Source organism: uncultured Litoreibacter sp., assembly GCF_947487515.1.
Taxonomy (GTDB): domain Bacteria; phylum Pseudomonadota; class Alphaproteobacteria; order Rhodobacterales; family Rhodobacteraceae; genus Litoreibacter.
Genome location: NZ_CANKWO010000002.1, coordinates 622,142 through 679,374, shown reverse-complemented (window position 1 = coordinate 679,374; position 57,233 = coordinate 622,142). Strand labels below are relative to the sequence as shown.

Sequence of the window (57,233 nt, the reverse complement as noted above, 5' to 3'; positions counted from 1 at the left end):
AGTGGAAGTTTGCCTTTCTGGGTGATGTCGAGATAGTCAACCAACGCGCCAAGGGCGGCAACTTCTGCCCGCGTAAAGCTTCCAAAAGCATCCAAAGAACCGACAGAATAGAGACTAATAAGGCGCTTTTCGGCAGATGTGCTGTCAAAGCTACCCTTGCTTAGAGGCGTGATCGCAGACCCTGTTTCATCCACGATGGCTGAAAGATCCTCAAAATCTGTGTCTGATACCAAAACCTCGCTGGGAGCAAGACGCGCCAGTTCCGGAGATAACCGCATTCGAGAGCAAGGACCCACGCGCATGTCGCCCGTCGAAATATCAACCCACGCCATGGCCCCATCACCGCGAATTTCAGAATATGCCGCAAGAAAATTGTGACGACGTGGCTCCAGCAGGCTGTCTTCTGTAAGGGTGCCTGGGGTGACCAGCCGCACAACATCGCGTTTCACCACAGATTTTGATCCGCGCTTCTTGGCCTCAGCAGGGGTTTCCAGCTGTTCTCCGACAGCCACGCGAAAACCTTTGCGAATTAGGGTCAGCAAATAGTTCTCAGCGGCATGAAAAGGCACGCCGCACATCGGGATGTCATTGCCCAAATGCTTGCCGCGTTTGGTGAGGGATATATCAAGCGCTTCCGACGCCGCGACAGCGTCATCGAAGAACAACTCGTAGAAATCGCCCATCCGGTAAAACAACAAAGCATCCGGATACTGAGCTTTAATTTCAAGATATTGCGCCATCATTGGCGTTACGGATGCATTTGCAACGTTCAAGGCTTCACCCCCCGGTGTGTTGCCCGAATTCTACTGCCCCTAGCAGAGCGGCGAAAGCCCGAATTCCAATGGATGTTGTCGTGCTGGGATAACGTGTCTATCAAGGTCATCGGTCTAGGGAGAGAATACAGATGTCTAAGAAAAGCCGTGTTACCGATGAAGAGGCGCTGTCCTACCATTTGGAGCCGACCCCGGGAAAGCTGGAAATCAACGCGTCCACACCAATGGCGACGCAGCGTGATCTAAGCTTGGCCTATTCACCAGGCGTTGCGGTTCCTGTTGAGGCGATCGCGGAGAACCCAGAAACCGCCTATGATTACACAACCAAAGGCAACATGGTTGCGGTGATTTCGAACGGGACGGCCATTCTAGGGCTGGGAAACCTTGGCGCATTGGCCTCAAAGCCGGTGATGGAAGGCAAGTCGGTTCTGTTCAAGCGGTTCGCTGATGTGAACTCGATCGATTTGGAACTGGATACCGAAGATCCGGAAGAATTCATCAATGCGGTTCGCCTGATGGGACCAAGTTTCGGCGGGATCAACCTTGAAGACATCAAGGCCCCAGAGTGCTTCATCATCGAACAGCGGCTTCGGGAAGAAATGGACATCCCCGTTTTTCACGACGACCAGCACGGAACAGCCGTCATCTGCGCCGCAGGTCTTTTGAATGCGCTTCACCTGACTGGCAAGAAGATCGAGAACTGTAAGATTGTTCTGAACGGAGCCGGAGCCGCCGGTATCGCCTGCATTGAGCTGATCAAAGCGATGGGCGCGCAGCATGACAACTGCATCGTCTGCGACACCAAAGGCGTGATCTATCAGGGCCGCACCGAAGGAATGAACCAGTGGAAATCTGCGCATGCGGCCAAAACCTCAGAGCGCACTTTGGAAGAAGCGATGACCGGAGCGGACGTTTTTCTTGGTGTGTCGGCTAAGGGCGCAGTGACGCAGGACATGGTGAAATCGATGGCCGACAATCCGGTCATCTTTGCCATGGCGAACCCAGATCCGGAGATCACCCCCGAAGACGCCCATGAGGTTAGACCGGATGCGATCGTGGCGACAGGGCGGTCGGACTATCCGAACCAAGTGAACAACGTCCTTTGCTTCCCGTATCTGTTCCGCGGTGCGCTGGATGTTCGTGCGCGTACCATCAATGACGCAATGAAAATTGCATGCGCCGAAGCATTGGCAAAGCTGGCGCGTGAAGATGTGCCAGATGAGGTCGCGGTTGCCTATGGCCAAAAATTGACCTTTGGTCGCGATTATATCATCCCGACGCCGTTTGATCCGCGTTTGATCCACACCATTCCGCCGGCGGTTGCCTTGGCGGGAATGGAAACAGGTGTATCCCGTAAGCCGATTGTCGATATGGATAGCTATATTGTGGACCTGCGGTCCCGTATGGACCCGACGGCGTCGATGCTGGAAGGCTTGCACAATCGGGCGAAGTCGAAGAACGCGCGCATGATTTTCGCGGAGGGTGATGATATTCGTGTGCTTCGGGCTGCCGTTGCTTACCAGCGGTCCGGCTTGGGTCAGTCGCTTGTCGTTGGCCGAGAGGAAGACGTTAAAGAAAAGCTGACTGCGGCTGGGTTAGAGGACGCCTACCGCGAGCTTACAATCGTGAACGCGCGAAACTCTGAACACTTGGAAAGCTACAAATCATTCCTGTATGGGCGGCTTCAGCGCAAAGGGTATGATCTACAAGATGTGCACCGGTTGGCAGCTCGGGATCGTCACGTTTTCTCTTCGTTGATGTTGGCGCATGGCCACGGGGATGGGTTGATCACTGGGGCAACCCGAAAGTCCGCGCATGTTTTGGAGCTTTTGAATCACGCGTTGGATGTGTCTGTTGAAGACGGCGCCGTCGGCGTCACGGCGTTGCTTCGGAACGGCCGCATTGTTTTGATTGCAGATACGCTGGTTCATGAATGGCCTGATGAGCATAACCTTGCGGATATCGCGGAACGTGGGGCTGCCGCCGCGAGATCATTGGGGCTGGAGCCGCGTGTCGCCTTTGTCAGCTTCTCGACCTTTGGATACCCAGTGAGTGAACGGGCAGAGAAAATGCACATTGCGCCAAAGGTACTGGATCAGCGCGGCGTGGATTTCGAATATGATGGCGAAATGACCGTAGACGTCGCGATGAATATGGATGTCATGGAAAACTACCCGTTCTGCCGTTTGACCGGACCTGCGAATGTGTTGGTTGTACCTGCGCGTCACTCTGCGTCGATTTCGGTTAAACTGATGCAAGAGATGGGCGGAGCCACGGTCATTGGCCCAATTCTGAGCGGCGTGGATCATCCAGTGCAAATTTGCTCAACCACGTCCTCCACCAACGACATCCTGAACATGGCCGTTATGGCCGCGTGCAAGGTAGAGTAATAACAAAGAAGCGCCCGAGTAGGGCGCCTCTGTTTAGTTTTTCATGTCGGCCCAGAAGGATTTAACCTTTGAGAAAAAGCTGTTGAGCAAGGGGTTGTTTTCCTCGCTTAGCTTTTCAAACTCTCGCAGCAGTTCTTTCTGCTTGCTGGTTAGATTCACTGGGGTCTCGACCGCGAGCTCGATGAACATGTCACCGGTTCCCGCACCACGTAGTGCTGGCATGCCCTTGGCGCGCAGGCGCATTTGACGGCCAGACTGACTTCCGGCAGGCACTTTGACGCGCGACCGCCCACCGTCGATGGTCGGGACTTCCACATCTCCGCCAATGGCGGCGGTCGTCATGGCTACTGGAACCTGACAGTACAGATCGACGCCGTCTCGTTGGAACAGATCGTGCTCTGCGACTTCAATGAAGATGTACAAATCCCCTGACGGGCCACCGCGTAGTCCGGCTTCCCCTTCGCCTGCGAGGCGAATGCGCGTGCCAGTTTCAACGCCTGCGGGGATGTTAACGCTTAGGGAGCGCTCTTTTTCCTCGCGTCCGGAGCCGTTGCAGGTGCGGCAAGGGTTCTTGATAATCTGACCGATGCCGGAACATGTCGGGCAGGTCCGCTCTACGGTGAAGAAGCCTTGTTGCGCACGAACTTTACCCATGCCGGAGCACGTCGGGCAGGTTTGTGGTTCCGCGCCACCTTCCGCACCAGTGCCATCACATCCTTCGCAGGATGTGGAGGTCGGCACTGTGATTGCCTTTTGCATGCCGGCAAAAGCGTTCTCCAGCGAGATGCGCAGATTGTAGCGCAGATCGGAGCCACGTGTCGCGCGTTGCCGCCCGCCGCGCTGTCCGCCACCGCCCATGAAGTCACCAAACAAATCTTCGAATACATCCGAGAAAGCAGACGAGAAATCGCCATTGCCGCCGCCTGGATGTTGGCCGCGACCCCCCATTCCACCTTCAAAGGCGGCGTGACCATAGCGGTCATAGGCTGCCTTCTTGTCGGCATCCTTTAGGACTTCGTAAGCTTCATTGGCTTCTTTGAACTGGGATTCCGCATTGGGATTGTCGGAGTTGCGATCGGGGTGCAGCTCCTTGGCCTTTTTGCGATAGGCTTTTTTCAGCTCGTCGGCAGATGCACCGCGCTCTGCTCCGAGAACTTCGTAGTAATCACGTTTTGCCATGGATCAACCTTTTCAAAACTCGATCCCTGAAACATGCAGACCGGCCCGTAAGTTTCGGACCGGTCTTTGATTTCAGGACTTGGGCGACATTAGTCGCGTTTGTTGTCCAGATCTTCGAAATCCGCGTCCACGATATCTTCATCAACGCCGCGCATTTCATCAGGCTCTTCGGTTGGCTCAGCGGCAGCAGCTTCGTCTTGCTGCGACTTGTAGATCGCTTCGCCCAACTTCATTGCCGCGTCTGTCAAATTCTGAATGCCGGCTTTGATCTTGCCAGCGTCTTCAGTTTCCATTGTTTCTTCGAGGGCTTTTAGGGCCAACTCGATGACTTCAACGGTGGATGCGTCAACTTTGTCGCCATGTTCTTCCAGCGACTTGTTGGTGCTGTGGATCAGGCTTTCCGCTTGGTTGGTGGATTCAACCAGTTCGCGGCGCTCCGCATCTGCGTCAGCATTAGCTTCCGCATCTTTGACCATTTGCTCGATGTCATCATCAGACAGGCCGCCAGAGGCTTGGATCGTGATCTTTTGCTCTTTGCCGGTGCCTTTGTCTTTGGCGCCAACTTCAACGATGCCGTTGGCGTCGATGTCGAAGGTCACCTCGATCTGCGGCAGTCCGCGCGGCGCTGGTGGGATGTCTTCAAGGTTGAACTGACCAAGGACCTTGTTGTCCGCAGCCATTTCGCGCTCCCCTTGGAACACCCGCAACGTCACAGCGTTTTGGTTGTCTTCCGCAGTGGAGAAGATTTGCGACTTCTTGGTCGGGATCGTTGTGTTGCGATCGATCAGGCGTGTGAACACACCACCAAGGGTTTCAATACCCAAGGACAGCGGTGTCACGTCAAGAAGAACAACGTCCTTCACGTCACCTTGCAAAACGCCAGCCTGAATGGCGGCGCCCATGGCGACCACTTCATCAGGATTCACGCCTTTGTTGGCTTCACGGCCGAAGAATTTGGAAACCTCTTCGATAACCTTTGGCATACGGGTCATACCGCCGACCAAGACGACTTCGTCAACGTCGGAAGTGGACAGGCCCGCATCTTTCAACGCGGCTTGGCAAGGTTTGATCGACGCTTTGATTAGGTCAGCAACAAGGCTTTCCAGCTTCGCACGCGTCAGCTTCATGACCATGTGCAGTGGCTGGCCGCCTTTAGGGTCCATCGAGATAAACGGTTGGTTGATCTCTGTTTGTTGGGACGAGGACAGCTCGATCTTGGCTTTCTCTGCGGCTTCTTTCAAACGCTGCAGCGCCATCTTGTCTTTGGTCAGGTCAACGCCGTTCTCTTTTTTGAACTCGTCGGCCAAGTAAGACACGATGCGCATGTCGAAGTCTTCACCGCCAAGGAACGTATCACCGTTGGTGGATTTAACTTCAAACAGGCCGTCGTCGATTTCCAGAATGGTTACGTCGAATGTACCACCACCAAGGTCATAAACCGCGATAGTCTGGGTTTCTTTTTTGTCGAGACCGTAAGCCAGCGCAGCTGCTGTCGGCTCGTTGATGATGCGCAGCACTTCGAGGCCAGCGATCTTGCCGGCGTCTTTGGTTGCTTGGCGTTGGGCGTCGTTGAAATACGCAGGAACAGTGATAACCGCCTGTGTCACTTCTTCGTTCAGGTAGCTTTCAGCGGTCTCTTTCATCTTTTGCAAAATGAACGCAGAGATCTGCGCGGGGCTGTATTTGTCACCCCTTGCGGCCACCCAAGCGTCACCGTTGCCGCCGTCGACCACGTCGAAGGGCAGGTTCTTCTTGTCCTTGGCGATGTGCTTGTCGTCAGCACGGCGCCCGATCAGGCGCTTTACGCCAAAAATTGTGTTGTCAGGGTTTGTAACTGCCTGCCGTTTGGCGGCTTGACCGACCAGACGCTCGTCGTCTGTGAAGGCGACAATAGAGGGTGTGGTGCGCGCACCCTCAGCGTTTTCGATAACGCGGGGTTGAGAGCCATCCATGATGGCGATGCAAGAGTTGGTTGTACCAAGGTCGATACCGATGACTTTTGCCATGAGCGTAGGTCCTTTCTTCGCGGCGATGTTGAGGAGGACAGGCCCAAGCTGGCCCCTGTACTCCGATCCCAAATTTGAACCGAGGGCGTAGCCCCATCGGAATTCGAAGCGTATATAAGGCTGGCATTTAGGTGCTGCAAGGCGCTGGGGGGTTGGAATCTCTCAAAATCGTTAGAAAGACGGTGGAAATGAGTATGGATAAGAAAATCAGGGACAATTCGGGAAGAATTGCACCAGATTTAGTGGTTCGGGGCGTTGATGTTTTTGAAGGTTTTCTGGGAGTCGAAAAGCAGCAAGAGCTGCTTGATGATCTGCGCCGTGTTGTCGCCGCCGCGCCGCTTTTTGTGCCGACCACGAGCAACGGGCGCGAAATGTCTGTTCGCATTACCTCCGCCGGTCGGCTGGGATGGGTGTCGGATCAGTCCGGTTACCGATACCAAGAAGCGCATCCCCGCGGGATGGCGTGGCCCGCAATTCCCGATGTGGTGATGGAGGTCTGGCGCGCGGTTGGCCCGCAGGATCGGGATCCCGATAGCTGCTTGATAAATTACTATGACGATCACGCCCGGATGGGGATGCACCAAGACCGCGACGAGGCAGATTTTTCATGGCCGGTGGTTTCGATCTCTTTGGGTGACGACGCATTGTTTCGCATTGGGAACACCACACGTGGCGGAAAAACCGAAAGCCTTTGGCTTCGGTCAGGCGATGTCGTCGTCATGGGGGGTGATGCGCGATTGGCGTATCACGGGGTTGATCGCGTGAAGGCGGGAACGTCCGTATTGCTTCCGAAAGGGGGGCGAATAAATCTGACCCTAAGAGTGGTGGTTTAGCGACCAGCGCTCCAACTGATGGATGCGTGACGACGGGCTTTGAATTCGCCCATTAACCCCAGCATGATCAAAGTGACCGACACGATTAGGGGATAGCTGATCGAGCTAAAATGCGGGTTATAGTTGATGAACGCATATCCGCGCGCCTGATCGATGCAATGAAACAACGGGTTCCAGTCAAAGAAGGCCAGCATCGAGGAAGGCATGCTGTTTGCTACGAACATTTTGCCTGAGGCGACCATATTGGCGCGGCTGTAGACGGTTGATGCGATCGACGCAAAGCCGGGAAACCACGGCTTGATGGCCAAGAAGACCATCCCGACAGCCACGCCAGAAAACCAAGACAGAAGGAACATGCCTATTGTTCCGATGGGGTCAAAGAATTCGACAGGGCGCCAAGCAACATGGACCAGAAACAAGATCAGCACAGCTGACAGCGTCTGAATATACAAGCTCGACAGCGCGGAAGATGTAATCGCGATTGCTGTGTTCATAGGGGCGTGCTTCATCATCGCCGAGGTCGGCCCTTCCGACCCCATGATCGCACCAACAGCTTTGGTATGCGTGAGGAACAAAAAGATGCCAGACAGCAGGTACAAGATGAAATCCCCGCGAATGGCGCTGCCTCGCAGGCCCAATACCGAAAACATCAAGTAGAACGCGGCCACCATGATAATCGTCGTCATCATGTTCATCGCCAAGCCGATAACGGCGTTGCGGTGCGATTTGCGGACGTGACGAACTGTGCTGACGTAAATCAGCTCGGCCAGCCCAATGGCTGAACGAAAGTGCGTATTGCGTTCTTCGGTTTTGAACATCTTGCAAACCTGCATTGCTTCAGGGCCGGTGCGCTGGTCTTTAAACGCCAGAAAACTTGCCGATCCGTTATCAAGCAAGCATAAGAAGGCTAAAGAGTGAAATCAATTATACGGCAGGAGAGCAGCTGTGGACTATAACAAGATGGCAACGGTGTTTCGTGAACTAGCGCTGGAAGCGGGCGACAAGATCATGGAAATCTACGACGCAGATGACTTCGATGTGCGCGCCAAGTCCGACGACAGCCCCGTGACCGCCGCCGATGAGGCCGCAGATGCGCTGATTTCAGCGGGCATTCGCGCCGCCTTTCCAGATGTGCTGTTGGTCACAGAAGAGCAGGCGGATACCCACGCGGCAAATGCGGCGAATTTCATCATTGTTGATCCGCTGGATGGCACCAAAGAATTCATCAAGCGCCGAGGTGATTTTACCGTCAATATCGCCTATGTCGAAAATGGCACGCCTGTGCGCGGGGTGGTCTACGCCCCTGCCAAAAACCGGATGTTTTATACCGATGAATCAGGCACCACGGTGGAAGAACAAGGTCCGTTTGATCGCTTTAAACAGGGTCTAACAAAGCCGATACGCGTGAAATCCCCCGACAACGACTCTTTGGTGGTGGTGGCGTCTAAGTCTCACCGAGATCAAGCAACAGACGACTATATTTCCAAGTATAAGACGACGGATATGACCGGCGCAGGGTCTTCATTGAAGTTTTGCTTGGTGGCCGCCGGTGAGGCGGATCTTTATCCGCGTTTGGGTCGCACGATGGAGTGGGACACTGCCGCAGGCCATGCCGTGTTGAATGGCGCAGGCGGGGCGGTTGTTCGCTTCGATGACCACAAGCCGTTGACCTACGGAAAGCCGATTTACGAAAATCCATTCTTTATCGCATACGCTCCTGGCGTTGAATTGAAGTCCGCCTGATGACAGTCACCATCGTCATTCCCGCGCGCTATGCTTCCACTCGGTATCCGGGGAAGCCCCTTGTTGAGCTAAGAGGGGCTACCGGCGAGGCGCGTAGCCTGATCGAGCGGTCTTGGAATGCAGCTAAATCAGTTTCTGGCGTGGATCGCGTGGTGGTTGCCACGGATGATGACCGGATCAAAGCGGCGTCCGAAGCTTTTGGTGCTGAGGTCGTAATGACGTCCTCAGATTGCTTTAACGGAACCGAACGCTGCGCGGACGCGTTGCCAGCGTTGGGGCAGGAACCGGAAATTGTGGTGAACCTTCAGGGGGACGCGCCGTTGACCCCCGCGTGGTTTGTTGAAGACTTGATTGCGGGCCTACGCGCCGCGCCGGATGCGGCCTGTGCGACACCGGTTCTAAGATGCGATGGGCGGGCTTTGAACGGCTTTCTTGAGGATCGCAAAAATGGTCGTGTCGGGGGCACGACTGCGGTGTTCGCTGAGGATATGTCAGCATTGTATTTCTCTAAGGAAGTCATCCCTTTTACGTCTGAAGTATACTCTAACTTGGCCGAAACACCCGTTTTTCACCATGTTGGTGTCTACGCGTACCGGCCCGAGGCATTGCGATCATACGCTTCTTGGCCGGTGGGTCCTTTGGAAAAACTGGAAGGCCTTGAGCAGCTTCGGTTCCTTGAAAACAGTCGTAAAGTCCTTTGCGTTGAAGTGGAGGCCAGAGGTCGCCAGTTTTGGGAGTTGAACAACCCGGAGGACGTTCCTCGGTTGGAAACGATGCTTTCCGAGATGGGGCATCCATGATGCCACCTTTGGTCAGTGTGGTGATTGTCAGCCGCAACCGACCAAAGGAGCTGCGCAATTGTATTCGGGCACTTGATTTTCAAACGCATCGAAAATTTGAACTTATCGTCGTCACGGATGAGATAACTGCGGCCAAACTACCCGATTTGATCCCGATCGAGCGGGTTAAATCTGCGGTGTGCGCCGAGGCGAATATCTCCAAAGCGCGTAACCAAGGTGTGGCTTTGGCGGCCGGTGAGATTGTCGCCTTTATCGATGATGATGCGATTGCGGAACCGACTTGGCTGAACCGGCTCACCGCACCATTTCGCGACCCTAACATAGGGGCATCCGGTGGTTTCGTTCGGGGGCGAAATGGCATCAGCTTTCAATGGCGTGCGGAAGAGGTTGGCCTTGATGGCACATCCCATGCAATCGCCGTCGACCAGACAACCGTCTTTGCCGCAGACCCCAAACGGGCGATCAAAACGCAAGGCACCAACTGCGCATTTCGGATCGACGCATTGCGGGCGCTGGGTGGGTTTGACGAAAGCTACAAATTCTATCTAGATGAAACGGATCTAAACATCCGCATCAACCAAGCTGGATATTCAACTGCCATCGTGCCTCTTGCAGAAGTGCAGCACGGCTATGCCGCATCTTCCATGCGTGGGCGTGACCGGCGACCAAAATCCCTGTTCGAAATCGGGGCGAGCCACGCATATTTCATCAAAAAATATGACCGACCCCAAAGCGAATTAGACAGCGTTCGAGCAGAGCAATGGGCGCGGCTGGATGCGGCCTTGGCGCGTGGGCTGATAAAGGCAGAAGATGTGGAATTTCTTCGGTCGGATCTAGAGGCGGGAATCGCAGAGGGTTCCTTGCGAGATCACGGGCGCAATTCCGCTGCTCAGAAGCAATCAAAGTTTCTGCAGTATTTGGACACCTCTGGGGTGGCTGAGCATCAGTTTGTTACAGGCCGCTGGATTTCGCGGCGCAAGGTTTATGCGCAAGCGAAGGAAATTGCGAAGGCTGGAACCCCCTGCACAGCAATAATCCTCAGCCCGACTACCCTGTTTCATCACCGCTGGTTCCATTCCGACGGGTTTTGGGTTCAGACGGGGGGAATATTTGGCAAGAGTACCCGCTCCGATCCGATTTGGACGTGGTATCGATGTGCAACACGCGTAAAGGTCGAACAAGCTGACCTCTCAAGGACAAGATAGGGCCAACTGGCATTGTTTAGCCATTTGGTCACAGTTTAGTCAGAGATGTCGGTCACTGTGTAGTAAACCAAATGAAGTTTGCGTAAATTGTAAATAAAACGAACGAGGCACACCATATGAAGCGCAAAGTCACCAAAGCGGTCTTTCCAGTAGCTGGATTGGGCACAAGGTTTCTTCCAGCAACGAAATCAATTCCCAAAGAAATTATGACCTTGGTTGATAGGCCGCTCATTCAATACGCCATTGATGAAGCACGTGCGGCGGGCATCAAGGAATTTATCTTTGTGACATCTCGCGGCAAAGGCGCATTGGAAGATTACTTTGACCACGCGCCAGAACTGGAAAGTTCTTTGCGCAAGAAGGGCAAGAAAGAGCTGCTTTCCACGCTCAAAAGTACCAATATGGATAGCGGCGCAATTGCCTATATTCGTCAACACAAGGCGCTGGGCTTGGGCCATGCTGTCTGGTGCGCGCGCCGCTTGATCGGGAACGAGCCCTTTGCAGTCATCTTGCCAGATGACGTAATCGCGGCGGAAAAGCCGTGCCTTCAGCAGATGGTAGAAGCCTATAGCGAAACGGGCGGCTGCATGGTTGCCGCGATGGAAGTGCCGCAAGAAAAGGCGTCTTCTTATGGCGTCTTGGACGTGAAGGAAGATATGGGGTCGATGGTGTCAGTGCAGGGCATGGTCGAGAAGCCCGCTATCGATGAGGCCCCTTCGAACTTGGCCGTGATTGGGCGCTATATTCTAACACCTAAGGTTTTGAACAATCTCAACAAACTAAAGCAGGGTGCGGGCGGTGAAATTCAGCTGACTGACGCCATTGCGAAAGAAATTGAAGAAGACCGCGATGTCTATGGCTATCGCTTCCGCGGTCAACGATTTGATTGCGGGTCTAAGGCTGGTTATCTTCAGGCAACAGTTGCGTTTGGACTTGCTCGTGCAGAGCTTCATGACGAATTGTCCGCCTATCTGGATGACCTCAGCGCTACGCGCAACGCGGCACAGTAGCTAGGGAAAAAGCTTATGACAAATGTGCTGGTTACTGGCGGTGCGGGCTACATCGGCTCGCACGCCTGTAAGGTGTTGGCTGCGTCGGGATTTACGCCAGTTACCTTCGATAACCTTTGCACCGGCTGGCAGGATGCGGTGAAATTTGGCCCGTTTGCGCAGGGCGACCTGTTGGATCGTGCGCGGCTTGAGGAAGTGTTCCAAGAATATAAGCCCGTTGCCGTTATGCATTTTGCCGCACTGAGCCAAGTAGGTGAATCTGTCTCCGACCCTGGTCTATATTGGCGCAACAACGTAGGTGGCTCTCTCAACTTGATTGAAGCCGCTACGAATGCGGGGTGCAAAAACTTTGTGTTTTCCTCAACATGCGCAACTTATGGCGATCAAGACGGGGTGACGCTTACCGAAGACACAGCACAGATGCCCATTAACGCCTATGGAGCATCAAAACGTGCAGTCGAAGATATGTTGCGCAACTTTGAGCTGAGCCACGGGTTGAAGCACGTCATTTTTCGGTACTTTAACGTCGCTGGTGCCGATCCCGACGGGCAAGTGGGCGAATTTCACCAACCTGAAACACATCTCATTCCCCTGATGCTTGATGCAATAGAGGGGAAACGCGACTCTTTGACTGTGTTCGGCACGGATTACGACACGCCAGACGGCACATGTATTCGTGACTACGTGCATGTCGTCGATCTGGTTGAGGCGCATGTCAAAGGGTTGGAATGGCTTTTGGATGGTAAGGAGCCGGCAGTTTTCAATCTTGGAACAGGCAGCGGGTTTTCCGTGCGCGAAGTGATAAGCCACTCGGGCAGAGTGACCAATAAGCATGTTCCGATCATTGAAGGTGACCGCCGCGCTGGAGATTGCACAAAATTGGTTTCGGGAAGTGATCGGGCTGTGTCAGAACTTGGCTGGACACCGACCCGTTCAACTCTGGAGGCAATGATCACTGATGCTTGGCGCTGGCACCAATCCGGACATTACGACAAGTAGGGATTTCCCCGTTGTTCTAGACATCACGCGACTTGTGTCGCGCGTTGGTCTGGGGCCAATGACGGGGGTGGATCGGGTAGAGTTTGCCTATCTGAACTGGTGCCTTGGTCAGGATAGAACACCCGTTTTTTGCCTTGCGAGAACGGCAGATGGGTATGTCTTGCTAGACCGAAAAGGGGCAATTCAATTTCGCGAAAGACTGCTGGGGCTGCAACCTTGGGGCTCAAGAGATCTTCGTGCAAAACTGGGCTTCAAAACACCAAAGGCGCGGGGTGCTGCGGAATCTGACCTTCGAAGACTGGCGATTGCGCGGTCTGGAAAGACCTCACTGCCGGATATTCCGATGCAAAATGGTGTCTATTTGAACACCGGTCATTCAAACCTGACCGAAGCCACACTCAACGGTTTTCGCGGTCTTGGGTTGAAGGTCGTGGTCCTGATCCATGATATGATTCCGCTGGATTGGCCGGAGTTTCAACGCGACGGCACCGTGCAGAGCTTTGAGCGAAAAATGAAATTGGTTGCTGCGAAAAGCGATCTGATCATTACGAACTCAGCGGATACACAACAGCGGGCAAAACATTACTTCGAGCGCTGGGGGCGCCAAATCAATAGCGTTTCTTCATTGCTGGGTGTGGAGTCCGTATCTGAAAAAATCCCCAATTCGGGCAATAATAGACCCTATTTCGTATCGATCGGTACGATAGAGCCTCGCAAGAACCATGCGTTCTTGTTGGATATCTGGTCCCAGCTGGAAGCAGAAATGTCGCCTGCGGAGTTACCGAATTTGCATCTCGTCGGTCGCCGAGGTTGGAACAATGAAGAGCTGTTCAAAAGACTGGACGGTTTGCGTGGAACTCCGTGGTTGCGAGAGCAAAATGATTTGGATGACGTTGGCTTGCGCCGCCTGCTCGCGGGGTCGCATGGCTTGTTGTATCCGTCATTTGCCGAAGGGTTCGGGTTCCCCTCTATCGAAGCGGCACAATTGGGGGTTCCGGTAATCTGTGGCGATCTTGCCATTCACCATGAGGTCTTAAGCGACTACCCCGTTTACGCAGACCTGCAAGACATATACCTTTGGAAAAAAACAATAGTTGAGCAGGCAAAGCAGAGGCATAAAGACCTCATTCACGCGAACAAGGCCAAGACACCAAGGATTCCGAAATGGTCGGAGCATTTCCAAGCCGTTAACGCGGCGGTGACAAAGCTGTTTTAACTAGCGTGATCAGAGGTGACACAACATGGGTGTCCGCAGATCATATGAACTTCGCATGGAGCGAAAGCGTTGGCGTTGGCGGGCTGTCCGCAAGCGGCGCGAACTTGTGTCCGTAAAGGACCGAACTGCGCAAATCGGAAATTCTGACATCATTGTTTTCGGAACCCTTCGAAATGAAGCCGTGCGCCTGCCATACTTCCTGAAGTACTACCGCGATCTTGGGGTTGATCACTTCATATTCGTCGACAATGGGTCAGATGATGGCACTGCTGAATATCTGGCCAGCCAGCCCGACGTGACGTTGTTCGCCTCCAACGCAAGCTATAAGCGATCGCGCTTTGGGGTTGATTGGATCAACTGGTTGCTGCGCAAATACGGGCACGGACATTGGACGTTGGTTCTCGATGTGGATGAATTCTTTGTCTACCCGTTCTGCGACACCCGCCCGATCAAGGCGCTGACTGATTGGCTGGATGCGTCTTCGGTGAAATCTTTTGGGACGATTCTGTTGGACATGTATCCCAAGGGCCCGATTGACTCCGTGCGATACGAGACGGGCGCTGACCCTTTCGAGCACCTGCATTGGTTTGACAGCGGCAATTACTCCATCAAGAAGAACGACAAATACGGCAACCTTTGGATTCAGGGTGGCCCGAGGGCGCGCGCGTTCTTTGCCGACAACCCCGAGCGCGCACCGGCGCTGAACAAGGTTCCTTTGGTGCGTTGGGATCGGAGTTATGCCTATGTCAGCTCGTCGCATATGCTTTTGCCGCGGGGCCTGAATTTGGTGTATGATGAATGGGGCGGCGAAAAGACGTCTGGCTGCCTGCTTCATGCGAAGTTCCTTGATACCTTCGGAGACAAATCCGCCGAAGAGCTGCAACGCAAGGAACATTTTGCCAATAGTCACGAATACAAGGCCTACCACAGCGGGCTGTCCGAAGACCCCGACCTGTGGTGCAAGTGGTCCGAGAAATACATCAACTGGCGCCAACTGGAAATTCTGGGGCTAATGTCTAAAGGGAACTGGGCATGACCGTCGGCTTCGTAATGTTGGTGCATGACGCACTGGACAGAGCAGCCCAAGTTGCGCGCCATTGGTCCGAGCACGGAAAACCTGTCGTTATTCATGTCGACAAACGTGTGGATGATCCGAACTTCGAGTTCCTGCGAAACAAGCTGGCTGATCTGGAAAATGTTCAGTTTTCGGAGCGGCACGCATGTGAATGGGGCAACTGGTCTATTGTCGGGGCCACTCAATCCGCCTGCGAACAGATGCTTGAGGCCTTTCCTGACGTGCATCACGTTTATCTTTCCAGCGGTTCATGCATGCCGTTGCGGCCGGTCGAGGAAATTCAAACCTATCTGAATGAACGCCCGCGAACGGATTTTATCGAGTCTGTTACTACCGACGAAGTTGACTGGACGGTGGGTGGTCTGGATCAAGAGCGCTTTACGCTGCGGTTCCCGTTTTCGTGGAAACGACAACGCAGATTGTTTGACGGCTATGTTGATCTGCAGCGACGGCTGAAAATGACTCGGACCATTCCCGAAGGGCTGACGCCGCACTTGGGCTCTCAATGGTGGTGCCTGACCAGACAGACGTTGTCTGCGATCTTGCAAGACCCGCGCCGCGCCGAGTTTGATCGCTACTTCAAGCGGGTATGGATTCCTGACGAAAGCTACTTCCAAAGTCTCGCGCGGATGTATTCGACCCAAATCGAGAGCCGCTCTTTGACGCTGTCGAAATTCGACTTTCAGGGAAAACCGCATGTCTTCTATGACGATCACCTGCAGCTTTTGCGCCGCTCCGATTGCTTTGTAGCGCGGAAAATTTGGCCACGAGCAGAACGTCTCTATAGGGAGTTTCTGGCACCAGCTTCCCGTGCGCTTGTTATGGCAGAACCCAATCCGCTTAAGATCGACCGCCTGTTTAGCCGTGCAACAGAACGCCGGACGCGTGGTCGCGCAGGGCTATATATGCAAGGGCGTTTTCCCAATGACGGCTGGGAAAATGGAAAGACCAGCGGGCGATATTCTGTTTTTGAAGGTTTTACCGATCTGTTTGAGGACTTTGAGGGCTGGATTGCGCGCAGAACGGGGAACCGCGTCCATGGCAATCTATTTGCACCTGACAGGGTAAATTTCGCTGGGGGTGACAAAGTTTACAATGGGGCGCTTTGTGACAGCGCAGCGTTACGTGAATACAACCCTCAGGGGTTTTTGACCAACTTGATCTGGAATACTCGTGGCGAGCATCAGTGCTTTCAGTTTGGGCCGTCCGATGATCAAGCGGTTTCGAAGTATTTGGCAACGGATCAGAATGCTCAGATATCCGTCATCTCGGGGGCATGGGCGATCCCGTTGTTTCATTCGAACCAAAACTTCGCCGATTTGCGGAAGGTGGCCGCGCATTTGCAACGCACTGAGGCCGCACATCTGGAGTTGTTGAGACTTGGGAAAACGAAGGCACGCGTCCGCATCTGGAGCCTTGCCGAGTTCATCGAAAACCCCATGGAAAACCTCCAAGCGATCCTTGATGAGATTGGCGGACTGGGCCAGCGTAGACTATCTGAAGTTCCGATCATGAGGGATTTATCCGGCTTCGGGCAGTTTCTACAGAACCTGAAAAACCAAGGTATGAGCCCGCATTTGATGGGTGATTTTCCCGTGACATTAGACAGTAATGAGAAACCTCAGGGCGGTCGCCCGTATTTGGTGAAGTAGGTTATGAGCACACAGTTTGACTATTTTGTCGTCTTCGCCGAAATGCGAACCGGATCAAATTTTCTAGAAGCCAGCCTGAATGAGTTTAGTGACATTCACTGCTATGGAGAGGCCTATAACCCTCACTTCATCAGTCATCATAGTCAGGACGCCCTGTTTGGCGTGGATATGGCACAGCGAGAGATTGCGCCACTTTCACTGATTGAGCGGATGAAAGAAAACACTGACGGGTTTCCTGGGTTTCGGTTCTTCAATGACCATGACCCACGGGTGATGGCCCATGTTCTGGCAGACCCTAAATGCGCGAAGATCATTTTGACCCGCAATCCGCTGGACAGCTATGTGTCACTCAAAATTGCTGCTCAAACGGGTCAGTGGAAATTGGGCGATATGAAGCAGCGCCGATCTGCGACCGTGACGTTCGATCGCGAAGAGTTTGAGCAGCACCTTGCAGCGAAGAAGGCCTTCCAGTTGGATATTTTGAAGGGTATGCAAATTTCTGGTCAGTCTGGATTTTATGTTGCCTACGAAGACATTAGTGACGTTGAAATCGTTAATGGAATGGCGCGGTTTATCGGATCGCATGAACAAATCGATGCCACTCCGAACTCCGTTAAGAAGCAGAACCCAAGCGGGTTGGAGGATAAAGTCACCAACTATGAGCAGATGGTGAAAGACCTCTCCAACACGGATCATTTCGCACTGTCTGACACGCCGAACTTTGAACCGCGACGCGGACCGGGTGTTCCGGGGTTTTACCTCGCAGCTGACGCGCCCGTGCTGTTCATTCCCGTAGCTGGCGCGCCCAAGGTTTCCGTTTTGGAATGGCTTGCTGCTCTGGACGATGCGGAGGTCGACCAACTTCAAACAAAGCTTTCACAAAAGCTGCTGCGCCAATGGAAACGCGGCAATCCGGGGCATCGCAGTTTTACAGTGATCCGGCATCCGCTGGACCGCGCGCATCGTGTGTTCTGCGAATATATCGTGCCGAAACGGGACGATAACTTCAGTGACCCACGTCGTGTTATGCGGAACAGATATGGTGTATCGGTTCCCGGGCAGGGGGATTTATCCGGCTACACCAAGATGGAACATCGCGCAGCCTTTGCGAAGTTTTTGGAGTTCCTAAAAGGGAACTTGGCAGGTCAAACCAGCATCCGAATTGACGCAGTGTGGGCGACACAATCGGCCCTACTTCAAGGAGCTTCCGGCGTTGTTTTGCCGGACATCATTTTGCGCGAAAACGACTTGGAAGATGGCCTTCCCGCGCTGGCAGCTACGCTGGGCCTAGAGGCGGATGCCCCAAATCCAGAGCCGGAACAGGGTCCGTTTTCCTTAGCCGACATCTATGACAAAGAGCTGGAAAAACTGGCAGTAGCTGTATACCGAAAAGACTACATCAATTTCGGATTTGGCGATTGGAACGAAGGCTAGGCTGCCTTCGTCTCCACGGCCTCTGTTAGGATCGCATGAAGCGCCGTGGCATCAGTATTGGCGCGCAATTTAGTGCATACATCACTGTTGCGCATCGTACGCGACACCAATGCAAGCGCCTTCAGGTGATCGACGCCTGCGGTTTCCGGGGCGAAAAGTGCAAAGAACAAATCGACGGGATGGCGATCTGCAGAATCAAAATCCAGCGGGCGCTCAACGCGCAAAAAGACGGCAACGACCTTATCCAAATCTTTGACCCGCGCATGGGGCAATGCAACCCCATGGCCCACACCGGTTGGGCCAAGGGATTCACGTTCCAGTAGGGCTTCCAGCGCTAAGTCGGCCGGAATTCCATGCGAGGAAGACGCAATTTCAGAGATCGCCTGAAACAGACGCTTTTTACTCGTAACAGCCGAGACTGTCTTTACAGCCGACTGGGTCAGAATTTCCGAAACTTGCATAATCTGCTCTCTGAACGTGGCCGTTATCGGCCTTTTAACTACTTGCGGGATCAATCCAGCCGATGTTGCCATCTTCGCGTGTGTACACGACGTTGACGTTTTTACTTCCCTCGTTCCGGAATACTAGCACAGGTGCCCCAGCAATTTCCATCTGCATAACGGCTTCTCCTACCGATAATGATGGGATGTTGGTTTCCATTTCCGCAACGATAATGGGTTGCAGATTGTCCGGTTCTGAGTCGTCAGACCCATCGCTTGCGGCAAGGATATAAGAGGATGCGCCCGAAAGTTCAACTGGTTGCGAGCGGCTCTTGTGGTGATCTTTCAAGCGCCTTTTATAGCGCCTAAGCTGCTTGTCCATTTTCTCTACACATTGATCGAGGGCGGCGTAGATCTCGGTGCTATGTCCACGGGCTTGTGTCGTCAGGCCGGTGCTGAGGTGAACAATAGCCTCGCAAACATACTCGTGAGCGCTTTTCGAGAAAACGACAGTCGCATCTGTTGGACGGCCTGCATATTTCTCAAGAATGCTTCCCAGTTCTGTCTGAACGTGAGTTTGAAGCGCTTCACCAATGTCTATCTGCTTGCCCGTGATCTGGTAACGCATGGCGTCTCCTTAATTGTTTTGTGGGAAAATTACCGACTGAAGGGTGTAGCTTCTGGTCGGATTTGGGTTGAGTGATTGGTACCGCCCGAGCATTCGGGACGTTTCAGTTTCGAGGTTTGCGCTAGGCAAGACCAAAGCCTGGGGCTGTCGATCACTCATTGACCCCATTTGGCGACGTCAAAGGGGGTGGTGTCAATCAAATTGATGCAGAGTCGTAGAATTGAGCATCTAAAAGCTTAGCCAATTCGGAAGTTTTGACCCAAGTAAACGCGGCGCACGTTTTCGTCTTTGACGACTTCATCTGTAGTGCCGCTCATCAAAACGTGGCCGTCGTGCAAGATGTATGCCCGATCCACGATTTCCAAGGTTTCACGCACGTTGTGATCGGTAATCAAGACGCCAATACCCCGTTTTTTAAGGTCGGCGACAAGTCCACGAATTTCACCGACGGCGATAGGGTCAACACCTGCGAAAGGCTCATCCAGCAGCAAATACTTCGGATCCGCTGCGAGACAGCGCGCGATTTCAGCGCGGCGGCGTTCACCACCTGAAAGGGACAAAGCAGGGGCGCGACGCAAATGCCCGATTGAAAACTCGTTCAGCAGCTCTTCGAGGCGTTCGCGCCGTTTGGTACGGTTTTTGATAGAAATTTCGAGAATCGCCAAAATGTTGTCTTCGACGCTAAGCCCGCGAAAAATGGACATTTCTTGCGGCAGATATCCGATACCCATCTTGGCGCGCCGATACATCGGCAAAAGCGTCACGTCGCGACCATCAATGGTGACGGTCCCTGCCTCTGGCGTCACAAGACCGGCGATAGAATAGAAACACGTCGTTTTGCCAGAGCCGTTTGGCCCCAATAACGCAACGACTTCCCCGCGCGCCAGTTCCAGCGAGACATCGCGGATAACAGGACGACGCTTGTAGTTCTTGCGCAGCCCGTGGACCTTCAGCCCTGATGAGCCGTCTTTTACGCTAAGATCGGGCGCATCGCTCATTCGCTGCCGCCAGTGCGGAAAATTGTCCGAACACGGCCTGACATACGTCCCGACCCGCTTTTCAGATCAACGGTTAACTTTTCCCCAGATAAGGCGTTTACACCTTGGGTCAGGATGACGTTGCCGGTCATCACGATTTCCGCCCCAGAGACAGAATAAACAGCCTTTTCCGACTCCGCGGCTTCCGCCCCATTAACAAGCGTGACGCTTCCCGTTGCGATCAGTTGGTCGATATCCCCAGTGGGTTGCCCGTTCTGGGTTGCATATTGAACCTGCACACGGCTAGCGCTGAGGCGCATTTCGCCCTGACCGGCGACAACGTTTCCGGTGAAAACTGCGCGGCCGGTTGCCTGATCTACGCTGAGTTCGTCGGCGGTAATTTCTACAGGCAGAGAAGCGTCATGTTTAAGCCCACCAAAGGCAACGCTGGCACCTTGCGCGTTGGCCGTGCCGGTAATCATGACAAGTGCAACTGCCGCTATTGCCGCAAATTTGGAAAATACAGTCATCATCACCCTCTACTCTTTCGGATCGTATACCAGCTTCACGCCGTTCTTGAAAACAAGAACCTGTGTTTGGCCATTCGTTGACAGTTTCATAGAGCCGGCTTCCAACCTTCCTGAGGGGCCACGACCAGCAACAGCACCTGGTGCAGTGGTTTCGGTGGTCTCGAGGTTGGTGACCAGTTTTTCGGTTTCCAAACGGTAGCCAGAAGAGGTCGATAACCTGACGTCGCCTTGCAAGTCGAGCAATTGCTGCGCACCGTCGTAAACTGCTGTTTCAGCAAGGATCCCGTAGGATGGCCCGCGAAGAGACTCGATGCGCGCCACGACCTGTTTGATGGTCAGGCGACGCGGATCAGTCAGGTCTGGCAGTGCGCTATCGGCATCGACGATAACCGCTGACCCATCGCTTGTTGTTCCCGAAAACCGCGGAGAGGTGAGTTGCTGCTCACGGGCGATTTTTTCGATATCGATATCGGCAAATGGGATCGCATCAGATGGGTCCAATGTCCGCGAAAACAAAAACATGGTCGACAACAGGCCTAGGGCCACCAATGGAAAGACGACTTTGGCCCATTGAACGAAACGCGAATAGCTGTTGTCGATACGCGCCATCTATCAGGCCACGCCAGCGCGCAAGCAGTCATGAATGTGCAATATTCCCAAAGGCACGCCACCATTGCCTGCTTCGGTTACAAACAGGCAGGTGATCTGGCGCTCGTTCATATTGGCAACGGCGGTTTCTGCCAATGCGTCTGGGGCGATGGTTTTCGGGTTCGCCGTCATCACCTCGGATGCCGTCATTTCCAGCAAGCCGTTCATATGTCGCCGCAAGTCACCATCGGTAATGATGCCGGCCAATGTCCCGCCTTGATCGATCACCCCAACAACGCCGAAGCCCTTTTGGCTGATCGCGATCAACACGTCGGACATTGGGGCATCAGCGGGGATAACGGGCAACTCGTTGCCGGAGTGCATTAAGTCGGCAACTTTGGACAATCGTGCACCCAGCTTGCCTCCGGGGTGAAACTGGCGAAAGTTTTCAGGTGTGAACTGGCGATGCTCCATCAGGGCGATTGCAAGCGCATCCCCCAAGGCCAGCGTCATAGTGGTGGAGGTAGTGGGAACCACGCCGGTGTCGCAGGCCTCTTCGGCCTTGGGCAGGATCAAGGCCACGTCGCTTTGCTTGATCAATGTGCTGTTCACGCGGCTGGCGATCCCAATCATCGGGATGTTGAAGCGGCGGGTATAGGCAATGACGTCGGCCAGCTCCGGCGTTTCGCCCGAGTTAGACAAGATCAGCGCAACATCCCCTTGGGCCATCATGCCCAGATCGCCATGGCTGGCTTCTGCGGGATGAACGAAGTGAGCGGGGGTTCCCGTAGACGCCAAAGTGGCTGCAATCTTGCGGGCCACATGGCCGGATTTGCCCATGCCACAGATGATGACGCGCCCCGTTGCGCCAAGCATCAACTCGACGGCCTGAGCAAAGCTGTCATTCAGGCTGTCCGCCAGAAGGTTCAACGCTGCTGCCTCGCGGGAGACGACACGGTGACCAATTTTCAAAAAGGTCTCGGATGAGGTTTTGCTTTCCATGTTCCCTACCTAATGCGCGAAGATGTCAGTTTCAGGCCAACCGGCCAAATCCAGCCGAGCACGGGTTGGCAGGAAGTCAAAACACCCCTGCGCGACCTCCCTGCGACCTTCGCGTTCCAGCATGCGGTCGAGCTCTGATTTTAGCTTGTGAAGGTGCAATACGTCAGACGCTGCGTAGGCTTGTTGCGCCTTCGTTAGATCCTTCGCACCCCAATCGCTGGACTGCTGGTGTTTGGAGATGTCGACGCTCAGTAATTCTTGCAACAGGTTCTTCAACCCGTGACGGTCCGTATATGTGCGAACCAGCTTGGAGGCGATTTTGGTGCAGTACACTGGGGTGGTCAGGCAGCCAAAGGCCTGTAGCATGGCAGCGATGTCGAAGCGCCCGAAATGAAACAGCTTCAGCACATTTGGATCTTCCAAAAGGCGACACAGGTTGGGAGCGTCAGTTTGGCCCTTCGCTACTTGCACCAGATGCGCGTTGCCGTCACCGCCCGATAGTTGCACCACGCATAGGCGGTCCCGCACGGGATTTAGCCCCATTGTTTCGCAATCAATGGCCACCACCGAGCCGAGATCAAGATCATCAGGCAAGTCGCCTTGATACAAAAAATTGGCCACGTGCGGGCTCCTAGAAAGTTTCCATAGGGGGATAGGCTTTCTGGGGGTGATATTCAATGACGGCTGTCGGCACAGAAGGGGATGCACTGCGGTGATCGGCCCGCAGAGCAGGATTCAGACACCAAAAGGAGGCCGCTACGCGCATAGTTTCGCCACAGCCGGAAAAGAGATTAACGGCTTGTCAGAAGTGTGCCATGCTGGGTTGGAATTATTAAAAACTTCTCTTCTTGCATATATCAAAGCTACTTGCTTTAATGAAAGTGAGCTGGGCAACTGCTTGTCTGGCAAGATCCGAGAAGGGGAGGAGACTTCTCGGATTATCAGTTTCTGGAGGAGAAAAGATCATGAAAAGAATTTTCGGAGCCGTCGTTACTGGCGCAATGTTGGCTGCAAACGCGGTATTTGCGGCCGACATCACCATCGGCCTGTCCGTCGATCAATTGTTTGAAAGCCGCGTGGCGGTGAACAACGGGATCAAGGCAGGTGCTGCTGATCGCGGGTACGATGTGGTCGAAGTCGTGGCCGATGGCGATGCTCAACAGCAGAACGCCCAAATCCAATCACTTATTGCGCAAGGCGTTGATGCGATCCTTGTTTGTGCAGTGGACCAGAACACGATCGAACGCGCGCTGCTTGCAGCGAAGAAAGCCAATATTCCGGTAGTAGCCTATGATCGGGATCTGCCTGACAGCCGCGTTGTGCAGTCCTTTGTAGGACCAGATTCCCTTGTCGACGGTCGCTTGGCCGGTGAATACACCGCGAAAGCGTTGGAAGGTGTTGAAGGACCAATCACTATCGTCGAGCTGATCGGCGCATTGAATGACCAAAACGGCATCGACCGCTCCAAAGGCTTCCGCGAAGGCATCGCCAAGTTGCAGAATGTGAACCTGATCGAGGTTCCAACCGATTGGGATAGCGCCCGCGCCCTATCTGGTACGCAAAACGCTTTCCAAGCAAACCCCAAAGTGTCCGCTGTATTTGCCGCGACCGACACGCATATTCCTGCGGTAGAAACAGTCCTGTCCGACTTGGGCAAGCTGGCCCCTATGGGATCTGATGACCACGTGGTTATCACGGGCGTGAACGGGTCCAACGACGGATATCAGGCGGTACTATCTGGGACTGCGGACGCGTTTGTTGTGATGGGTACGGACGCAACAGGTCGCAAGGCAGTAGAGCTCGTGTCGCAGATTCTTGCGGGCGAGAAAGTAGAGCGCCTGAACTACGTGGGCGGCAACCTCTATACTGCATCTGACGCTGAGGCGAACAAAGCCATGATCTGGGGCGCGCCGAAGTAAGCGACTGCTTTCGATCAAGTGACGACTATACGATGCGCCACTATCTTGGCGCATCGTATCCGCATTAAAGGTAACACCGCGTGAAGCCCTTTCTTCGTTTTTTGAAATCCTATCCGGCGCTGCAAATCATCGCGGCTTTGCTGATCGGGTTTTCGCTTCTGTCCCCCTATTTCCTGACGTCGGGCAACTTTGAAGCCATGTTGGGCGCAAATGCTGTGGTTCTAATCGCAGCAATTGGGATGACTGTGGTTTTTCTGGCGGGCGGCATTGACCTGTCTATCTCTACGGTCATCAGTGCCAGCGCTGTCATTTCGGGGCTTGTTATGGCGCAGACTGATAGTGTTGCGGCAGGTGCTGTTACGGCCGTGGTTGTGGGGTTGGGGTTCGGCGCGTTGAACGGCGTGCTGATCGGCTATTTTCGCCTGACCCCGTTTATTACGACGATGGCCACCCAGCTGATCGCGCGCGGGATTGCCTTTGTGTTAAGCCAAGGGATCGCTGTAAAGGGCACGCCTTACTGGATGCTGGACTTCGGCTTTATGTCGTGGCTGGGAATCCCCGCCGTCACATTGGTGGCTTTGGTGCTGGTGATCCTCTCGGTGATTGCAATGTCGCAAACCACATGGGGGCGACATGTCATGCTGGTTGGTTCCAACGACGAGGCCGCCAGACATGCGGGCATAAACACGCGGTTCATTGAATTCAGCGTCTACCTGTTCGCAGGCGGCATGGCTGGGGCGGCGGGCTTCATTGCCATTGCCAATCTGGGCAACGCCATTCCTGGGGTGGGTGACACGTTGCTATTGATAATTATTGGCGCTGTGGTTCTTGGGGGCACCGGCATGACAGGTGGAGAAGGCTCGGTAGAGCGCACCGTTTTGGGCGTGGCCATCCTTGCGATCCTGACGAATGGGCTGAACCTTTTGGGCATCCCTTTCTACGACCAGCTTATCATCCAAGGCGTGTTGATTTTTCTCGGGACATATCTGGCCATGCGCCTTGGTTCGCGGGGTAAGTCATAATGGTCAAGGTCACACCAAAACCCGCCCTATCTGTGCGCGGCTTGAAGAAATCCTTTTCTGGCAAGACTGTCGTGAACGGCGTTACCTTTGATCTGAAACCAGGTGAGGCACTGGCCCTTGTTGGGGAAAATGGGGCCGGCAAATCCACGACAAAAAACATGCTTTGCGGGTTGTTGCAGCCTAGCGACGGCGAAATTTTGATCGATAACATGCCGGTCGAACGCATCAGCGCGTCCGAACATGGGGTGTCTGCGGTTCACCAAGAACTGTCGCTGTTCGGCTCGCTGACGGTCGCGGAAAACATATGCGTGTCTGATCTTCCGGGCACCCCCGCGCGGGTGGATTGGGCCAAAGCGGAGGACATTGCGCGCGAACAAATCGACTTTCTGGGGATAGAAATCGACCCCCGTGCTTTGATCGAAACCCTAGGTGCAGGCAAGCAGCAGGTTGTTGAGATTGCCAAAGCCCTATTGCATGCCGATAGGGTTTTGATCTTGGACGAGCCGACAACATCCCTCACTGCCGTGGAGCGCAGCAAGCTGTTCGCTATCATCGACAAGCTGAAGGAACGCGGGCTTGGGATCATTTTCATTTCGCACTTTATGGAAGAAATCTACCGCGTGTGTGACAGCTTTCTAGTGCTGCGCGATGGCCAACAAGTGGGGCAAGGATTGCTGGCGGATGTTCCGCAAACAGCGCTGGAAGAAATGATGGTCGGTCGCACCTTGAAAGACGCGCAGGTAGATTTGGCCGCGCCATCGATGAAGCCAGAGCTAGAGGTTCGCAACCTGTCTTCTGCTGACTTCCAAGACATAAGTTTCTCGGTCAACAAGGGGGAGATACTGGGCATAGCGGGCCTGATGGGCGCAGGGCGCACGGAAGTGGCGGAGGCCATATTCGGGCTGCGGCCTGCATCAGGCGACGTGATGATCGGTGGTGAAAATGTGCCACGGACTGTCAATGCGATGAAGGCCAAGGGATTATGCTACATCACGGAAGATCGCCGTCGTAATGGGCTGTTCTTGAACCGACCGGTCCGTGAAAACCTATCCGCGTCGGCGATACTTTCCTTCGCAAAGCGCAGGTTGAAAGGATTTGGTTTTCGCGGCGAGAAGCTCAAGGCGGCGCAGGTTGTGGACGATATGAATGTCTCTGTGCCGCATATCGAGAACGAAGTTAGTGACCTGTCTGGTGGCAATCAGCAAAAGGTATTGCTTGGTCGATGGTTTGCGATGCAACCCGATATTCTTGTGTTCGACGAGCCGACCAAAGGGGTCGATATTGGTGCAAAATTTGACATCCATGCGGCCATTGCCGATCTGGCTCGGGCGGGCAAAACGATTGTAATCGTTTCCTCTGACCTGCCCGAATTGCTGCACACCACCCACCGCATGTTGGTAATGCGAAAGGGGCGAATTGTAGGGGAGTTTGATCGTGCTGACTATGATGCGGTGAAGATCATCTCGCTGGCGGCCAGCACCTCAGGAGGGCGAGAAGAATGACAAGAACCATCAGGGATCTTATGTCGCGTCAAAAGTGGGTCGCTATTGCGTTGGCCACGATTGTATTGGCCGGAGTGCTGTCAGTTGTGTCGCCCGTGTTTTTGACGGTGTCGAACTTTCAGGCGATCTTGGTGCAATCCAGTGTGACCGCGATAATGGCCATCGGGATGACCTACATCATACTAACCGCTGGCATAGATATTTCTGTGGGTGCGATTTTATTCGTCACCTCGGCGCTATTCGCGCAGCTGTATATGGATACCGAAAGCTATCTGCTGGCATTCACGGTTACGATAGTTTGCGCGACCCTGCTTGGGGCCTTGAACGGGTTGTTGATCGTGAAGTTCAAGATATCTCCGCTGATCACGACATTGGCGACTTACTCTATCTACCGAGGGGCCGCTATTCATTTGACCGGTGCGCAAAATATACCCGTACCGCGCGAAATGGGGTTCTTGGGCAATGGCCGCATCCTTGGCCTTCCTGTGCCCATTCTGATTTTGCTCATTGTGACGATAATTGGAATCTACATTCTGAATCGCACACGTTTGGGGGTTTATACGCGTGCGATTGGGAATTCCGAACGCTCGGCCACCGAGACCAATTTGCCGGTGAATAAGGTGTTGATTGCGGTGTATGGCTTCAGCGGGCTGGTGACCGGCATTGCTGCCCTGATATTGCTGGCGCGCGTGGGTGGGCTGCAATCAGGTATCGGAATCGGGATAGAGTTCACCGTGATTGCGGCAGTTATTCTGGGCGGCACCAAGCTGAGTGGCGGGTCCGGTACGGTGGTGGGTTCCGTCATTGGCGCAGTGTTTTTGGTGTTGATCGACAACGGGCTTAATCTGCTCAATGCCTCACCTTATATTTATGACATCGTGCGTGGTTCGGTGCTGTTGGCGGCAGTTGCAATTGACCGGTATTCCGCTGTGCGCCAAAAGGCTTCGCTGGAAGCGCAACGGGCCGAAAGAATGGGCTTTGGCGGGCCGCATCGAGCGGCCCAATAAGGTCGGGTCAGAACTTCTGATAGACGGTTCTCTTTTGCAGATACCCTTCAATCCCATGCATGCCGTCTTCGCCCCCGACACCACTTAACTTGTGGCCGTTGTGGTAGCCCTGAACATAGCCGACGATGCCGGAATTCAAAAAAATTGTGCCTGTTTCCAGCCGTTGAATGGCGTCCATATAAACCGACGGATCTTTGGTCCATAAATACGCTGACAGGCCGTCGGGGCGGGCATTGGCGATGGCAAGGGCGTGTTCATAATCGTCCACACGCACGATGGGCAGGACGGGGCCGAATATCTCTTCTTGCACTGCAGCCGTATCGACCGTGGCCTCCAGCAGAACGGTGGGTTCATACCAGTTGCCTTGTGCGAATTCCTTGCCAGTCGGGCGCTTTCCACCAAGGGCGACTTTTGCTCCGCTGGCGACTGACTTTGCGACGATCTGCTCGACCCGCTCCAATGCGCCGGACGTTGTAATCGGCCCCATACCGCCGTTGGTGGCAGGGTCGCCTAGCTTGACCTCTGCTGCGCGCTTTAGAAGTTTCTCGGTAAATTCATCCGCGATGGCGTCCTCGACCAATACTGTTTCGTTGCAGATGCAAACCTGCCCCGCATTTGCGAAGCGGGCGACGACAGCGGCGTCAACGGCGGCGTTAATATCCGCATCTTTCAGCACAATGAACGGTGCGCTTCCGCCCAGCTCAAGTGACAAGGCAGTGATGTTTTGCGAAGCGGCACTTGCGATCATCTGCCCTGCGCGGATCGAACCGGTAAGGGTGATCATGCGGACAATCGGGCTTTGCGTCAGGGGGGCACCCACCTCTGCGCCTGTCCCAGTGAGCATGTTGATCACACCTGCGGGCAGCCCTGCATCTTGTACGATCTGGCAAAAGACCGACGCGGTCACAGGCGTTGCTTCATGCGGCTTGATGATCATTGTATTGCCGGTGACCAAAGCGGGGCCAACTTTGCGCCCGATCAAGGCTAACGGGTAGTTATATGCGCAAAGCCCCAAAGTCACACCGTAAGGGACCTTGTAGATATACAGCTGCTCCCGCGGATTGTCGGAGGGAAGGATATCACCGCGAATGCGGCGTGCCGCCTCGGCAGAGTACGTCATGTAGGTGATGGTGTCTGTAACTTCGCCAGCCGCCTCGGCGCGAGATTTTCCCTGTTCTTTGACCAGCAGCTCTTCCAATAGGTCGCGATTTTTCTCGATGCCTGCGGCGATTTCGCGGATGTATCCTGCCCTTTCAATTGGAGGCAACTGCGCCCATTTCTTTTGCGCCTTTTGCGAACTATCCAACGCCCGCGCGACATCCTCCTTGGTGCAGGCGGGGACTTCGGCCCATTGCGCGCCGGTGGCCGGATTGATCACAGGACTCCGCGCCCCATTTGACGCTTCGACCCATTCGTTATCGATATAGCACTTATAGAACATGGGCGGATTCCTTAGGTTTTGAGGGTTTGATCGTCATTGTCGGCCAGCAGTAAAATTTTGCCGAAGGCCTTTCCAGAGGCCATGAATTCCAAGGCTTCATTAGTTTGCGACAATGGGAAAGTTGTGGCGGTCAGGGCGTCAAAATCTATGGCTTGGGTTTCGATCAATTGGATCGCTTGCTCGAACTCGCAGTTGAACTGGAAGGAGCCAACAACGTTGATTTCCTTTAGCATGATGAGGTTCAAAAGCACGTCTGCCCCGCCCATCTGGATATTGCTTAAAATCGAGACACAGCCCTTTCGGCGCACGGCCTTCAAGGCAGTGTTGAACGCTGGAATTGCGCCGCTGGCTTCTATGACAACGTCAAATTGACCCTCTAGATCGGCCTCGTTCAGGGTGCCGACGACCAATCCGGATTTTGCTCCAACAGCGCGTGCGACATCTACTGCATCGGGGCGCAAATCGATGGCGGTGACATCTGCTCCGCGGGCGCTGGCGCAGGCAATAGCCAACAATCCCATCGGGCCGCAACCGGTCACGAGCACCTTTTGTCCTTCCGCCACTCCGCCCTTGTTCAACGAGTGCAAAGCGCAAGCCATTGGTTCAGCAAAGGTTAGATGCTTGGGATCAACCTGCGCTGAAACGGGGCGGCAACAGCGGATAGGGTGATCTATTATGTCGCGAAAAAACCCGTCCAGATGCGGCACAGTGGTTGCAGAGCCCGGGAACTTTTTGGCGGTGCACAGGTTTTCCTCGCCGCGTTTGCAGGCGTCGCAGGCCTGACAATTCATGATCGGATTCAACGCAACCAATTGGCCCTTCTTCAGGCTGGACCCGTTTGGATCCACGACATATGCGCAAGCCTCATGGCCCAAAGTCACTGGATTGTTCAGCACAAAAATCCCGTTCGCGAAATGCGAATAGTAGTGCAAATCAGTGCCGCACAGGCTGGCCACTGAGAGGCGTAAACGGGCAAACCCCTCGGGAATTTCTGCCGCAACGCTTTGATCCGCTACTGTTATCGCTCTGGCCGCCGTCAGTTTACTTTCGATGGATGGCATAAAAAGGTCCTTAAAACCCGATGGAATAGCCACCGTCTACGGGCAGATTTACCCCGTTGACGTAGGCCGCTTGATCGGAGGCTAGATAGAAAATTGTGTTGGCGACATCTTGAGCAGACCCGAAAGAGCGGCCGGGAATGCGACCTTCGATTTTGTCTCGGCGTGCGGGGTCTTTGGCTAGGATCGCGCGGGTCATATCCGTGTCGATGAAGCCTGGGCTGACAGCGTTACAGCGAATGCCGAACGGTGCGGCGTCAACGGCAACAGATCGGGTTAGTCCGACCACGGCTGTCTTTGCGGTGACATAGGCCGCCGCAGACGGCAGGGCCATCATCGCCCCCATGGAGGCGATGTTAACGATTGCCCCACCTGTTTCTTTGTGCAATTTCACATAGCGCCCGCAAATCGCAAACATGGCGCGGACATTGATGTTTAGGACGTGGTTCAACTCATCAGGCGAAACCTCCCACACGGGCTTCTTCAAATGCACGCCAGCGTTGTTCACCATGGCGGTGATGGGGCCAAGTGATTGATAAATTTCGCTTAGGAATGTGGCATCAAGGTCAGTGGAGACGTCACATTCAACTAGGTGCTTCGCGCCGTCCAATTGATCAAAATCTCCGCGGCTACGTGCCACCACGCACACGTCATAGCCTGCATCTAGAAACCGTTGAGATTGGGCGAGACCCAATCCTTTGTTTCCTCCGGTGATGACGGCTACAGGCATGGTTTAGGCCCCTTTTTGATGGTGCAGGTACAACGTATTCAGGCGGTTCAGAAAAGTTTCAGCAGGGATCTTTTTGCGAAAGAAGCTTGGAAATATGTCGCAGACGTCATCAACAAAATCCAAGAACCAGATATCCCTTGGGCGCGTCCACGCTTGATCCATTGTGTGAAAGCCGCCTTGAAAGAAGCCTGCGACATTGGGGTTTCGGGCTTGTGCGATCCAAGTGTGGCGATTGGCGGGTTGGCCGTTATTTTCCAGATATACGCCCGATTGCACGGGCTCTGAGGTCACCCATTTCGCGAAGGCCTTCGCGGCGTCCGCATGTCGGGTTTTGGCAGACACACCTATGCCAGCGCCGCCCAAAATTCCGCGCGGATTGGGATGACCGTCGCATAGGGGTAGGTCAAAATAGGCTACAGGTTTGTCCCGAAATCCAGGTCTCGCGTAGTTCACGTATCCAAACAGGCATGGAGAGAAGGCGAAATCGTCACTGGTGGTTAAGGCTTCCAATACGGCGATCGGGTTCATATCCACCTGTGCATCCGGCCCCAAGTTGTAGAGGGCGCGCAGCACTTCTAGGGCGTAATTTCCATTGATGTCAGAGACAAAGTAATCAGGTTTTGTGGCGATGTTTTCTTCACCGCGACCAGCGACAAGGGTCATGAACATATCAAATGCATCAACCGGCAATAGGGGCGTCAATGCGTGGAACTTCGCAGCATCAGGGGCGAGGAAGGCCTCCCAAGTTTTGGGAAGAGGCGGTGCGAGATCGTGGCGATAAGCCGCCATCTGGCAAGCAGCGTCGATGGCAAAGGCCCAACATTGGCCTTTCCAAAAATAGCTTTGCGCCGAGCCTCCGATGGAGGACGCCTCGTCCAGTTCTGTGCCCAAAGGCAGCAATGCGCCTGTATCAGCAATTTTCCCGACGTGAGGGTGGTCGAGAACAATGAAGTCATAGTCAGCTGCAAGCTTTTCTATCGGGGCATCCGCAAAGGCCTGAAGGGATCGCTTGTCCCATGTGATCGACACACCTGTTTGTGCTTCATACTGGCGCGACGCCGCGACCACGGGGTCAAATCCGCGTGGGTGGTCCCATGTCATGCCCCTCAATTTCACTGACAAACTGCTCCCTCAGGTGATGGGGGCAACTCTCACATAGCACACGCGTATCTTTCAAGTATAAAATAGACTTTTACATATGAAATACGTCGTGCTAATTTTTAGATGTGGGGCGTGACCCGCGGCCTTCCTTGTGGGTGTCCAACATGAATTTCAACTGAGGTATCTAGCCATGACCGACCCCCAAGACGGTACCGTTCGATTTGAGTTAACAGGCCATGTGGCCGAAATCATTTTGGATCGCCCCGCCAAGCACAACGCTTTGACGCCGCATATGTACCGCGAGATTGCGCAATGTTGCGCGTTGGCAAATGACACCGCTGATGCCCATGTGGTGATTTTTCGAGGAGCAGGGGAGCGCGCCTTTTGCGCCGGATCGGACATCAAATCCTTGGAGGGATACGAGGACTTTTGGGCGTGGCGGAACCGCTTCGACTATATCCCGCCTATTTTGGGTTTGCGTAAGCCCTCAATAGCCGCGGTGAAGGGTTGGGCACTTGGTGGAGGGTTGGAGATTGCACTTGCATGCGACCTTCGAGTAGTCGCCCGATCCGCCGTATTCGCGGCCCCTGAAGTCGGGCTTGGATGGAACGGAGCAGGGGGCGCTGCCCAGCATCTGACGCAAATATGCGGTTACGGAAAAGCAATGAAGTTTTTGCTGACTGGGGACCGCTTCACCGCTGTCGAAGCGGAGCAGGCAGGTCTGGTCGAATGGCTGGTGGACGATGGTCAAGAGCTTCACACGGCGCATGAAATAGCAGAAAAAATCGCGGGGCATTCCACCGTCGCGACCCAAGCAGTGAAGTCCGCAGTCCGCAGCGCGATGGATTTGACGGTTCAGCAGGGTTTGCAAAATGAAAACGAATTGATGTCGCTCTGTTTCGCCAAGGCTGAACTTGCTAGGTTAAAGGCCTCGCAACAGGGGGGTTAGGGTATGAGTAAGGGTGAAGAAGGGTCTAATACGACCAAGAAGGGCAAATCATCGGTTCCTGCCGTTGAAAAGGCACTGGATGTGCTGGAGCTATTGGCCTCTGCGCCCGACGGGTTAACGATGAACGAGATCGTTGACGCGCTGGGCCGGACCATGGGCGAAATTTATCGTGTCGTGGTTTATTTGGCTGATCGGGATTATCTGTCGCAAAACCATCAAACCGGCCGGTATGCTTTGACCTTGAGATTGTTTGAGCTTTCGCATCGCCACGATCCGACCGCACGTTTGATCCACGCGGCTTTGCCGATATTGGAACGCGTTGCGGCAGCAACCAACCAGTCGTGTCATCTAGGTGTTCTGAACCGTGCGAATGTCCTTGTTCTAGCCTCTGTTCACAGCCCTTTGCCTGCGGGATACTCGGTACGTACCGGTGCGTTGTTTCCTGTAGAGCAAACGAGCTCTGGGCATGTTTTGTTGGCGTTTTCCTCAAATGGGGCCCAAGACCGCTATCTTGCGCGACTGCCTGCTTCGAACCGCGCGGTCGTTCAAGACCGTCTGACCCGTATTCGCGAAACCGGATATGAAGATACATCCAGCAAAATGATTCACGGAGTGCGCAATCTTTGCGTGCCGGTTTTTGATACGCGCGGCGTTACGGCCGCCATTACCTCCGGATACATCGCTCAAGTGGGTGATGCGGCGACTGCAGAGCAGACGTTGTCAAAGTTGCGAGTGTCGGCGGTAGAGCTCTCCAAATCGCTGGGCTTTCGATTGGCCGAAAGTCCCTTCGAGGCGGTTCTAAAAAGTTAACCAAGGTAATCATTTATGTCTGACGCCTCTCTTCACCTGCCACTGACCGGTCTACGCGTTCTAGACTTTTCCCAGTTTCTGGCAGGACCCGTGGCCGCAATGCGTTTGTCAGACCTTGGTGCAGAGGTCATCAAGATTGAACGCCCCGAAGGGGGGGACCTGTGCCGCGCCATGATTGTGAACGATCAAACCCTAGATGGGGAAAGTTTAGTGTTTCACACATTTAATCGCGGCAAGAAAAGTGTGGCGGCCGATCTGAAAAACGCGAGCGATCTGGGCAAGGTAAAGCAGCTTGTGGCGACGGCGGATGTACTTGTGCACAACTTTCGCCCAGGTGTGATGGAGCGCATCGGGCTTGGGTTTGAAACTGTGCAGGCGTTGAATCCCCGTCTCGTCTATGGTGCGGTGTCCGGCTATGGCACCGACGGGCCTTGGGTCACCAAACCTGGACAAGATCTGCTGGTGCAATCATTGTCGGGCATTGCTTGGCTGAATGGAAATGCACATGACGGCCCCGTTCCCACCGGATTCGCAATGCTTGACGTGGCGACGGCTGGCAATCTGGTGCAAGGAATTTTGGCCTGTCTTTTGCGGCGCGCAACTACGGGGTGTGGGGGGTTGGTGGAAGTTGATCTTTTGACCAGCGCACTTGATCTGACCTTTGAGCAATTCACCTGCTTCTTGAACGACGATAATCGGCAACCCAAACGGCATGAGATCGGGAACGCTAATCCCTATCAACCTGCGCCCTACGGTATCTACAAAACCGCCGATGGCTACATGGCATTCGCGATGACCCCATTGGCCAAGGTGGCAGATTTACTTGGCAAGCCGGAGATAGCTGCCATCGGCCAAGAACAAGCCTTCAGCGCGCTGAACGATATCAAAAAGATCGTGGCAGATGAATTTGTGACAATGCCCACGCAACATTGGCTTGATGTATTGGAGCCTGCGGGCGTTTGGTGCGCGCCTGTGCTGGATTGGGTCGATTTTGTACAGACTCAGGGGTTTAAATCCGCGGATCTGGTGCAAACCCTGTCGTCGACAAGCGGGGCGCAGGCGCAGACGACCAAATGCCCGATCCGCATCGATGGTGCGGCGCCTATGTCCTCTGCTCCGGCCCCGCGCCTTGGACAAGACACCGCATCGGTGTTTTCTCAACTGTCCGACCCACAAGTGGCATAGCAGATGTCCTTGCCGTTAGCAGGTGTCCTTGTCGTTGATTTTAGCCAGTTTTTGGCCGGCCCCTATGCGTCCCTCAGGTTGCAAGATCTAGGGGCACGGGTGATCAAGGTCGAAAAGCCCGACAGTGGCGACCTGTGTCGGAGTTTGTATTTGTCCGATACGATATTGGACCAAGATTCGACTCTATTCCACGCGATTAACCGTGGAAAAGAGAGCATCGTGCTGAACCTGAAAACCGAAGCGGGGCGATTGAAGGCACAACGTCTGGCGTCAAAGGCCAATATCGTTTTGCAAAACTTCCGACCCGGGGTGATCGAACGTTTGGGGTTGGATTTCGACACGATCGAAGCGCTAAATCCGAAGGTGGTTTATGGCTCTGTGTCGGGGTATGGGCCACATGGGCCTTGGCGTGATCTTCCTGGGCAAGATTTGTTGGCGCAAGCCCGATCAGGCCTGATGTGGCTCAGTGGAAATGCCGATGACGGGCCGGTGCCCGTAGGTCTTCCTTTGGCTGATCTATTGGCAGGGGCAACCTTGGTACAAGGGGTGCTTGCAGGCCTGTACCGACAAGCAACGAAGAACCAAAGCACACGGGTAGAAACCAGCTTGCTAGAGTGCCTTGCCGACGCGCAATTTGAGTTTCTGACAACCTATTTGAACAATGGGCACGCCCTTCCGCAGCGGGAATCCAAAGGATCTGCCCATGCCTATCTTGCAGCGCCTTATGGCATATATGAAACGCGACAGGGTCAATTGGCTTTGGCCATGACGCCGCTGGATCAATTGGCAGACGCGCTGGAAGAGCCGCTGCTTGAACCCTTTGCAAATGATCCAAAATCCGGCTTTCGTCACCGTGAAGACATCCGAGCAATCATCGCGAACCGCTTACGACGGCTGGATGCACGTTCATGGGAAAACCGCTTGACCGAAAAGGGAATTTGGTGCGCCCGCGTGCTGCAATGGCCAGAATTGTTGAGCTCTGAAACCTTCAAAGCCTTGGATATGATGTCCGATCCACTAAACGCGGGCGACGCCCAAGCGACTTTGATGCGGTCTCCGTTGCGCATTGATGGCGTGCGAGCAGCGGCCGAAGCTATGGGCCCTGTACTAAACGCAAACGGTGATGCGGTAAGCAAAGAGTTCGGGCTGGATTAATCGCGTCGCAGATTGTGCAGGTGCCGGTGGGTTAGGGTGTCCATCCAGCTCGCCTTAGGGACCATGTTTGCGCCCTAGCTCAAGGATCGCGGGCCATGGGGCGGTACTGCTATCTGGAAGGGACGACGTGCCCCAGAAAACCACCATTTCAGCTCCGGCCGCGCTGGCTTGGTTATACATCATCGCAATTTCATCCGGCGTAGGAGGTTTGATAGCGTCGCGCACAGCCTCCGGTACATTCGCTTTGAGGAACGTTGCCTCATAAAGGTTGGTATATGCAAAGCCTTGCAGAACAACCAACTTGCGCTTGTTGGGAAGCGCCTGATTGATCCACGCCATGTAGTCCTGCACGACCCGATCGGGTGTTACTTGCGCGCCGCCGCTCTGTGGGGTTGCGATCTTGGCGACCATCGCGGGGATCGGGTAGATGTCGAAGCCCACAATATCCGCATGCTCTGAATAGGTGGTCACCTTTTCAAGATAGGCAGAGATGCGTCGCTTGCTGCGAAACGACCGTTTGTCGGTGATGATCGGGCCATGCACCATTAATACGGGCAATGAGGGATCAATTTCCTTAACGCGGGCATAGAATGCGGCGACAGCATCAAGTGAAATGCCGTGGAATGCGGCCTCGTCATAGTTGGTTATCCCAGCAATCGCATCACGGCCGGCACAGGAAATTATCTGCGTCAGCGGATCTTCTGCAGGGGGCATATGTCCGATGTGGTGGGGATCAGGATACACAAATTCGCCGGGTATCAGGAGCCTTACTCCGGATTTGCGCAACTCTTGAAAGGCCGGATCATCGGGAGAGCAGGGTGCGACAAAATCCGTCTCAAAACCTAAAGACTTAGGCCTTGGCACTTCTTGGAATTGAAATGTCGGGAAATAGGTCGAAATGCCATTCGCACGCAGTTCTCGGAAGAGGCGCGCATAGTTTCTGTCGGAAATGCTGCCTACCGGAGAACCGGCGACGACAATTTCCTGCGCGGTAACGCTGGTTGGCCAAAGCACACTCCCCAAAGTCAAAAGAGCAACCAGAACTACATGCGCAGATTGCACCAATTCAGTGCAACGACACTTGATCTTCAAAGCGGTTCCGAAAAAAGAGAAACACATATCAACAAATTTCATAAATATGACAACTCGCCCTATTGGGTATCGAATAGTACCGAAATGTTAGTTGGATGAAATCGCAAACTATGTGGGTATCCACTGGAAAACGAGAGCCGCTGGATCAGTACTGCAATCTAAAATGTCTGGGTGGGGTTTCAGACTGGATGGTCTGATGTGGTGCCCAGGAGAGGACTCGAACCTCCACGTCCATACGGACACCAGCACCTGAAGCTGGCGCGTCTACCATTCCGCCACCTGGGCACAGGTATTGGTGCGCGGTGATTAGGTCTGCTGGGCTCAAGTGTCAACGGGATTCGGTGCGTCAGGACATGTTTGTTGCGAATTATCCCTAAGCAGTCGCTGTGATATGTGAAAATCGGCTTGTCTGGGTAATTTTGGCTCGGTAAACCCAATACAGCCAGCCTTGAAGGGAAAGTACCATGTCGAAGCTCGTCACCATTTACGGCGGATCAGGTTTTGTTGGACGCTACGTAGCGCGCCGCATGGCCAAAGAAGGATGGCGCGTTCGTGTGGCGGTGCGTCGCCCGAACGAAGCACTGTTTGTGAAGCCCTATGGCGCTGTTGGTCAAGTGGAACCGATTCTGTGCAACATTCGCGACGATGCGTCTGTGCGTTCGGCGCTGCAAGGTGCGGACGCAGTGGTGAACTGTGTGGGTATCTTGGCCCCATCCGGCAAAAACAAGTTTGATGCGGTGCAGCATGAAGGCGCTGAACGTATTGCCCGCTTGGCCGCAGAAGAAGGCGTGGACCGACTGGTTCATATCTCGGCTATTGGGGCTGATCTGGAAAGCGACAGTGATTACGCGCAATCAAAGGCGCTGGGTGAAGAGGGCGTTTTGGCGAACTTTCCGTCCGCGGTCATTTTGCGCCCTTCTATCGTGTTCGGCCCAGAAGATGATTTTTTCAACCGCTTTGCCGGAATGTCTCGCTTTGGGCCCGTTTTGCCGATCGTTGGCGCGGACACAAAGTTCCAACCCGTATATGTCGATGATGTAGCAAATGCTGCGGTTATGGGCGTTTTGGGGCAGGCAGCCGCGGGCGTGTATGAGTTAGGTGGCCCAGAGGTCGCGACCCTTCGTGAGCTAGTGCATTCGATGCTGGACGTCGTTCGTCGCCGTAGGTTGGTGGTTAACATTCCGTTCTTCGCGGCGCGCATCATGGGCGGCTCATTTGATCTGATCAAGGCGATGAGCGGCGGGTTGGTTGCAGGGCCATTGACCAAGGATCAGGTCCGGCTGCTTGCCAGCGACAATGTGGTGGCTGAAGGCGCGAAAGGATTTGCGGATCTTGGGATAGAAGCAACGGCGTTTGAGGTGATTTTGCCGAATTACCTGTGGCGTTTCCGTCCGTCGGGCCAATATGACGCGATCAAGGAATCGGCGCAAAACCTGCGCGCAGATCACGAATAGGCGAATATCAACAGGCCGATCCCCAAGAATATCCTATAGATCACATAGGGTGTGAAGCTGACTGATTTGAGCAGGCGCATCATCAAAGACAGCGCCAGAAGAGCGGCGACAAATGCAAAGACAGCGGCAATCAGGCTGTCTTTGGCTAACTGCATATTCGCCGTAGAGATGACATCAAGGCCTAGAACCGCTCCGGATGCGATGATTGTTGGAATGGACATCAACATGGACAGCTTGGCTGCATCTTCGCGGGCATAGCCAAGTTGGCGCGCGCCAGAGATCGTAGCGCCAGAGCGCGAAGTCCCGGGAATAAGCGCAATCGCCTGCCATAGCCCCATGATCAACGCGTCTTTAGTTGACCAGTCGGGCGCAGTTTTCGCAGTCGCGCCGCGCTGGTCCGTCCAATAGAGCACCAACCCGAAAATCAACATCGTCCAGCCGATCAATGCGACAGAGCGCAACATAGCATCCATCCCCGTAAGTTTGAGGATCAAGCCAAAAATGATGACGGGAATGGTCGCGATGCCCAAGTATAACGCTAGGCGGGCGCCTTGCGTATCGACCCTGCCCTTTGCCAATCGCCCTATGCCGCCGATAGCTATTCTTACGTCTGCCCAAAAGTAGATGATGACTGCAAACAGGGTGCCAATATGAACAGCAACATCAATCGCCTGCCCCTGATCTTCCATGCCGGTCAGACTTGGCAGCAAGATGAGATGACCGGAGGAAGACACCGGTAGAAACTCTGTCAGCCCCTGAATCAGGGCCACTAGGATGAGTTGGAATAGGGACATTTGCTGCGCCTCGAATCACTTTTCCTCAACCTAAAGGCAGGGAAATAAATGAGAAGAACATTAATATGGAACTCATACTGACCTAAATTATTTCAAAAAGTTCGCTTTTTCGGCTCTGGGAGCGAAAAAAAGGAATAATAGGTAAGCACAGTTGACTTTTCTTTCCGACCATGTCGATTTAGAGAGACATCTCAGATTGGGAGTATTGAAATGGCCAAGCAGCGCATGTTGCAATTTGTGAACGTAGATCGGGATATGCCGGAAAAGCGGCCTCCAAACCTGCGCGCGCAAGATTTCGGTGAAATCTATGCAGAGTACGCTACCGCCAAAGCAGAAGAGCAGGCAGGTCGCTGCAGCCAATGTGGTGTTCCGTATTGCCAATCTCACTGCCCACTTCATAACAACATCCCAGATTGGCTTCGGATGACCGCAGAAGGTCGTCTGCAAGAGGCCTATGAGATTTCACAAGCAACAAACACATTCCCCGAAATCTGCGGTCGAATCTGCCCACAGGATCGCCTGTGCGAAGGGAACTGTGTCATTGAGCAATCTGGCCATGGAACTGTGACCATTGGCTCCGTAGAGAAATACATTACCGACACTGCGTGGGAAAACGGTTGGGTGAAACCTGCCGCCCCGTCCGTAGAGCGCACCGAAAGCGTTGGCATCATCGGCGCTGGTCCCGGTGGCTTGGCGGCAGCTGATGTGTTGCGTCGTCAGGGCGTGCAGGTGACGGTGTATGACCGCTACGACCGTGCAGGCGGGCTGCTGACTTACGGTATTCCAGGGTTCAAACTGGAAAAGGATGTCGTGATGAAGCGCATCGACCAGCTTGAGCAGGGCGGTGTCAACTTCAGGCTGAACTGCAATGTGGGCGAAGACATATCTTTTGCCGAACTGCGGGAAGCGCATGATGCTGTTTTGATTGCGACTGGTGTTTACAAATCCCGCGACTTGCCCGCACCCGGTGTTGGCGCGAAAGGGATTGTCCGAGCGATTGATTTCCTGACAGCCTCGAACCGCAAAAGCTTCGGGGACGCTGTCCCAGAATTTGACAGCGGCGAGCTGAATGCAGAGGGCAAGCGTGTTGTTGTCATCGGTGGCGGCGACACAGCAATGGATTGCTTGCGCACATCCATCCGCCAAGGTGCGACTTCGGTTAAGTGTCTATACCGCCGTGATAAGGCCAATATGCCTGGATCGCAGCGGGAAGTGGCGAATGCCGAAGAAGAAGGCGTGGAATTTGTGTGGCTAACAGCCCCTAAGGGCTTCAAAGGCGATACAGTCGAAGGCGTGATGGTGTCCAAGATGCGCCTTGGGATTCCGGATGCCTCGGGCCGTCAAAGCCCCGAAGAGATCGAGGGTGCGGACTACGTTGAAGATGCTGACATCGTCATTATGGCCCTTGGCTTTGAGCCAGAAGCGCTGCCGAGCCTTTGGAATGTGCCAGAATTGGAAGTGACCCGTTGGGGCACGGTTAAGGCCGACTTCCAAACGCATGAAACTTCCATGCAAGGTGTTTATGCCTGCGGTGATATTCAGCGTGGCGCAAGCCTAGTGGTTTGGGCTATTCGTGATGGGCGTGAAGCTGCAGAGGCGATCATGGATCAAATCAACGCGGCGGCGCAGGTAGCAGCCGAGTGATCAATGAGCGATCAAAAGAAACTGTTGGAGTTCGAGCTCCTGCACGACGAGCACCCGCTTCGGATCGAATCCGCGCCGGGCGAAAGCTCGCGCTTGGTTGTCAGCTTCACCAGCGTTGGACAAGAACGCGACAAGTGGCCGCCGAAGGAATTCGTGGGGCTCGCTTCACAACGCGGGCGCAATCACGTCATCTGCGTGACGGATATTTCGCGCAGCTGGATGAACTCGAACAACATGGCCAATCTGATTTTGAGCAAGATCAGCGACTATGTGCTGGCGCATGGAATCACCAAAGTCATGGCAATTGGGACCAGTATGGGTGCGTACAACGCACTCGTGTTGGGATTCAAAATGCCGCTGACGCGGATCATCTGTTTCACGCCGCAGTATTCGGTTCATCCAGATGTAATGCCGGACGAAAAACGCTGGTGGTGGTTTCGCAAACAGATCACCGACTGGCCGTTCAAGCAGATGGACAAGCTGCCGAACCCACCGGTTCCCATCTACATGTTTCACGGCGACACGCCGGACGAACGGATGCACTGGGAGCGGTTTCCGACCGCACCGAACTTGAAGCACTATATTTTCAAGGGCGCCGACCACAACTTTGTGAAGAACCTCAAGGGCGCCAATACGCTTCGCAAGTTGGTTCTTGCGGGCATCAACAATCGGCCTGGACGGATGAACAAGGTTGTACTTCGGGCAGGTGGAATGCGCCGCGAGGACTACGCGGAATACGTCATGGCAGAAGCGCACTTCAAAACGCGCAGAAAGACCAAGCGTCCGAGCTCGCTCGACAGCTGACCCTAACCACATTTCTTATTGACGGCTCGCCCAATTCTGTTGCGCGACCGAATGACCACTTCCACACTGAGGAGCCTTTAGCATGACAAAGTTTGACCAAGACTGGGTGGCCCGCGAGGAAGAGAAACGCCAATGGATGGCGGAAAACTCGCTGTATCGCGACGAAGATGAGCATGCTTCTTGTGGCGTTGGGCTTGTTGTCTCCATTGATGGCAAGAAATCCCGCAAGGTTGTCGAAAACGGTATCAACGCGCTGAAGGCGATTTGGCACCGTGGCGCGGTCGACGCGGATGGGAAGACTGGCGATGGCGCTGGGATCCATGTGCAAATTCCCGTTGATTTCTTCTACGACCAGATCGAACGCACCGGCCATACGCCCAACAAAGATCAGATGATCGCCGTCGGGCAAGTCTTCTTGCCGCGCACAGACCATGGCGCCCAAGAAACCTGCCGGACAATCATTGAAACCGAAGTTCTTCGTATGGGGTACCGTATCTACGGCTGGCGCCATGTTCCGGTGAACATTCGTGTTCTAGGTGAAAAAGCTAACGCGACACGCCCAGAGATTGAGCAAATCCTGATCTCCAACTCGAAAGAGGTTGAGGAAGAAGAATTCGAACGCGACCTCTATGTTATTCGCCGTCGGATCGAAAAAGCTGCGGCTGCTGCTCAGGTGCCGACATTATATCTGGCGTCTTTGTCGTGCCGCTCCATTATCTACAAAGGTATGATGCTGGCCGAGCAAGTCGCGGAATTCTATCCCGATTTGATGGATGAGCGGTTCGAGTCTGCATTTGCGATTTACCACCAGCGGTACTCCACAAACACCTTCCCGCAATGGTGGTTGGCTCAGCCGTTCCGCATGTTGGCGCATAACGGCGAGATTAACACGCTTAAGGGCAATCTGAACTGGATGAAATCCCACGAAATCCGCATGGCCTCGGGTGCTTTTGAGGACCGTGCAGATGACATCAAGCCAATTGTATCGGGCGGTTCATCAGATTCCGCGGCACTGGATGCTGTTTTCGAAGTTCTCGTACGTGCCGGCCGCTCAGCGCCGATGGCCAAAACGATGCTTGTTCCGGAAGCGTGGTCCAAGCAGGCGGTGGATATGCCCAAGGCATGGCAAGACATGTATTCCTATTGCAACTCAGTGATGGAGCCATGGGATGGCCCCGCAGCTTTGGCAATGACCGATGGCCGCTGGGTTTGCGCGGGCTTGGACCGCAATGGCTTGCGCCCGATGCGGTATGCTGTGACCGGCGACGGTTTGCTGATCGCTGGATCGGAAACAGGCATGGTGCCGTTTGACGAGGCCACCGTTCGAGAAAAAGGCGCGCTTGGGCCGGGTCAAATGATTGGCGTTCATATGGGTAAAGGTAAACTTTACCACGACCAAGAATTGAAAGACAAAATGTCGGCGGCCCTTCCATTTGGTGAATGGGTTGGCAAGATCACCGATCTGGAAGAGATCACTTTGGACGTGCAGGAAACGGCACAATACAGTGGTGAAGAGCTTCGCAAACGTCAGATTGCTGCTGGCTATTCTATGGAAGAGTTGGAGCAAATTCTGGCTCCAATGGCTGACGACGGCAAAGAGGCGCTAGCCTCAATGGGGGATGACACACCGTCCGCCGTGTTGTCCAAGAAGTACCGCCCGCTGAGCCATTTCTTCCGGCAGAACTTTAGCCAAGTGACGAACCCGCCGATCGACAGTTTGCGCGAATTCCGTGTGATGAGCTTGAAAACGCGTTTCGGGAACTTGAAGAACGTGTTGGATGAGGACTCGTCGCAAACAGAGATCCTTGTGCTGGAAAGCCCGTTTGTCGGGAATGCCCAATTCCACAAGCTGACCGAGCAATTCAACGCCGATATGGTGACCATCGATTGCTCCTTCGATGCGGTGGAGGATGCCGGTGCATTGCGCGCCGCGCTTGATCGTATTCGCAACGAGGCTGAAGATGCCGTTCGTTCGGGGGCTGGCCATCTGGTTCTGACTGATGAAGGTCAGAACGAAGATCGTGTGGGCATGCCAATGATTTTGGCAACATCCGCTGTGCATGGCTGGCTGACACGCAAAGGGTTGCGGACCTTCTGCTCAATTAATGTCCGGTCTGCGGAATGTATCGATCCGCATTACTTCGCGGTTCTGATCGGCTGTGGCGCTACAACCGTGAACGCCTATCTTGCGGAAGACTCGCTTGCTGATCGTATCGAGCGCGGGCTTTTGGAAGGCACGTTGACCGAGGCCGTTGCAAGCTATCGCAACGCCATCGACCAAGGTTTGCTGAAGATCATGGCGAAGATGGGGATTTCCGTTATTTCGTCCTACCGTGGTGGTTTGAACTTCGAAGCCGTGGGCCTGTCGCGGGCGATGGTTGCAGAATTCTTCCCTGGAATGCAGTCGCGCATTTCTGGGATTGGTGTATCAGGCATCCAGACGAAAGTTGCGGAGGTTCACGCGAAGGGTTGGCGTGCAGAGTCTACCGTCATGCCGATCGGCGGTTTCTACAAGTCGCGCCGCTCTGGTGAGAAGCACGCATGGGAAGCGCAGACGATGCATATGTTGCAGGCTGCTTGTAACCGCGCCTCCTACGATATGTGGAAGCAATACAGCCAGACGATGAAAGCGAACCCGCCCATTCACTTGCGCGATTTGCTGGACATCAAAACGCTGGGTGAGCCGATCTCCGTGGATGAAGTGGAATCCATTACATCCATTCGCAAACGCTTTGTCACTCCGGGCATGTCCTTGGGCGCATTGTCCCCTGAGGCGCATAAAACGCTGAACGTTGCGATGAACCGCATCGGGGCGAAATCCGACAGCGGCGAGGGCGGCGAGGATCCGGCGCATTTCGTGCCAGAGCCAAATGGCGACAACCCGTCTGCGAAAATCAAGCAAGTGGCGTCTGGACGTTTTGGCGTTACCGCCGAATATCTGAACCATTGCGAAGAGCTTGAAATCAAGGTCGCGCAGGGTGCCAAGCCGGGTGAAGGTGGTCAGCTGCCTGGTATGAAGGTCACTGATTTGATCGCGCGTCTTCGTCACTCTACCAAGGGTGTGACGCTGATCTCGCCTCCTCCACACCACGACATTTACTCGATCGAGGATTTGGCGCAGCTGATTTATGATCTCAAGCAGATCAACCCGCGTTGCAAAGTGACGGTCAAGTTGGTTGCCGCGTCTGGCGTCGGCACAATTGCGGCTGGTGTTGCGAAGGCGAAAGCCGACGTGATCCTGATTTCCGGCCATAATGGTGGCACCGGCGCATCCCCTGCGACCTCGATCAAATATGCTGGTTTGCCGTGGGAAATGGGCCTGACCGAGACACATCAGGTTTTGGCTATGAACAACCTGCGTGGGCGCGTGACTTTGCGCACCGACGGCGGGTTGCGCACGGGTCGTGACATTGTCATGGCGGCGATGATGGGTGCTGAAGAGTACGGTATCGGGACGGCGGCTTTGATTGCCATGGGGTGCATCATGGTGCGCCAGTGCCAGTCCAACACCTGCCCAGTTGGCGTATGTACGCAGGATGACAATCTGCGCGAAAAGTTCACTGGGAACGCTGACAAGGTTGTTAACCTGATCACGTTCTATGCGACCGAGGTCCGTGAAATCCTTGCGTCCATCGGCGCACGCTCTTTGGATGAGGTGATCGGCCGTGCGGACCTGCTCACACAGGTTTCTCGCGGGTCGGCGCATCTGGATGACCTGGACCTGAACCCACTGTTGATCACCGTGGATGGCGCTGATCGCATTGTGTACGATCGCTCCAAAGACCGGAACGCGGTTCCGGATACTTTGGATGCGCAAATTGTGAATGATGCCCAGCCGTTCTTCAAAGACGGTGAAAAGATGCAGCTGTCCTACGCGGTGCAAAACACGCTTCGGACAATTGGCACCCGTGCCTCTAGCCATATCGTGCAACGGTTCGGGATGCGAAATGACCTGCAGTCGGATCACCTGACGGTTAAGCTGACCGGCTCTGCGGGGCAGTCTCTTGGGGCATTTGCAGCGCCGGGCTTGAAGCTTGAAGTGTTCGGTGACGCCAATGACTATGTGGGCAAAGGACTGTCTGGTGGTCGCATCGTGGTGCGCCCTGCGCAAGATAGCCCATTGCAGGCCGACGAGAACACCATCATCGGCAACACCGTTCTTTACGGTGCCACTGACGGTCACTTGTTTGCTGCGGGTCGCGCTGGCGAACGGTTTAGCGTTCGAAACTCCGGTGCGCGGGTCGTGATTGAGGGCTGCGGTTCCAACGGTTGCGAATATATGACCGGTGGTGTCGCCGTCATACTTGGGTCTATTGGTGCCAACTTTGGTGCCGGTATGACCGGTGGGATGGCGTATCTATACGATCCGGAAGGTCAATCGGCCGCCTTGATGAATATGGAGTCGCTGGTGACTTGCCCAGTGACAGTGGATCATTGGGAGGCAGAGCTTAAAGGACTGGTAGAGGAGCATGCGCGTGAAACCGGCAGTGCAAAGGCCGCGCGCATTCTGCAAGACTGGGATCAGGAGAAATCAAACTTTGTGCAGGTCTGCCCGAAGGAAATGCTGATCCATATTCCGGCCCCGCTGAGCCTTGAAGATCAGGCGATACCTGCGGAGTAATCTGGGGACTTTTGATCAAAGGGGCGGGAAATATCCCGCCCCTTTTGCTATTTGAGCATGATCACTTAGGGGTGCAATCGCCGCCCGCCGCGCATTGCTCAATGGCCTTGATATATTGATCTTCGGGGTTGGAAAACGCGAAGGCGTAGCAGGGGTCTACGTTGAAGATCAGCTCGTCCTCGGTTTGCAGAACAAAGGCCAAATAGTCTGTTTTCGGGGAGAGGCGCGCGCACCAAGGACCGGCACAGTTCAGCGTCAAAGTGACGGGAACATCTACGTCGTCCGTAAAGCCCTGACCCGTTAGCAATTTGCCTTTGAATTGGGTTTGAAGGCTTACTTCCAACGGAGGGGCATTCACATTTGGCACCTCTTTCACGTCGAAATCAAACTCTCCGTGAAGTACGACAAAGCTTTCCTTAGCTTTGGCAACGGCGTTAAACGCCGCCACTGGGTGCGTCGGAAGACAGGATAAGGCGTTTGCGGGACCGGCGGCGATTGCTATGGCAACAGCCGCGATGGTGGTAGGTTTCATCATGTCGACGACCCTACAGCAGAGGTTGAAATGCTTCGATAACTTTTGCGTATACGTCTCGTTTGAACGGCACAATATTGCCGAGTAATGTTTCAGTTTCCACCCAACGCCACTCGGAAAACTCCGGAAATTCGGTTTCGATATTGATGTCGGCGTCTGTCCCGTGAAAGCGCAAAAGAAACCACTTTTGCTTCTGACCACGAAAACGGCCCTTCCAGATTTTGGGAACCAGATCATGGGGTAGATCGTAGGGAATCCAGTCGTCGGATTGGGCTTCGACAGTTACCAAGTTTGGCGACACGCCGGTTTCTTCTTCAAGTTCGCGCAGGGCGGCAGCTTCGAGTTCTTCGCCCTTGTCGACGCCACCTTGGGGCATCTGCCAAGCCGCTATCTCGCTGTCGATGCGCTGTGCGGCAAACACTTTCCCGCCCTTGTTCACAAGCATTACACCCACATTCAGGCGGTAAGGCAGTTTTTCAATTTCTTCTGGGGTCATAGTGGAATGGAGGGCGGGATTACCCCGCCCTGTCCTTTACTTGTCTGCAGGAGCCAAGGCGCTCAGGCCTTTCAAAACATCAAGAGCATAGGCGAGTTGGTAGTCCTGCTCGCGCAGCTTAGCTACTTCTTCGGCTTTCTGGCGCTCTGCTTCTAGCTGAGCGCGCTCATCCTCGGAGATGCTGTCATTGTTGCTAAGAGATCCGCGCAAATCAGCTTCCGAGCGGCTGTTGCGTTGCGTTTCTTCCTCGGTCACGTCTTCCTCCGGCTTACGCGGTGGTTGAACGACGATAATGTCGGGAGATACTCCGAGGGCCTGAATGGACCGACCCGAGGGAGTGTAATAGCGTGAAGTCGTCAAGCGCATCGCGCCGTCCCCGCGAACAGGTACGACCGTTTGCACCGACCCTTTGCCGAAACTCTTCTCGCCGATCACAACGGCGCGGCGATGATCTTGTAGCGCACCAGCAACGATCTCGGACGCGGATGCAGAGCCGCCGTTAATCAAAACAACGATAGGTTTGCCATTTGACAGATCGCCTTCGGTTGCGTTGTAGCGTTCGCTGTCGCGAGCGTTGCGACCGCGCGTAGATACGATCTCACCTTTGTCGAGGAAGGCGTCCGATACGGCAATCGCTTGTGTCAGCAAGCCGCCAGGATTGTTCCGCAGGTCAAGAACGATACCATTGACCTTGTCTTCGCCGCCGGCTTCTTCGATTTGCTTGGCCAAGCCGTCCTTCAGGTTCGGAAACGTCTGGCGGTTGAATGTAGTGACGCGCAACACGACAGAGTCGCCTTCGATGCGCGACCGCACAGCTGTCAGCTTGATGGTGTCACGTACAATGGAGACCTCAAATGGCTCGTCCACACCTTCACGCACCACCGTCAGAATGATCTCGGATCCGACCGGACCGCGCATCAATTCAACGGCTTCCTCTAATGTCAGTCCAAGCAGGCTGCTGCCGTCTACGGAGGTGATGAAGTCACCGGATTCCATGCCCGCCTCATCGGCAGGGGTGCCATCCATCGGGGATACAACTTTGACGTACCCGTCTTCTTGCGTCACTTCGATCCCAAGTCCGCCGAATTCGCCCGAGGTTTGCGTGCGCATGTCGTCAAAGTCTTTGGGCGGCAAGTAGGAGGAATGCGGATCAAGGGATGTCAGCATGCCGTTGATCGCAGCTTCGATCAAATCGGCTTCATCAACGTCTTCGACATATTGCGCCCGAATGCGTTCAAAGATGTCGCCAAATAGGTCTAGCTGCTCATAGACAGTCGACTTTTTGTCCGCTTCTTGCGCAATAAGCGGTCCAGCAAACTGTGTTGTTACAAAAACACTTGCGGCTGTGCCAAGCGTGGCTGCCATCAGAAATTTTTTCATACGGACGTCATTCCTTGTTGATGGCGAACCACGTGGTCGGATCGACCGGCTCGTCGCCTTGTCTAAGTTCTATATAAAGCGACTCTTGCTGATTGCCGCCACCACCTTTGGCTGCTGTGATCAAAAAAGCGTCAGGATTAGGGGATAATCCGCCCATTAACCCGATTGGAGCCCCGTGACTAAGGACTTCGCCCACTTCGCCAAAGGTTTGACCCAGACCGGCAAGAATCATCAGGTACCCTTTGCGTGGCTCAAGAATAACCACATTTCCATACTCTAGAAGGGGACCGGAATACCGCAAAGTTGCAGGCCATGGCGTAGTGACCAAGGATTGCGCACGTGTCGCAAGCACGATGCCCGGGCGCTTCACCCCAGCTGCGTCGGTTTCATTGAATCGATGCAGAATCGTACCCGACACAGGCAAGGAAAGGTCGCCCTTCGCCGCCTCAAAATCTGCGGGGTTGGTCAGGTCCGAGGGGTTCAGATCTGTCAGGCCAGAGGCAAACCCCTGCAAAGTGTCGCTGCTTTCAACCAAGGCGAGCATCTTTTCACTGTCGCTGGTGAAGCTACGCGGTAGATCAACGCGGTTGGCGATGGCTTTGGACAGCTCTGCACGGGCGGTCTGCACTTCGGTAAGTGACTTTGTCAGTAGGGCCGCTGCGTTTTTTTGTAGGCTGCGTATGTCGCGCACTTCTTCAAGTTGTTGGCGCAAAGTTAAGGCCTCTGCTTGCAGTGCTGGGGTGACCTCCGACAAGATCATGCCGGACCGCGCGGTGCCGATGGCTCCGGTTGGGTGCATCATCAAAAGCGGCGCCGGCGATGTGCCGATGGTTTGCAAAACCCCGATGAGCCGCGATAGCCGGTCGCGTTTGGCTTCAAACACCAATGCGATGCTTCTTTCCTGGATTGCGGCGCGGCGTAGCCCTTCGCGCAGGGCAGACAGCCCTTCTTCATAAGCGCGGACAGTTTCGGTCAGCGCACCGACACGGTCAGACGCGGATTCAGCGTCGCGTAAACTGTTGGCTGCGACGTTCAGCATCTGACTGGCACGTTTGGCGGTCGTGATTGGGTCGCTTTGAGAAAAAGCTGCACCAGTCAACGCGACCAAAAATAGAGCTGAGATCAGATGCTTCATGAGCGGATCAATGAGACCCCTGTCATTTCTTTCGGTTTGGGAAGGTTCATAAGTTCCAATAGCGTTGGCGCAAGATCCGCCAGCCTACCGTCGGCCAGGGTAACTCCCTTTGGTCCGCCATGAAGAACAACCGGAACAAGGTTCGTGGTATGAGCCGTATGAGGCCCGCCCGAAACCGGATCGACCATCGTTTCGCAATTTCCGTGATCTGCAGTGACTATGATTGCGCCGCCGACTGCGTCTAGCGCGGATATGGCTTGCCCCAAGCCTGCGTCGACGGCCTCACAGGCTGCGATTGCGGCGGCTAGATCGCCGGTGTGGCCAACCATATCTGGGTTGGCGAAGTTGACGACGATCAAGTCATATCTTTCGGAAATCGCGTTGACCAAATCGGTGGCCACTTCATCTGCAGACATTTCGGGCTGCAAATCGTAGGTCGCGACCTTCGGGCTTTTGGGCATGTTCCGGTCTTCGCCATCCTCGGGGGTTTCTTTGCCGCCGTTGAGGAAGAACGTTACATGAGGGTATTTTTCGGTCTCTGCGACGCGGAACTGACGCAGGCCGTGCTGCGCGACCCAAGAGCCAAGAGTATTGGTGATCTTTTTCTTTGGAAACACGGTGGTCATGAACGCGTTATGCGCGGTCGAGTAATCCACCATCCCAAGGCATTCGGCGAGCTTCGGGCGCTTAGACACGTCAAAGGCATCGAAGGCCGGATCCGCGATCGCAGACAGGATTTCGCGTGCGCGGTCTGCACGGAAGTTTAGACAGAAGACAGCATCCCCGTCCTTCACGCCTTGAAAGCCTTCAATCACGGTTGGGGAAATGAATTCGTCCGTTTTGTCCTTGGCATATGAATCGTTGATCGCAGCGGTTGCATTTTGTGCGGCTTCGCCTTCGCCGTCGATCATCGCCTTGTAAGCAAGTTGCACACGATCCCAGCGGGTGTCGCGGTCCATTGCATAGTAGCGCCCTGAAACGGTGACGATCCGGACGTCGTCGGGCAACTCTTGCTCAAGCGTTTCAATGTAGCCAAGTGCCGATTTCGGAGCGACGTCGCGACCGTCGGTAATTGCGTGTAAAACAGTGTCTATTCCAGCGGAACTCAGGGCTTTGGCGGCGGCAATGACATGCGTGATATGGCCATGCACCCCACCATCTGATGCCACACCCATAAGATGCGCGGTCCCGCCTGTATCTTTCAGCGTGGCAACCAAATCTAGCAAAGCCGCTTCCTGTGCAAAGCTACCATCTTCAATCGCGAGGTCGATCTGCCCAAGATCCATGGCGACCACACGTCCGGCACCAATGTTGGTGTGGCCCACTTCAGAGTTCCCCATCTGACCTTTTGGCAGCCCAACATCAGGCCCATGTGTGACCAAGGTTGCGTTAGGATCATTGGCCATAAGGCGATCAAAATGCGGGGTATTCGCCAATGCTGGCGCATTTGCGGTGGAGGTATCAGACAATCCCCAGCCATCAAGAATACATAGAACAACTGGTTTTGGAGTGGTCATATCTGTGCTCGCTTTAGGTCCAGTTCCTGTCTATGCGGCGTTGGCCGAAGCTTCAACCTTCGGCTTTGCTTTGAACCGCTGCTATGCGAAGCATTTCGCCCATACGCCACAACCGTAGGCGGGCAAGGACGTAGAGGGCCGCAAGCCGCGACACCGGCGAAACCAACCTGCGCGACACCACAATGCGGGGCATATGTGCAGCAATAGAAACCGGCATGGCAAAGGCACGCAGAACCCATAGATAGGTCGGGCGGTTGTTGAGCCGGTGCAGGGCGTATGTTTCTTGCGTGATACGCTTCCACTTTTTGCGAAGATCGGACCAAGAAGCCCTACAGGGATGGGTGACGACCAGATCGGGTTGATAGGAGGTTTGATATCCGATTGATGCAGCCCGTTGGCACCAGTCATAGTCCTCGGACAAGCCGTCGCGAAATGGCCCAACCTTTTGGAACACATTGATGTTGGTCACCAAATTTGCCGTGACGGAGAACCCTTTTTCTTTGATGTAGTGTTGTTGATTGAAAGCAAAAATCTGCTCATAGGCCTGAATAGGGTTCGGCCGCTCCGGCGCTTTCATCTTGATCGCACCACCGCAAACACCGTTGTGCTTTCCCAACATCAAAGCAACGTGCAAAAAGTCACTTGCAACCTCGCAGTCGCTGTCTGTGAAGATCAAAATCGCGCCGCGGGCGTGTTGCACACCGGTGTTTCGTGCATGCGCCGCACCGCGTTTTTCCTCGCAAAGAAAGCGCACATTGGAGAAGCTTTTTTGAAACGCCGCATCAAGGGGTGAGGGGGCATTATTGACGACAATGATCTCAACCTGATCAAGGCGGCTACACCGCTCCAGTGATGTAAGACATAGTTTCAATCCCGTCAGATCATTGAAGTGAGGGATGATGACAGAGGCCTGCGGCAGCATCAGCGATGTCCGGTTGTGACTGCGGGAACTCCGGCAACTATTTCTGCTTCGCCGACATCATTTCGAACGACGGCGCCCGCCGCGACCACGGCGTTGGCGCCAATTGTGACACCGGGTAGAATAATTGCACCGGCGCCGATCCAAACGTTGTCTCCAATGTTGACGGAGGCTTCTGTCATAAGCTGGGCGGACACCGGCGCGCCGTCGCGAAACCGGTAGTTCGCGGCAGTGATCATGACATTTGGCCCCAACAGAAGATCGTCGCCGGCGGTGATATTGCCGTGTTCCGGCCCTGCCCAAAGATAGCACCCCGCCCCAATATGCGCGCGAGCCCCCAATCGAATGCGTGTCGGGTTTGAAAGTTGGCAGGTCGGGCTAATGGCCGCCCCCAGACCAACGGTCATGGACCGACGGGGAATGACATGGGTCTGATTGTAATGGTTGAGCAGTTTCAATCCATGCAGATAGGCGCGTGGGTCCAATAGGGTCGCGATGAACCGAGTGACGCGGCGGCCTTGGGTCAACACGGGCTTGCGACCGATGGCCCCCGTCATGAGGTCGCCATCACCCATGAGGGTGAGACTCTGTCGCATGAGAAAACCGACAGGCATTCAGAACAACGCCTAAGCATGCTGTGTTCTCGGCGATAGTGCGTTCCGCCGCGTCTATTTCGGCCTTGGACGACTGGTCTGCCCGCGCGACAAGCAGCGCGCAATCCGCAAGAGTTAGCCCTGCAATGGCGTCATCTCTGGGGCTAAGGGCTGCAAGGTCCATAAGCATCAGGTCCGGCGCGAAGTCGCGCTCAATGTGCTCCAGCAATGCGTAGGTTTTGGCGTGGGCCAGTCGTTCGGTCGCGTCTTCCATTGCTGTGGCGTTTAGACTGAGCCCAAGGTTGGCGCCGATCCGCAAGCAAGTGCTGTCAAAGTTTCGACGATGGCCTGTCAAAACCGAGAACCGTGGGCCGGCCTCTTGCAGTCCGAACAGGTGGATTAGATTCGGTTTTCTTAAATTCAGGTCCAGAACCATAACCCTTAGGTCTTCTTGTCGCGCAAGGCTAAGCGCCAGGTTGGCAACCACCGTGGAACTGCCGCATTGCTCTGTGGGCGCGGTGACTGCGATGCGGCGATGTCCTGCCATCCGCATATGGCTTAGCAAACGTGTTCGAAGGCGGTCAAAAGGGGCGGATTGATCGCCTGCCTTCGCGGTTCGAATGTGGTGGCGCCTTAATGTGACGGGGTCCAATTGGGTCTCTGTTAATCTTGCCCAGCTGCTACTTGGATCTGTTAAGCCCGCAAGGTTTTCTGCCCCCTGCGTGAGAGGTTCCTCACTTTGGGTGGACCGCAAAATTTCGCCCGCATTGGTTAACTGTTCCATGTGTTAAGCTTTCCTAACCGAGGCTTGGCCCGAGGTCGGGGAGGGTTGCAAAAGTAGAAATCCCCAGTGAACGTTGAAGATCCACGGGGCGGCGAATGGGGCGGTCAAAGCGGATTTTTAGCGCTACGGTAGCTGCCGCCACTGCAAGGGTGAAGAAGGCCAGCGCCACCAATAGGGCGTCGCGCAGACGTTCCTGCCGATGGCTGGTGATCGTCGCGTCTTGTATGATTTTAAATCCTATCGTTGAGGCTTCGCTTGCCCTTTCTGCGCTGACAAGTGCATCGAAAGTACTTTGAGCCGCAATCGATTGAACCTCGATCTCGCGCTGTAACTGGCGTGTGGTTTCATTAAATGCGGTGCCTTCCGCAAGCTTGTCATTCACGAGTTGAATGCGCTCCAACAGGTCTTGTGTCTGAATGCGCGTGGGTGCCGTGATTTTCGCCTTTGCCCGCGCAATACGGGTTTGAAGCAAGCGAACCTTGGGGTGAATATCAGAATAGATCCCGCTGGCGGCTTCAAGTTCTTTGTATAGCTTTTCAAGTTCAGGGTTTTCGAATGTGCGTCCGGTTTCCGCCGAAAGGAGTTGCGCACGTAGTTTGCTAACTTGCCCCCGAAGGGTTTCCACTTGAGTGGCGGGTGCCTTGGCCAAATGTGACGATAGGGCTGCTCGCCCTTGCGTAAGCTGATTTTGCGCAAGGTCATAGTTTGTCCGGTATTTCGCCAGAGCGGATTCGGTACGGGATTGCTGGGTTGTGTCACTTACGGCGATGGCCTGCTCCACAAGGGCGTGAGTGCCAGATACAGCGGCGTCCGCATCTGTGGCAGAGGTTTCTATGAGCAGATAGGTTGGCTTGTCGCGGGCGGTTTCGATCTTCAAATTTACATCCGGTCGACCGCCCGTTTCGGCGCCGGCGTCTGACCATCCGGTTCTCAACGCGTGAATGACAACCTGAAGATGCTGCACCTCTTCGGTTGTGCGTTGGGCCTTTGGACCACTGACCATGCCGATTTTGCGTTCCAGCACGATACGTGCCGAAGCTTTCTGGTTGATCGGGAAGGCGTCGATCGCAAACCATCCGGCGATCGCAGTAAGCAGGGCTGCTATGATGGCTGCGGGAAGATTCCGCATGATCTGCCAACGCCAGTACTTCCATTCAATCATATTTGCTTACCGCCGACCTCTAAGAAAATTCCCTTGCCTACTCAGACCCTTAAAAACTTAAGACATAATTAATTCATCTCAGCTCTTCTTGGGATCACACGCTTGGGGGCGCGCGAAATTTGATTTGGACTGGAGACAAACAACAACATGGATGTACGAGTAGCGCGGCATTTTGAGAACGCGGAACCTGTAAACACTTTCAACCGCCTTCCCGCCCAGAATGCACCCCTTCAAGGCGGCCTTTACTGTAAAAGATGGAAACGGGCTTTGGACATTTTGCTCGTTCTAGCGACGCTTCCTTTGTCCTTGCCTCTTCTACTTGTTGGGGCCTTTGGGGCAGTTCTTGACGGGGGGCCTGCATTTTATACCCAGCCAAGGCTGGGTAGGGACGGCAAGGTGTTTCGCATGCTGAAGTTGCGAACCATGCGGGTGAATGCCGAGCAGCAACTCACAGACATATTGATGACGGATCCGAACGCGGCAATTGAGTGGCATCAAACCCAAAAGCTGCGACAGGATCCACGCATAACAGCGATAGGCAGAGTGCTGCGCAAAACCTCTTTGGATGAGTTGCCCCAAATCTGGAATGTGTTGAAAGGCGAGATGTCGCTGGTCGGGCCACGGCCCATGCTGCGAGAGCAGGCAATCATGTACCCAGGCACCGCATACCACCGTTTGCTGCCGGGTGTGACCGGCCCGTGGCAGGTGTTCGGGCGGAATGACGAAAGCTTTTCCTCGCGCGCGAAATATGACGCGATGTACGAACGGGAAACAGGGTTCTTGTATGATCTGTCGCTTATCTGCCGCACGGTCGGCGTGGTCTTATGGGGGACGGGGCGTTGAAGGTTTGGAACTGGTTTCTTTTCGCCATCGTGATGTGCGCGGGGCCGGTCATCGGCAAGTCGTATGAACTGCGGTCGGGTGATATGCTTCGGATAGAAGTTATCGAAGACAGCAGCCTGAACCGGAATGCGCTTGTCCTTCCTGATGGGACAATTGCCTTCCCTATGGTTGGTCAGGTTAAGGCTGCCGGTCTAACTTTGCACCAATTGCGCGAGACGTTGACGGATGGGCTGGCCCCAAACTTCGCGCAGCGCCCCAACCTGCATGTGGCGGTGGCCTCTGTCGCTAAAAATGCAACCCGCAGGGTCGCGAGCAAAGCGGTAAGCGCCTCTCCTCCACGCATTACAGAGAAACTGATATCTGTCTTCGGAATGGGTGAGCTGGCTAAGCCGGGCAAACTGCAGATGCCCGAAAAGGCCTCACTGATGCAATTTTTGGCACAGGCCGGCGGTACGACCCCTTATGCGGCACTTAAGCGGGTGCAAATCAGGCGAACCAACCCTGACGGCGAAGTCATGACTTACCGCGTCAACCTGAAGAAGCTCATGCGGGGGAGTGGACAGGTGTTTGAGCTGGCACCAGGTGATGTGGTTATCGTGCCAGAGAGAAAGCTGTTTGAATGATCCGTTGGGTCCTTGTGCTGGCGCTGCTTTTCACCGAGCCCGCTGCGTCACAGGACAGTGGCGGCGTTCGTGCGGATCTTACACTTGGGATTGGCGGCGAAATCAGCCGCGATCCGTTGCTCAACGGTGCCAGTTCAAAGCGCGCGTCTGGCGTTGGAATTTTGAAGTTTAACCTGTCTTCCGAAACCCGAACCCAAAGGATTAAACTGGGACTAGAAGGCGGGCGGTTTGGCGGTGCGAGGCAACAATCCAAGGTTCAACTGGACTACAGCCGCAGCACAAAATCGAGCTCCCTTAGGACCTATATTTCAAGCCAACGCATTCCCGAAGGCGGTGTGGACGCCCATGCCTTTTCCTCCGCTGACCTTGGCGCCCTAGATTTAGCGTCCGGCCAAAGTGTTCAGCGAATTCGTAGCGGTGGGGTCACGCTGAAAGTGGGGCTCGGGCAGCCTGTGGGTGCCGTGCTTAGCTACGGGAAAAG

The 57,233-nt window shown here is 54.5% G+C and carries 52 protein-coding genes and 1 tRNA gene (2 of these 53 running past the window's edge); 26 read left to right on the top strand and 27 right to left on the bottom strand.

The window, feature by feature from the left end; translation table 11 throughout:
- On the bottom strand, nt 1-743 hold the start of the coding sequence (mutS, locus tag Q0746_RS08960; protein WP_298259723.1) for a DNA mismatch repair protein MutS. 1,876 nt of this gene lie to the left of the window's left edge; only the first 743 of its 2,619 coding nucleotides appear in the window; its start codon is at nt 741-743; its stop codon lies beyond the left edge, outside the window.
- Nucleotides 744-904: 161 nt separating this feature from the next.
- Here mutS and Q0746_RS08955 point away from each other — a divergent pair, with 161 nt between their 5' ends.
- Nucleotides 905-3,163, top strand: coding sequence for an NADP-dependent malic enzyme (locus Q0746_RS08955; RefSeq protein WP_298259367.1), 2,259 nt, complete (start codon nt 905-907; stop codon nt 3,161-3,163).
- Nucleotides 3,164-3,196: 33 nt separating this feature from the next.
- On the opposite strand, the gene dnaJ is transcribed toward Q0746_RS08955, so the two are convergent.
- The gene (gene dnaJ, locus Q0746_RS08950; RefSeq protein WP_298259365.1) at nt 3,197-4,342 is read right to left on the bottom strand and encodes a molecular chaperone DnaJ; all 1,146 of its coding nucleotides are present in this window, start codon (nt 4,340-4,342) and stop codon (nt 3,197-3,199) included.
- Nucleotides 4,343-4,431: 89 nt separating this feature from the next.
- Nucleotides 4,432-6,348: a molecular chaperone DnaK gene (dnaK, locus tag Q0746_RS08945; protein WP_298259364.1), complete on the bottom strand. Its 1,917-nt coding sequence runs from the start codon at nt 6,346-6,348 to the stop codon at nt 4,432-4,434.
- 194 nt (nt 6,349-6,542) lie between these two features.
- On the opposite strand from dnaK, the gene Q0746_RS08940 reads away from it, so the two are divergent.
- Complete coding sequence (locus tag Q0746_RS08940; RefSeq protein WP_298259362.1) at nt 6,543-7,181, top strand: alpha-ketoglutarate-dependent dioxygenase AlkB; 639 nt, start codon at nt 6,543-6,545, stop codon at nt 7,179-7,181.
- Here Q0746_RS08940 and Q0746_RS08935 read toward each other — a convergent pair.
- On the bottom strand, nt 7,178-7,999 hold the full coding sequence (locus Q0746_RS08935; protein WP_298259360.1) for an ABC transporter permease: 822 nt from the start codon (nt 7,997-7,999) through the stop codon (nt 7,178-7,180). The two genes, Q0746_RS08940 and Q0746_RS08935, sit on opposite strands and share 4 nt — an antisense overlap.
- Before the next feature lie 127 nt (nt 8,000-8,126).
- On the opposite strand from Q0746_RS08935, the gene cysQ reads away from it, so the two are divergent.
- The 9 genes from cysQ to Q0746_RS08890 all read left to right on the top strand — a co-directional run bounded on the left by cysQ (nt 8,127) and on the right by Q0746_RS08890 (nt 18,315).
- Nucleotides 8,127-8,924: a 3'(2'),5'-bisphosphate nucleotidase CysQ gene (gene cysQ, locus Q0746_RS08930; RefSeq protein WP_298259358.1), complete on the top strand. Its 798-nt coding sequence runs from the start codon at nt 8,127-8,129 to the stop codon at nt 8,922-8,924.
- Nucleotides 8,924-9,724, top strand: coding sequence for a manno-octulosonate cytidylyltransferase (locus Q0746_RS08925; RefSeq protein ID WP_298259356.1), 801 nt, complete (start codon nt 8,924-8,926; stop codon nt 9,722-9,724). The genes cysQ and Q0746_RS08925 overlap by 1 nt, the downstream gene beginning before the upstream one ends.
- Nucleotides 9,721-10,929: a glycosyltransferase gene (locus Q0746_RS08920; RefSeq protein ID WP_298259354.1), complete on the top strand. Its 1,209-nt coding sequence runs from the start codon at nt 9,721-9,723 to the stop codon at nt 10,927-10,929. Before Q0746_RS08925 ends, Q0746_RS08920 begins: the two co-directional genes overlap by 4 nt.
- 116 nt (nt 10,930-11,045) lie before the next feature.
- Nucleotides 11,046-11,939 (top strand): UTP--glucose-1-phosphate uridylyltransferase GalU, encoded by an 894-nt coding sequence (gene galU / locus Q0746_RS08915; protein WP_298259352.1) that lies wholly within the window; start codon nt 11,046-11,048, stop codon nt 11,937-11,939.
- Nucleotides 11,940-11,954: 15 nt separating this feature from the next.
- Nucleotides 11,955-12,938, top strand: a complete 984-nt coding sequence (gene galE / locus Q0746_RS08910) for a UDP-glucose 4-epimerase GalE (protein ID WP_298259350.1) — start codon at nt 11,955-11,957, stop codon at nt 12,936-12,938.
- Complete coding sequence (locus tag Q0746_RS08905; protein WP_298259348.1) at nt 12,898-14,154, top strand: glycosyltransferase family 1 protein; 1,257 nt, start codon at nt 12,898-12,900, stop codon at nt 14,152-14,154. The genes galE and Q0746_RS08905 overlap by 41 nt, the downstream gene beginning before the upstream one ends.
- A 25-nt stretch (nt 14,155-14,179) precedes the next feature.
- Nucleotides 14,180-15,190, top strand: coding sequence for a glycosyltransferase family 2 protein (locus tag Q0746_RS08900; protein WP_298259346.1), 1,011 nt, complete (start codon nt 14,180-14,182; stop codon nt 15,188-15,190).
- On the top strand, nt 15,187-16,881 hold the full coding sequence (locus Q0746_RS08895; RefSeq protein ID WP_298259344.1) for a beta-1,6-N-acetylglucosaminyltransferase: 1,695 nt from the start codon (nt 15,187-15,189) through the stop codon (nt 16,879-16,881). The genes Q0746_RS08900 and Q0746_RS08895 overlap by 4 nt, the downstream gene beginning before the upstream one ends.
- Before the next feature lie 3 nt (nt 16,882-16,884).
- Nucleotides 16,885-18,315, top strand: a complete 1,431-nt coding sequence (locus Q0746_RS08890; protein WP_298259342.1) for a nodulation protein NodH — start codon at nt 16,885-16,887, stop codon at nt 18,313-18,315.
- Here the strand turns inward: Q0746_RS08890 and Q0746_RS08885 are convergent.
- The 7 genes from Q0746_RS08885 to Q0746_RS08855 all read right to left on the bottom strand — a co-directional run bounded on the left by Q0746_RS08885 (nt 18,312) and on the right by Q0746_RS08855 (nt 23,101).
- On the bottom strand, nt 18,312-18,776 hold the full coding sequence (locus Q0746_RS08885) for a PTS sugar transporter subunit IIA (protein WP_298259340.1): 465 nt from the start codon (nt 18,774-18,776) through the stop codon (nt 18,312-18,314). The two genes, Q0746_RS08890 and Q0746_RS08885, sit on opposite strands and share 4 nt — an antisense overlap.
- 34 nt (nt 18,777-18,810) lie before the next feature.
- The gene (raiA, locus tag Q0746_RS08880; RefSeq protein ID WP_298259338.1) at nt 18,811-19,383 is read right to left on the bottom strand and encodes a ribosome-associated translation inhibitor RaiA; all 573 of its coding nucleotides are present in this window, start codon (nt 19,381-19,383) and stop codon (nt 18,811-18,813) included.
- Nucleotides 19,384-19,619: 236 nt separating this feature from the next.
- On the bottom strand, nt 19,620-20,381 hold the full coding sequence (gene lptB / locus Q0746_RS08875; RefSeq protein ID WP_298259336.1) for an LPS export ABC transporter ATP-binding protein: 762 nt from the start codon (nt 20,379-20,381) through the stop codon (nt 19,620-19,622).
- Nucleotides 20,378-20,893 (bottom strand): lipopolysaccharide transport periplasmic protein LptA, encoded by a 516-nt coding sequence (lptA, locus tag Q0746_RS08870; protein WP_298259334.1) that lies wholly within the window; start codon nt 20,891-20,893, stop codon nt 20,378-20,380. Before lptA ends, lptB begins: the two co-directional genes overlap by 4 nt.
- 6 nt (nt 20,894-20,899) lie before the next feature.
- Nucleotides 20,900-21,499 carry an LPS export ABC transporter periplasmic protein LptC gene (gene lptC, locus Q0746_RS08865; protein WP_298259332.1) on the bottom strand — a complete coding sequence of 200 codons (600 nt, stop codon included), beginning with the start codon at nt 21,497-21,499 and terminating at the stop codon, nt 20,900-20,902.
- Between the two features lie 3 nt (nt 21,500-21,502).
- Nucleotides 21,503-22,480 carry a KpsF/GutQ family sugar-phosphate isomerase gene (locus tag Q0746_RS08860; protein WP_298259331.1) on the bottom strand — a complete coding sequence of 326 codons (978 nt, stop codon included), beginning with the start codon at nt 22,478-22,480 and terminating at the stop codon, nt 21,503-21,505.
- Nucleotides 22,481-22,489: 9 nt separating this feature from the next.
- Nucleotides 22,490-23,101, bottom strand: coding sequence for a ribonuclease D (locus tag Q0746_RS08855; protein WP_298259329.1), 612 nt, complete (start codon nt 23,099-23,101; stop codon nt 22,490-22,492).
- A 344-nt stretch (nt 23,102-23,445) separates the two neighbouring features.
- Between Q0746_RS08855 and Q0746_RS08850 the strand changes: the two genes are divergently transcribed.
- From Q0746_RS08850 to Q0746_RS08835, 4 genes are all read left to right on the top strand, one after another.
- On the top strand, nt 23,446-24,399 hold the full coding sequence (locus tag Q0746_RS08850) for a sugar ABC transporter substrate-binding protein (protein ID WP_298259327.1): 954 nt from the start codon (nt 23,446-23,448) through the stop codon (nt 24,397-24,399).
- 80 nt (nt 24,400-24,479) lie between these two features.
- Nucleotides 24,480-25,421, top strand: coding sequence for an ABC transporter permease (locus Q0746_RS08845; protein ID WP_298259325.1), 942 nt, complete (start codon nt 24,480-24,482; stop codon nt 25,419-25,421).
- The gene (locus Q0746_RS08840; protein WP_298259323.1) at nt 25,421-26,923 is read left to right on the top strand and encodes a sugar ABC transporter ATP-binding protein; all 1,503 of its coding nucleotides are present in this window, start codon (nt 25,421-25,423) and stop codon (nt 26,921-26,923) included. Before Q0746_RS08845 ends, Q0746_RS08840 begins: the two co-directional genes overlap by 1 nt.
- On the top strand, nt 26,920-27,930 hold the full coding sequence (locus Q0746_RS08835; protein WP_298259321.1) for an ABC transporter permease: 1,011 nt from the start codon (nt 26,920-26,922) through the stop codon (nt 27,928-27,930). The genes Q0746_RS08840 and Q0746_RS08835 overlap by 4 nt, the downstream gene beginning before the upstream one ends.
- Before the next feature lie 7 nt (nt 27,931-27,937).
- On the opposite strand, the gene Q0746_RS08830 is transcribed toward Q0746_RS08835, so the two are convergent.
- Genes Q0746_RS08830 through Q0746_RS08815 form a run of 4 tightly spaced genes read right to left on the bottom strand, consistent with a single transcriptional unit; the run spans nt 27,938 to nt 32,260 of the window.
- Nucleotides 27,938-29,371: an aldehyde dehydrogenase family protein gene (locus Q0746_RS08830; RefSeq protein ID WP_298259319.1), complete on the bottom strand. Its 1,434-nt coding sequence runs from the start codon at nt 29,369-29,371 to the stop codon at nt 27,938-27,940.
- Nucleotides 29,372-29,382: 11 nt separating this feature from the next.
- Entirely contained in the window at nt 29,383-30,432 is a 1,050-nt protein-coding gene (locus tag Q0746_RS08825; protein ID WP_298259317.1) for an alcohol dehydrogenase catalytic domain-containing protein, read from the bottom strand.
- Nucleotides 30,433-30,442: 10 nt separating this feature from the next.
- Entirely contained in the window at nt 30,443-31,159 is a 717-nt protein-coding gene (locus Q0746_RS08820) for an SDR family oxidoreductase (RefSeq protein WP_298259315.1), read from the bottom strand.
- Nucleotides 31,160-31,162: 3 nt separating this feature from the next.
- Nucleotides 31,163-32,260, bottom strand: coding sequence for an extracellular solute-binding protein (locus tag Q0746_RS08815; RefSeq protein ID WP_298259313.1), 1,098 nt, complete (start codon nt 32,258-32,260; stop codon nt 31,163-31,165).
- 190 nt (nt 32,261-32,450) lie between these two features.
- Here Q0746_RS08815 and Q0746_RS08810 point away from each other — a divergent pair, with 190 nt between their 5' ends.
- Genes Q0746_RS08810 through Q0746_RS08795 form a run of 4 tightly spaced genes read left to right on the top strand, consistent with a single transcriptional unit; the run spans nt 32,451 to nt 36,359 of the window.
- Entirely contained in the window at nt 32,451-33,209 is a 759-nt protein-coding gene (locus Q0746_RS08810; RefSeq protein WP_298259311.1) for an enoyl-CoA hydratase/isomerase family protein, read from the top strand.
- 3 nt (nt 33,210-33,212) lie between these two features.
- Nucleotides 33,213-34,019 carry an IclR family transcriptional regulator gene (locus Q0746_RS08805; RefSeq protein WP_298259309.1) on the top strand — a complete coding sequence of 269 codons (807 nt, stop codon included), beginning with the start codon at nt 33,213-33,215 and terminating at the stop codon, nt 34,017-34,019.
- Nucleotides 34,020-34,034: 15 nt separating this feature from the next.
- Nucleotides 34,035-35,204, top strand: a complete 1,170-nt coding sequence (locus Q0746_RS08800) for a CoA transferase (RefSeq protein WP_298259307.1) — start codon at nt 34,035-34,037, stop codon at nt 35,202-35,204.
- A 3-nt stretch (nt 35,205-35,207) separates the two neighbouring features.
- Nucleotides 35,208-36,359 (top strand): CaiB/BaiF CoA-transferase family protein, encoded by a 1,152-nt coding sequence (locus Q0746_RS08795; RefSeq protein ID WP_298259305.1) that lies wholly within the window; start codon nt 35,208-35,210, stop codon nt 36,357-36,359.
- Nucleotides 36,360-36,413: 54 nt separating this feature from the next.
- Here the strand turns inward: Q0746_RS08795 and Q0746_RS08790 are convergent, their stop codons facing one another.
- On the bottom strand, nt 36,414-37,373 hold the full coding sequence (locus Q0746_RS08790) for a hypothetical protein (protein ID WP_298259303.1): 960 nt from the start codon (nt 37,371-37,373) through the stop codon (nt 36,414-36,416).
- Nucleotides 37,374-37,650: 277 nt separating this feature from the next.
- Nucleotides 37,651-37,736: transfer RNA gene (locus Q0746_RS08785), tRNA-Leu, on the bottom strand.
- Between the two features lie 179 nt (nt 37,737-37,915).
- On the opposite strand from Q0746_RS08785, the gene Q0746_RS08780 reads away from it, so the two are divergent.
- Nucleotides 37,916-38,905 carry a complex I NDUFA9 subunit family protein gene (locus tag Q0746_RS08780; RefSeq protein ID WP_298259301.1) on the top strand — a complete coding sequence of 330 codons (990 nt, stop codon included), beginning with the start codon at nt 37,916-37,918 and terminating at the stop codon, nt 38,903-38,905.
- On the opposite strand, the gene Q0746_RS08775 is transcribed toward Q0746_RS08780, so the two are convergent.
- A complete protein-coding gene (locus tag Q0746_RS08775; RefSeq protein WP_298259299.1) occupies nt 38,896-39,699 on the bottom strand; it encodes an undecaprenyl-diphosphate phosphatase in 804 nt (267 codons plus the stop codon). The genes Q0746_RS08780 and Q0746_RS08775 overlap by 10 nt on opposite strands.
- A gap of 210 nt (nt 39,700-39,909) precedes the next feature.
- Between Q0746_RS08775 and Q0746_RS08770 the strand changes: the two genes are divergently transcribed.
- From Q0746_RS08770 to gltB, 3 genes are all read left to right on the top strand, one after another.
- A complete protein-coding gene (locus Q0746_RS08770; protein ID WP_298259297.1) occupies nt 39,910-41,343 on the top strand; it encodes an NAD(P)-dependent oxidoreductase in 1,434 nt (477 codons plus the stop codon).
- 3 nt (nt 41,344-41,346) lie between these two features.
- Nucleotides 41,347-42,147: a hypothetical protein gene (locus tag Q0746_RS08765; RefSeq protein ID WP_298259296.1), complete on the top strand. Its 801-nt coding sequence runs from the start codon at nt 41,347-41,349 to the stop codon at nt 42,145-42,147.
- An 82-nt stretch (nt 42,148-42,229) separates the two neighbouring features.
- Nucleotides 42,230-46,768, top strand: coding sequence for a glutamate synthase large subunit (gene gltB, locus Q0746_RS08760; protein ID WP_298259294.1), 4,539 nt, complete (start codon nt 42,230-42,232; stop codon nt 46,766-46,768).
- Between the two features lie 61 nt (nt 46,769-46,829).
- Here gltB and Q0746_RS08755 read toward each other — a convergent pair whose 3' ends face one another.
- The 9 genes from Q0746_RS08755 to Q0746_RS08715 are packed head-to-tail and all read right to left on the bottom strand — an operon-like array spanning nt 46,830 to nt 55,286.
- Nucleotides 46,830-47,303 carry a hypothetical protein gene (locus tag Q0746_RS08755; RefSeq protein WP_298259292.1) on the bottom strand — a complete coding sequence of 158 codons (474 nt, stop codon included), beginning with the start codon at nt 47,301-47,303 and terminating at the stop codon, nt 46,830-46,832.
- A 10-nt stretch (nt 47,304-47,313) separates the two neighbouring features.
- Nucleotides 47,314-47,796, bottom strand: coding sequence for an RNA pyrophosphohydrolase (locus tag Q0746_RS08750; RefSeq protein WP_298259290.1), 483 nt, complete (start codon nt 47,794-47,796; stop codon nt 47,314-47,316).
- A 36-nt stretch (nt 47,797-47,832) separates the two neighbouring features.
- Nucleotides 47,833-49,176 carry a S41 family peptidase gene (locus tag Q0746_RS08745; RefSeq protein ID WP_298259288.1) on the bottom strand — a complete coding sequence of 448 codons (1,344 nt, stop codon included), beginning with the start codon at nt 49,174-49,176 and terminating at the stop codon, nt 47,833-47,835.
- Between the two features lie 7 nt (nt 49,177-49,183).
- Entirely contained in the window at nt 49,184-50,311 is a 1,128-nt protein-coding gene (locus Q0746_RS08740; RefSeq protein WP_298259286.1) for a peptidase M23, read from the bottom strand.
- Complete coding sequence (gpmI, locus tag Q0746_RS08735) at nt 50,308-51,828, bottom strand: 2,3-bisphosphoglycerate-independent phosphoglycerate mutase (protein WP_298259284.1); 1,521 nt, start codon at nt 51,826-51,828, stop codon at nt 50,308-50,310. Before gpmI ends, Q0746_RS08740 begins: the two co-directional genes overlap by 4 nt.
- A gap of 52 nt (nt 51,829-51,880) precedes the next feature.
- Nucleotides 51,881-52,750, bottom strand: coding sequence for a glycosyltransferase (locus Q0746_RS08730; protein ID WP_298259282.1), 870 nt, complete (start codon nt 52,748-52,750; stop codon nt 51,881-51,883).
- On the bottom strand, nt 52,750-53,322 hold the full coding sequence (locus Q0746_RS08725) for an acyltransferase (RefSeq protein ID WP_298259280.1): 573 nt from the start codon (nt 53,320-53,322) through the stop codon (nt 52,750-52,752). The genes Q0746_RS08730 and Q0746_RS08725 overlap by 1 nt, the downstream gene beginning before the upstream one ends.
- Complete coding sequence (locus Q0746_RS08720; RefSeq protein WP_298259278.1) at nt 53,315-54,124, bottom strand: exopolysaccharide biosynthesis protein; 810 nt, start codon at nt 54,122-54,124, stop codon at nt 53,315-53,317. Before Q0746_RS08720 ends, Q0746_RS08725 begins: the two co-directional genes overlap by 8 nt.
- A 13-nt stretch (nt 54,125-54,137) precedes the next feature.
- Complete coding sequence (locus tag Q0746_RS08715; RefSeq protein WP_298259276.1) at nt 54,138-55,286, bottom strand: hypothetical protein; 1,149 nt, start codon at nt 55,284-55,286, stop codon at nt 54,138-54,140.
- Between the two features lie 147 nt (nt 55,287-55,433).
- Here Q0746_RS08715 and Q0746_RS08710 point away from each other — a divergent pair, with 147 nt between their 5' ends.
- The 3 genes in view from Q0746_RS08710 to Q0746_RS08700 are tightly spaced (each overlapping or abutting the next) and all read left to right on the top strand, a layout consistent with a single transcriptional unit that may run on beyond the window.
- Entirely contained in the window at nt 55,434-56,129 is a 696-nt protein-coding gene (locus Q0746_RS08710) for a sugar transferase (RefSeq protein ID WP_298259275.1), read from the top strand.
- Nucleotides 56,111-56,752 (top strand): polysaccharide biosynthesis/export family protein, encoded by a 642-nt coding sequence (locus Q0746_RS08705; protein ID WP_298259273.1) that lies wholly within the window; start codon nt 56,111-56,113, stop codon nt 56,750-56,752. The genes Q0746_RS08710 and Q0746_RS08705 overlap by 19 nt, the downstream gene beginning before the upstream one ends.
- Nucleotides 56,749-57,233: the start of a hypothetical protein gene (locus tag Q0746_RS08700; protein ID WP_298259271.1), read on the top strand. Its footprint extends 820 nt past the window's final position; the window shows 485 of its 1,305 coding nt (coding positions 1-485); its start codon is at nt 56,749-56,751; the stop codon falls past the right edge of the window. Before Q0746_RS08705 ends, Q0746_RS08700 begins: the two co-directional genes overlap by 4 nt.

Excerpts from the sequence above, each read along its gene's own strand:
- Q0746_RS08955 (WP_298259367.1), top strand. The coding sequence starts at position 905 with ATGTCTAAGAAAAGCCGTGTTACCGATGAAGAGGCGCTGTCCTACCAT.
- dnaJ (WP_298259365.1), bottom strand. The coding sequence starts at position 4,342 with ATGGCAAAACGTGATTACTACGAAGTTCTCGGAGCAGAGCGCGGTGCA.
- dnaK (WP_298259364.1), bottom strand. The coding sequence starts at position 6,348 with ATGGCAAAAGTCATCGGTATCGACCTTGGTACAACCAACTCTTGCATC.
- Q0746_RS08940 (WP_298259362.1), top strand. The coding sequence starts at position 6,543 with ATGGATAAGAAAATCAGGGACAATTCGGGAAGAATTGCACCAGATTTA.
- Q0746_RS08935 (WP_298259360.1), bottom strand. The coding sequence starts at position 7,999 with ATGTTCAAAACCGAAGAACGCAATACGCACTTTCGTTCAGCCATTGGG.
- Q0746_RS08925 (WP_298259356.1), top strand. The coding sequence starts at position 8,924 with ATGACAGTCACCATCGTCATTCCCGCGCGCTATGCTTCCACTCGGTAT.
- Q0746_RS08920 (WP_298259354.1), top strand. The coding sequence starts at position 9,721 with ATGATGCCACCTTTGGTCAGTGTGGTGATTGTCAGCCGCAACCGACCA.
- galU (WP_298259352.1), top strand. The coding sequence starts at position 11,046 with ATGAAGCGCAAAGTCACCAAAGCGGTCTTTCCAGTAGCTGGATTGGGC.
- galE (WP_298259350.1), top strand. The coding sequence starts at position 11,955 with ATGACAAATGTGCTGGTTACTGGCGGTGCGGGCTACATCGGCTCGCAC.
- Q0746_RS08905 (WP_298259348.1), top strand. The coding sequence starts at position 12,898 with ATGCTTGGCGCTGGCACCAATCCGGACATTACGACAAGTAGGGATTTC.
- Q0746_RS08900 (WP_298259346.1), top strand. The coding sequence starts at position 14,180 with ATGGGTGTCCGCAGATCATATGAACTTCGCATGGAGCGAAAGCGTTGG.
- Q0746_RS08895 (WP_298259344.1), top strand. The coding sequence starts at position 15,187 with ATGACCGTCGGCTTCGTAATGTTGGTGCATGACGCACTGGACAGAGCA.
- Q0746_RS08890 (WP_298259342.1), top strand. The coding sequence starts at position 16,885 with ATGAGCACACAGTTTGACTATTTTGTCGTCTTCGCCGAAATGCGAACC.
- Q0746_RS08885 (WP_298259340.1), bottom strand. The coding sequence starts at position 18,776 with ATGCAAGTTTCGGAAATTCTGACCCAGTCGGCTGTAAAGACAGTCTCG.
- raiA (WP_298259338.1), bottom strand. The coding sequence starts at position 19,383 with ATGCGTTACCAGATCACGGGCAAGCAGATAGACATTGGTGAAGCGCTT.
- lptB (WP_298259336.1), bottom strand. The coding sequence starts at position 20,381 with ATGAGCGATGCGCCCGATCTTAGCGTAAAAGACGGCTCATCAGGGCTG.
- lptA (WP_298259334.1), bottom strand. The coding sequence starts at position 20,893 with ATGATGACTGTATTTTCCAAATTTGCGGCAATAGCGGCAGTTGCACTT.
- lptC (WP_298259332.1), bottom strand. The coding sequence starts at position 21,499 with ATGGCGCGTATCGACAACAGCTATTCGCGTTTCGTTCAATGGGCCAAA.
- Q0746_RS08860 (WP_298259331.1), bottom strand. The coding sequence starts at position 22,480 with ATGGAAAGCAAAACCTCATCCGAGACCTTTTTGAAAATTGGTCACCGT.
- Q0746_RS08850 (WP_298259327.1), top strand. The coding sequence starts at position 23,446 with ATGAAAAGAATTTTCGGAGCCGTCGTTACTGGCGCAATGTTGGCTGCA.
- Q0746_RS08840 (WP_298259323.1), top strand. The coding sequence starts at position 25,421 with ATGGTCAAGGTCACACCAAAACCCGCCCTATCTGTGCGCGGCTTGAAG.
- Q0746_RS08835 (WP_298259321.1), top strand. The coding sequence starts at position 26,920 with ATGACAAGAACCATCAGGGATCTTATGTCGCGTCAAAAGTGGGTCGCT.
- Q0746_RS08830 (WP_298259319.1), bottom strand. The coding sequence starts at position 29,371 with ATGTTCTATAAGTGCTATATCGATAACGAATGGGTCGAAGCGTCAAAT.
- Q0746_RS08825 (WP_298259317.1), bottom strand. The coding sequence starts at position 30,432 with ATGCCATCCATCGAAAGTAAACTGACGGCGGCCAGAGCGATAACAGTA.
- Q0746_RS08820 (WP_298259315.1), bottom strand. The coding sequence starts at position 31,159 with ATGCCTGTAGCCGTCATCACCGGAGGAAACAAAGGATTGGGTCTCGCC.
- Q0746_RS08815 (WP_298259313.1), bottom strand. The coding sequence starts at position 32,260 with ATGACATGGGACCACCCACGCGGATTTGACCCCGTGGTCGCGGCGTCG.
- Q0746_RS08810 (WP_298259311.1), top strand. The coding sequence starts at position 32,451 with ATGACCGACCCCCAAGACGGTACCGTTCGATTTGAGTTAACAGGCCAT.
- Q0746_RS08805 (WP_298259309.1), top strand. The coding sequence starts at position 33,213 with ATGAGTAAGGGTGAAGAAGGGTCTAATACGACCAAGAAGGGCAAATCA.
- Q0746_RS08800 (WP_298259307.1), top strand. The coding sequence starts at position 34,035 with ATGTCTGACGCCTCTCTTCACCTGCCACTGACCGGTCTACGCGTTCTA.
- Q0746_RS08795 (WP_298259305.1), top strand. The coding sequence starts at position 35,208 with ATGTCCTTGCCGTTAGCAGGTGTCCTTGTCGTTGATTTTAGCCAGTTT.
- Q0746_RS08780 (WP_298259301.1), top strand. The coding sequence starts at position 37,916 with ATGTCGAAGCTCGTCACCATTTACGGCGGATCAGGTTTTGTTGGACGC.
- Q0746_RS08775 (WP_298259299.1), bottom strand. The coding sequence starts at position 39,699 with ATGTCCCTATTCCAACTCATCCTAGTGGCCCTGATTCAGGGGCTGACA.
- Q0746_RS08770 (WP_298259297.1), top strand. The coding sequence starts at position 39,910 with ATGGCCAAGCAGCGCATGTTGCAATTTGTGAACGTAGATCGGGATATG.
- Q0746_RS08765 (WP_298259296.1), top strand. The coding sequence starts at position 41,347 with ATGAGCGATCAAAAGAAACTGTTGGAGTTCGAGCTCCTGCACGACGAG.
- gltB (WP_298259294.1), top strand. The coding sequence starts at position 42,230 with ATGACAAAGTTTGACCAAGACTGGGTGGCCCGCGAGGAAGAGAAACGC.
- Q0746_RS08755 (WP_298259292.1), bottom strand. The coding sequence starts at position 47,303 with ATGATGAAACCTACCACCATCGCGGCTGTTGCCATAGCAATCGCCGCC.
- Q0746_RS08750 (WP_298259290.1), bottom strand. The coding sequence starts at position 47,796 with ATGACCCCAGAAGAAATTGAAAAACTGCCTTACCGCCTGAATGTGGGT.
- Q0746_RS08745 (WP_298259288.1), bottom strand. The coding sequence starts at position 49,176 with ATGAAAAAATTTCTGATGGCAGCCACGCTTGGCACAGCCGCAAGTGTT.
- Q0746_RS08740 (WP_298259286.1), bottom strand. The coding sequence starts at position 50,311 with ATGAAGCATCTGATCTCAGCTCTATTTTTGGTCGCGTTGACTGGTGCA.
- gpmI (WP_298259284.1), bottom strand. The coding sequence starts at position 51,828 with ATGACCACTCCAAAACCAGTTGTTCTATGTATTCTTGATGGCTGGGGA.
- Q0746_RS08730 (WP_298259282.1), bottom strand. The coding sequence starts at position 52,750 with ATGCTGCCGCAGGCCTCTGTCATCATCCCTCACTTCAATGATCTGACG.
- Q0746_RS08725 (WP_298259280.1), bottom strand. The coding sequence starts at position 53,322 with ATGGGTGATGGCGACCTCATGACGGGGGCCATCGGTCGCAAGCCCGTG.
- Q0746_RS08720 (WP_298259278.1), bottom strand. The coding sequence starts at position 54,124 with ATGGAACAGTTAACCAATGCGGGCGAAATTTTGCGGTCCACCCAAAGT.
- Q0746_RS08715 (WP_298259276.1), bottom strand. The coding sequence starts at position 55,286 with ATGATTGAATGGAAGTACTGGCGTTGGCAGATCATGCGGAATCTTCCC.
- Q0746_RS08710 (WP_298259275.1), top strand. The coding sequence starts at position 55,434 with ATGGATGTACGAGTAGCGCGGCATTTTGAGAACGCGGAACCTGTAAAC.
- Q0746_RS08705 (WP_298259273.1), top strand. The coding sequence starts at position 56,111 with ATGGGGGACGGGGCGTTGAAGGTTTGGAACTGGTTTCTTTTCGCCATC.